Origin of the sequence: Bacillus sp. DWP3-1 (genome assembly GCF_049896565.1) — a bacterium.
Taxonomy (GTDB): Bacteria; Bacillota; Bacilli; order Bacillales; family Bacillaceae; genus Bacillus.
Genome location: NZ_JAFCUN010000010.1, coordinates 1 through 55,446, shown reverse-complemented (window position 1 = coordinate 55,446; position 55,446 = coordinate 1). Strand labels below are relative to the sequence as shown.

Sequence of the window (55,446 nt, the reverse complement as noted above, 5' to 3'; positions counted from 1 at the left end):
TCCGGGAGCAAGCTCCCTTCTGTCCGCTCGACTTGCATGTATTAGGCACGCCGCCAGCGTTCGTCCTGAGCCAGGATCAAACTCTCCGAAAAAGTACAAAACCGAAGTTTTGTTTTTCGTCAGCGTTTGACTGACTACCTATGATGTTTCATAGGATTTTTTTATAAAAACTCGAATTAACAGGTACGTTTTGTCTTGTTTAGTTTTCAAAGATCATTTTCATTATCGCTCGTAAGCGACTTTAATATCTTAACATTTCGTATCGGTTAAAGTCAAGAATTTTTTCAATTTCTTTTTTAACCTCGTTGCTGTTTTGCGGCAACGAATAATAATATACCATGTTGATTCTTTCCTTGCAATAGTTTTTTTAAAAAAAGTTTCATTTTATGAAAAATAAAAAGCGCCATAGTTAAAATGGCGCTTTGATTGATGTATTAACGGTTTCTCATTTGTGGGAAAAGCAGTACATCTCTGATTGATGGAGAATTTGTTAATAGCATGATTAACCGGTCGATACCGATTCCTAGTCCGCCTGTTGGAGGCATACCATATTCTAATGCTTCAACAAAATCGTCATCCATTAGATGCGCTTCGTCATTCCCTTCTTCACGTTCTTTTAATTGAGCTTCGAATCGTTCTCTTTGATCGATTGGATCGTTTAGCTCTGTGAATGCATTAGCATGCTCGCGGCGTACGATAAATAGTTCAAAGCGATCAGTAAAGCGAGGGTCTTCAGGATTTTTCTTAGCTAATGGAGAAATCTCCACTGGGTGTCCGTAAATAAATGTAGGCTGAACCAATGTTTCTTCAACTTTTTGCTCGAAGAACTCATTGATGATATGACCTACTGTCATGTTTTTCGTGATTTCAATTCCGTGATCAGCGGCATGCTGCTTCGCTTCTTCTACAGACATCTCCTGCCAAAAGTCCACACCAGTTGCTTCTTTGACCGCTTCAACCATATGGAGTCTCTTCCATTCAGGCTTGAGATCAATTTCATCTTCTCCATATTGAATAGTGGTTGTTCCTAGTACCTCTTCGGCAATATGAGCAATCAGGTTTTCAGTTAGGTTCATGATGTCTTTGTAATCTGCGTAAGCTTCGTACAGCTCGATCATAGTGAATTCTGGGTTATGACGAGTTGATACACCTTCGTTACGGAATACACGGCCAATCTCGTATACTTTCTCTAGGCCACCGACAATCAAGCGTTTTAAGTGCAGTTCAATCGCAATACGCATATAAAGCGGCATATCCAGTGCATTGTGATGAGTAATGAAAGGACGTGCTGATGCACCACCAGGGATGCTGTGCATTGTTGGTGTTTCAACTTCTAGGTACCCTTTAGAATCTAAGTATCTTCTCATGGATTGAATAATCTTGCTTCGCATGATGAACGTCTGCTTACTTTCTGGATTTACAATCAGGTCAAGGTAGCGCTGACGATAACGTTGTTCAACATCTTTGAGTCCATGATATTTATCAGGAAGCGGGCGAAGTGCTTTTGTGAGAACCTCAAAGCTAGTCGCTTTAATTGAAAGTTCTCCAACGTTCGTTTTAAATACCATTCCTGTTACACCGATGATATCGCCTAGGTCTGAGCTTTTGAATAACTCGTAAGCTTCTTCTCCTACACTATCTTTACGAACGTATATTTGAATTTGTCCTTCTAAGTCTTGTATATGCGCAAAGCCAGCTTTCCCTTTTCCTCGCTTTGTCATCATACGTCCAGCGATTGTCACTTGGGCAGACTTTTCTTCTAAGTCTTCTTTAGAAAACTCATCATATTCAGCGATAATTTGTGCGGATTGATGAGAACGGTCATATCGTTCGCCGAATGGATCGATACCCTCTTCTCTCATTTTATTCATTTTGTCACGTCTGACCTGGAATTGGTCATTTAATTCTTCGTTATTAAGCCCTTCATTACTCATTTATATCACTCCAATAATGTATTTTGCAGAGAAAAGCAGAAAAACTGCCAGTACATGCACTAGCAGTGAGCTACAAAAAGAAAGATAGTCTTATCCTACTTTTATACTTTGAAGCTCTTTTGCCTCGGCTTCGATCGTAAAGTCATCAAGAACTTGTACTAGCTCCGCTCTCGTTTCACTTTGATTGATTTGATTTCTTACGTCCGCATTGCCTCGGACACCTTTTAAGTACCATGCTGCGTGCTTTCTCATTTCTCTGACAGCCACGTGTTCGCCTTTTAGGTCAATGAGTCTGTCTAAGTGAAGTTTGCACACTGACATCTTCTCACGTACATTTGGCTCTTCTTTTAGTTCACCCGTTTCTAAATAATGAACCGTTCGATAGATCATCCACGGGTTTCCTAGTGCGGCTCTTCCGATCATGACAGCATCTACACCTGTTTCATCAAGCATACGTTTTGCATCTTGAGGGGTTTTGACATCTCCATTGCCGATGACAGGGATGGAAACAGATTGTTTGACCTCTTTTATAATATCCCAATTCGCTGTTCCTTCGTACATCTGCACACGTGTCCGTCCGTGAAGCGCAACCGCTTGTCCACCTGCTCGTTCAACAGCACGGGCATTGTCGATAGCGAAGATATGATCTTCGTCCCAGCCCATTCTCATTTTCACCGTAACAGGTTTATCTACAGCATCTACAACAGCAGAGACCATTTCATAAATCTTGTTTGGATCAAGCAGCCATTTCGCTCCTGCATCACATTTCGTAATCTTCGGTACAGGACAGCCCATGTTAATATCAATAATGTCCGCTGTTGTGTTCTGGTCTACAAACTTTGCTGCTTCAACGAGTGTGTCTTTTTCACCTCCAAATATCTGAAGGCTCAAAGGTTTTTCACGTTCATCAATGTATAGCATACCCATTGTTCTTGCATTGTTGATCAGGATCGCTTTGTCACTGACCATTTCAGCGCAGACTAAACCCGCTCCAAACTCTTTAACTGTCAGTCTGAAGGCAGAGTTACACACACCAGCCATAGGCGCGAGCACCACTTTGTTATTAATGTCGATATCTCCGATTTTAAACATCATTTCCCCTCCTTCCTTCTTCAAGAATTGGCGAAAGTTCTTCCACCGTTATATTTAAAGCATCTGCTATTTGACCAACCAATTGGTTTGTTGGTAATCGATTGCCTCGCTCAATTTCTCCTAAGACAGAGACAGAGATGCCTAGTCTTTTCGCGAACCCTTCCTGAGTATACCCTTTTAGCTTTCGGTATGCACGAATTCTTCTACCCCACATGTCTTTTTCCATATGCTTACACCTTCTTGGTCTGTTACGGCATTTATTTGTACTTCGCCGATTTCTGGGCAAATCTCACTCATCGGAACAAGAACGAATAAACGTTCGTACATTCTAGGATGTGGTACTACAAGCTGTTCTGTTTCAATATTTTCACGATTATAAAGTAAAATGTCAAGGTCAGCCGTTCGCGGTCCCCATCTCACTTCTCTTGTTCTGCCTAACTCTTGCTCGATTTTCTGAGTAAGTACCAGTAGTTCATTTGGACGAAGCGAAGTGGAAATTTTCACAGCCATATTTAAAAAGTCATCTTGGTTTTCGTAACCTACAGGTGTTGTTTCATATATAGAGGAGATCAATTCTACTTGAACCTCTGGATGTTCGTGCAGTTTTTTGACAGCTTCTTTTAAATAGGTTTCCTTTTTACCTATGTTCGAACCTAAAGCGATGTATGCGGTATTGTTCATGTGCGTGATCTCGTCATTTCAATTGCAACGGACTGATAGTGTCCTGGAATTGGCGGATCTGGTTTGATCACCTTCACTGTACATTCCTGAACTGTCGGAAAGTCCTTTAACACTTGGTTCGCAATTCTTTCTGTCAGTGTTTCAACAAGGTTGACCGATTCACCTTCTACAATGCTTTTGCAGATTTGGTAGAGCTCTGCATAATTAATGGTCTCATTGAGGTCATCAGTTTGTCCGGCTTTACTTAAATCAAGTGAAGCTGTTAAATCCACACGGAATCGCTGTCCTAATTTATTTTCTTCTGCAAATACGCCATGATAGCCGTAAAATTCCATTCCATTTACATATACTTTATCGATGATAAGCGCCTCCCTTATTCAACATGGCATCCATCATTTTTGCCATTCTTGCGATTTCTTTTACATCATGTACACGAACCATCGCACTGCCTTTTTGAATCCCAAGGCAGACCGTGGCTCCCGTTCCTTCAGTACGTTCTTCCGGCGGCAGGTCTAAGACAGCTCCGATGAATCGCTTTCGAGATGTAGCTAAGAGCAGTGGATACCCAAGGTGACAAAAATGTTCGAGCTCATTCATGACCATGAGATTGTCCTCTTTATTTTTCGCAAATCCTACACCTGGGTCTAATATGATCATGTCATCACGGACACCCGCTTGTTTTGCAATTTGAACACTTTCTTTCAAATCTGCGATCATATCTGAAATCAGATGTGTGTAGTTTCGCTCTGGCCGATTGTGCATTAAAATAATCGGCACATTGTGCTTCGCTGCCACATGCGCCATTTGAGGATCTGCCTTCGCTCCCCATACATCATTAATGATGGAAGCTCCAGCTTTCACCGCTTCATCTGCAACATGGGCTTTATACGTATCAATGGAAATCGGTACATCCAATTGTTTTGTGATCTTTTCAATGACGGGAATGACTCTTGAAAGCTCCTCTTGTTCTGAGACAAATGCCGCTCCTGGGCGAGTCGATTCTCCGCCTATATCAATGATATGTGCCCCGTCCTCTATCAGCTGGGCTGCATGAGCCAGCGCTTTATCCACTTGATTAAACTTTCCTCCATCTGAAAAAGAGTCAGGTGTGACATTTAAAATGCCCATGACCAATGTCTTTTCTTCATAACTAAGGGTGTGGTGCTTGGCTTGTATGATTTTAGGCTGTTTTATCACTTGTTGTGTCATTGTGTCCACCTACTCTTTATAATCTAGACGTTCTTTTGTATATTGTGTTCTCAATTTTGTTGAGAAGATCCGGCTGTTTTGAGGAAAGGAGATTTCCCCTATACTTCTGAAAGGCACAATCCCTTGAACAGAATTGGTCATCCATGCCTCATCAGCTGATAGCAAATGGGAGACTGTATATCGCCCTACTTTTAGTGAAGCCTCCATCGCTTGGAGTGTTTCGATACAATATCGACGAGTGACTCCATTTAAAATGCCTGTATCAAGTGACGGTGTATAAATCACATCGCCTTTTCGCCAAAATACATTGGAAGTAATTCCTTCTGCCACATCATTTTCTTTTGTTAAAAAGATACCTTCTAATTTCGGATCATTTCCCACTTCTCTTTTAGCCAGCAGGTTGTTCATATAATGGTGAGACTTAAGGCGCCTCGGACCTTCCGGGGTATTTCTCCTCGTTTGAAGAATGACTCCCTGTTTCTCATCTAAAACAGATTCGGGCCGGAATGGAGAGATCATGACAAACACGACAGGCTCTTCATAAGGATCTGCAGAAAATCCATTGCCCCTGCCCGCAGAAACATTGAAGCGAATTCTCGCGTGTCCACCGGCTATTTCGTTTTTATTTAGTAAGGTATGAATAATGTCGAGTACAAATGGTTTCTCTATTGTGGATTCGATGCAAAGGTCACGCAATGATTGATTGAGCCTTTCAAGGTGCCAATCTAACAGAAAGACTTGTCCTGCCAGGCTGGTAAATGTTTCGAATACACCGATGCCATATAGAAAACCATGATCAAAAGGAGAAAGAGTCGCGTCTTTCTCCTCTATATACTGACCGTTCAGATAAATGATCATGCGTTTACTTCATGCCCCTTTTTACGATAGGTTTCAATGAAATTTTTAAGCATTTCTTTTCCGAACGACGTCATAATCGATTCAGGATGAAACTGTACACTTTCAATCGGCAGCTCTTTATGGCGAATGGCCATGAGCTCACCTTCCTTTGTGCTGGCTGTTGCGTCAAAACACTCCGGCAGCGTCTCGTTTTTGACAATTAATGAATGATATCTCGTTGCGACAAGCGGATTTTGGAGTCCAGTGAAGACACCTTTTCCGTCATGAGCAATCTCTGACGTTTTACCATGCATTAAGCGTTCTGCACGAATGACATCCCCGCCAAAAACTTGCGCGATGGATTGATGACCTAGACACACACCGAAGATCGGAATACTTCCCGCAAAGTGCTTGATCGCCTCCATACTAATTCCCGCTTCATCTGGACTGCATGGCCCCGGGGAAATCATGAGAAAATCCGGCTTGAGTTCTTCGATTTCTTGAATGGTTACTTGATCATTCCGTTTCACGATCAATTCTTCTCCAAGCTCACCTAAATACTGGACCAAGTTGTACGTAAATGAATCATAATTATCAATCATTAATATCATGCTCTGCTCACCTCTAACTCAAAATAGTCTCTTCTTTGCTCAACTGTAATGCTTTTTTCACTGCATAGGCTTTTTTAATCGATTCTTTGTATTCGTGCTTTGGTACAGAATCGATGACGATCCCAGCACCCGACTGCATAAAGGCTTTGCCTTCAGTACAGTACGCCGTACGAATGACGATGTTAAAGTGCATATCTTGATTGAATCCAAACCAGCCTATAGATCCAGTATAAAGCCCACGCCTTGTCGGCTCAAGCTCTTCTATGATTTCCATTGTTCTCACCTTTGGAGCACCTGTAATGGTTCCGCCTGGGAATACAGCTCTCATGACATCTACTGCATCACAATCATCACGCAGTTCCCCTTGTACGTTGGATACAATGTGCATCACGTGTGAATATTTCTCAATCGCCATAAATTCGTTCACTTTTACTGAGCCATAAGTAGACACGCGTCCAAGGTCATTCCGCTCAAGATCCACGAGCATCACATGCTCTGCGCGTTCTTTTTCATTTTCAATGAGCTCTTTTGCCAGCGCTTGATCCTCAGCGTCGTCTTTGCCTCTTGATCTTGTACCCGCAATCGGTCTTGTTTCTAATTGATTCCCCTTTTTCTTAATAAGCAGCTCTGGAGATCCACAAACAATCTGGAAATCAGGCGTGTGCAGATAAGACATATACGGAGATGGATTGACTTGACGTAACGTTTTGTATAAATCATACGGATGTGTGTGGAGCTGTTCATCTTGTCTGATGGATAAATTCACTTGGAACACATCACCGCTTGCGATATATTGCTTAATTTTCTCTACTGCTTCTCCAAAGGTTTCTTCGGTAAACGGTGCTGCTGGTACAAATTCTGCAGAAGATTCATGAACAAGAGATTGCGCTGATTCTTCTGAAGAGCTTGTCCACTTTCGCTTCAAATCTTCGAGTCTTTGATGAGTGTCACTCACAGGTTCCGTTCCTTCTGTGTGAGTGATCAGCCACAGCACGTTTTCTTCATGATCAAAGACCGCAACATCATTAAATACGAGAAAATAAAGATCAGGTGTTTTCAGGTCATCAATGGACAGCATTTTAAAATGCTCGATATATCTAGCATAATCATAGCTTAAAAATCCAATCGCCCCGCCTTGAAAATCAGGATATTCCTCATTCATTTCGGTTTGAAGGGTTTGGAACCAATCCGTAAACGCTCTGAATGGATCGCCTTCTTTGAACAGCACCTCATCTTGATAATGGATGGTTGTCATCCCGTCTTTCCCCTTCGCTTTAGCAACCGGGTCAATGCCAGCAATGCTGTATGAACCGCCGCGAGCACTTTCAAGAAGAACATGGTGTGTTTCGCCAGCAGTTAATTGTTCGTATCTTTTCAGGAAAGCATCTTTCGTAAAAGGAATTTTGATGCCCATCGGCCTGCGTTGTGTCATGTTATCATCCTTTTTCATTTTCATTAATCTTATTGTAATGCAATCCAATTTATTTAGAAAATAGTATTTGCTTTCCATCTACAGATTTCATAAAAAAACCCCAGCAAATGCTGGGGTAATTGGTTTAATCGAATTGATAAAGAGGTGTACTGAGATAACGCTCCCCATTACTTGGGATGATTGCCAGAACCTTTTTCCCTTTACCAAGCTTCTTCGCTGTTTGAAGTGCTGCGTAAATAGCTGCTCCTGAAGAAATACCGCCAAGGATCCCTTCCTCTTTCGCTGCTTTTCTTGCAAGCTCAAATGCATCTTCGTTTTTCACTTGGATAATACCGTCATATACTTCCGTGTTCAAGATTGAAGGGATAAAACCTGCTCCTATCCCTTGGATTTTATGCGGGCCTGGCTTTCCGCCTGATAATACAGGAGAATCTGTCGGCTCTACCGCATAAAGCTGAATCGATGGGATGGCTTCTTTTAGGACTTCACCAGCACCCGTAATCGTGCCGCCCGTACCAACACCTGCAATAAATGCATCAAGCTCGCCGTCAAACTGTTCAAGAATTTCTTTTCCTGTAGTACGACGGTGAATCTCCGCATTGGCTTCGTTGCTAAATTGTTGAGGCATGAAGTAACCATGCTCTTCTGCCAATTCTTCTGCCTTTTTAATGGCACCTTTCATTCCTTCTGCACCTGGTGTTAAGACAAGCTCTGCACCATAAGCGCGTAAAAGGTTGCGGCGCTCCTGACTCATTGTGTCTGGCATCACTAGAATTGCGTTAATTCCTTTAGCTGCCGCTACCATCGCAAGACCGATCCCTGTGTTTCCGCTTGTTGGTTCAATGAGCGTGTCGCCGGCTTTTAAAGTACCTTTCGCTTCAGCATCTTCGATCATCGCTAACGCAATACGATCTTTTACACTGCTGCCCGGGTTCATATATTCAAGTTTCAAGTAGACATCCGCACTGTCTTCATCTACTAAACGGTTTAATTTAACGACTGGTGTATTTCCTATTAGTTCAAAAACTGAATTTGCAATACGAGCCATCACTAACACCTCTATCTCCGAGTAATTTTATTGTATTAATATTAAATTATCAATTTCAAAAAATTTTGTCAATGCTTTTAGTCCTGGTCGCCATCGTAAAACCATGTGACTTTTGCTTCTTTCCACAGGGTTTTGACATTCGCCTTTTCACCTAGGTCTTCCATGGCAATCTGCCTTTTGATCTGATCTTTGACTTCTTCATAAGAGAAGGAGCGGCCATCTAATTTTTCTTTTAGTTGAATAATGGCATACCCGTTTTTGGTCTCGATCGGTTCTTTTGTCCATTCGTCTGGCTGAAGCTTTTGAGCTTCCTGTATGTATAGGGCTGGTATACTTTCTTGTTCTTCTGTCACAAACCCAAGATCTCCGCCATATGGAGAGGTGTAGCGGTCAATGGAGCGTTCAGCTGCCACCGCTTCGAAGCTAGATCCGCCTTTCAGATCCTTCAATACATTTTCAGCTTCGCCTTTTGTCTTCACGACGATATGACGAATACGGTATGAATCATCATATTGATATAAGTCCTTGTTTTTTTCATAAAAGGATTTCGCTTCTTTTTCAGAAACGACAGCATCTCTCGTTAAAAGCTGCTCTAATAAAATTTGATAACGAATCTGTTCTTTCCATTCCTTTTCACTCGTATGTCCATCTTCGTAGAAGTTATTAGATACCGCTTTAAGCATGAGCAATTCACGATTGATCTCTTTTGAAGACACCTCAAGCTTGTTTTCTTTCGCAAGCTGATTGACCACCTTCTGATTAATCATTTGCTCAAGTGTTGCCTTGCCATAGCGGTCTTCCATCTTCTTTAACCATTCTTGACGCGTCACCTTCTCTTTTCCAATCGACGCAATTTCTTCACCGCTCTTCCCATTTGAAGAAGCCTGTGACATTTGCGACTTTGTTAATACATATGCAATGACAACGGCATTGATCATAAGCAACACGAGGATAAATGTCCATACCACTCTTGCTTTTAGTCTCATTTTTCGTCTCCTTTCCATTCTAAAAAGAAAACCCGCTGCTTAGAGCTTAGCGGGTTATTTCTTCACGTAGCTCTTCTAGCTCTTCTTTTGTAAATACATACGTTTCGTTACAAAAATGGCATTGAGCTTCTGCTTGTCCGTCTTGTTCAATCATGTCGTCAATTTCGGCTTTCCCTAGGCTGATAATGCCATTAGCAAAACGTTCTTTTGAGCAGTTACAAGAGAATTCGACAGGTACGGTTTCTAAAATTTGAGGTTTTTCTCCGAGTACTTCTTCTAAAATTTCTTCTGGTGTCATCCCTTTTTCAATGAGTTTAGAAATGGGTTCAATGGTTGAGAGCTGCTTTTCTAGTCTTTCGATGACAGCATCTTCTGTTCCAGGCAGCAATTGAATGATGAAACCGCCTGCTGCAAGGATCGAGTTATCTGGATTGACCAGAACCCCTACGCCTACAGAGGAAGGCACTTGCTCAGAAGAGACAAGATAATAAGTGAAGTCATCTCCAATTTCACCTGAGACGATCTCCGTTTGTCCTGTAAAGTGATCTTTCAGTCCGATATCTTTGACAACACTCAACGTTCCAGATGTCCCGACTGCACGTCTGACATCCAGCTTGCCATGTTCATTTAAGTCAAAGTGGACTTGTGGGTTTGAGACATATCCGCGCACCTGACCTTTTGCGTTTCCATCAGCAATGATGGCACCGATTGGTCCACCGCCTTCAATTTTGACCGTTAGCTTATTTTCGCCTTTCAGCATAGCACCCATCATGACTGTAGCTGTCATTGTTCTGCCAATCGCTGCTGATGCTGTTGGCCATGTATGGTGTCTTCTTTGTGCTTCATTGATTGTATCTGTTGTGTTTGCAGCATATGCTCGGACTTTTCCGTCATATGCTAACGCTTTAACTAAGTAATCCATTCGATTTTAAACCTCCTATAGTACACCGACACGATTACGCTCATAAATGAGTTGAAGTCCTTTTAATGTTAAGAACGGATCGACAATATCAATGCAGTCTGATTCATTTCCAATCAATGTCGACAAACCGCCTGTTGCAATGACTTTCGGTGTTTGTTTCGCTTGCTGCTTCATCCGTTTCACTATTCCCTCGACTTGCCCAACATATCCATAAAGGATGCCGGATTGCATCGCACTAATGGTGTTTTTTCCAACAATGTGATCTGGACGGACAATTTCAATTCTCGGCAGCTTCGCCGCTCTTGTATATAAAGCCTCTGTTGAGATGGTAATACCAGGTGCAATTGCCCCACCCATGTATTGTTTTTGTTCATTGATATAGCAGTAGGTTGTCGCTGTGCCAAAGTCTACCACAATGAGAGGTGCCCCATATAGGTGAATCGCCGCTACTGCATTCACAATTCGATCAGCCCCGACTTCCTTTGGATTGTCACACATAATGTTTAATCCAGTCTTCATTCCAGGCCCTACAATTTGGGGTGTTAAGTGAAAGTACTTCTCGCACATTCTTTCTAGTGCAAACATCATCGGCGGGACAACAGACGAGATGATAATTCCTTCTATTTGATCAAACATCAGCCCCACATAATCAAATAAAGACCTGATGGCCATACCAAATTCGTCTTCTGTTTTATGACGGCTTGTTTCAATTCGCCAATGGTAGTTTAGATCGCCATTATGATAAACACCTAAAACGGTATTTGTGTTTCCTACATCTATCACGAGTAACAACTTCATCACCACTTTGAATAGTTTCTCAAAAAGAGCATTTTTCGACTTTCTATCATACCATACACGAATTGAGTTCCATTTGTAAACAATTCGAAACCGATCCATTTAGGAATCGAAATAAAAAAAGCTGCCGGTGATCCCGGCAGCTTTCACAGAAGGAGATTAGATCTCCTCATCTTCTTTTTTCTTGATGTTCACTTTCACATCATCGTTTTTCTCTTCGTCATCTGCGTATACACGCTCTGGAAGCTTTCCAGTTTCGTAAAGAGATTTAATTTGCTCAGCATCTAATGTTTCAACTTCTAAAAGGGCCTGTGCGATGATTTCTAGCTTATCTTTGTTCTCAGTGAGAATTTGTTTCGCACGTTCGTAGCTGTCCTTGATGAAACGCTGAATTTCTTGGTCAATCTCGTAAGCAATGGCTTCACTATAATTCGGCTCGTTGTTAAAATCACGGCCTAGGAACACTTGACCACCTTGTGCTTGACCGAACTGAAGTGGACCAAGCTTATCAGACATACCGAACTCAGTAACCATTTTTCTTGCAATGCCTGTTGCACGCTGGAAGTCGTTGTGAGCGCCTGTGCTTACTTCACCAAACGTAATTTCCTCTGCAACACGACCGCCGAGCAAGCCGACAATTTTATCAAGAAGCTCTGGCTTCGTTTGGAAATAACGGTCTTCTCTTGGAAGCATGACCGCATATCCGCCTGCCTGACCACGAGGAACGATCGTTACTTTATGCACCATGTCCGCTTCGTCTAGGATAAGTCCAATCACAGTATGACCTGCTTCATGGTAAGCCACGATATTACGTTCTTTCTTCGAAATGACGCGGCTTTTCTTCGCCGGTCCAGCGATGACACGGTCAGTCGCTTCGTCGATATCACGCATATCGATTTTCTTTTTGTTATGACGGGCAGCAACAAGTGCTGCTTCGTTTAGTAAGTTCTCAAGATCTGCTCCAGAGAACCCAGGTGTTCTGCTTGCAATGGCTTTCAAGTTCACTGTATCATCAAGCGGTTTGTTTTTCGCATGAACCTTCAGTACTTCTTCACGGCCAATGACATCTGGTCGGTCAACCGTAATTTGACGGTCAAAACGTCCCGGACGCAGCAATGCAGGATCTAGGATATCTGCACGGTTCGTCGCAGCAATGATAATAATACCTTCGTTCGCACTAAAACCATCCATTTCAACAAGAAGCTGGTTAAGCGTTTGTTCACGCTCGTCATGACCACCGCCAAGACCGGCTCCACGCTGACGACCCACTGCATCAATCTCATCAATAAAGATTAAGCAAGGTGCATTCTTTTTCGCATTTTCGAATAAATCACGTACACGTGATGCACCGACACCGACGAACATCTCGACGAAGTCAGAACCACTGATGCTGAAGAAAGGAACGCCTGCTTCTCCTGCAGATGCTCTCGCAAGCAATGTTTTACCTGTACCTGGAGGTCCTACTAGTAAAACCCCTTTAGGTATTCTTGCGCCAAGCTCCGCAAATTTACGTGGGTCCTTTAGGAATTCAACCACTTCTACAAGCTCTTGCTTTTCTTCATCTGCACCGGCAACATCTTTAAATTTCACACGTTTCTTCTCTTCTGTGTAAAGCTTCGCCTTACTCTTACCAAAGTTCATAACACGGCTTCCACCGCCCTGAGCTTGGTTCAATAAGAAGAAGAACAGGATAAAGATGATGATAAACGGAATGATGGTGGTCAGAACTTGCAGCCATCCATTTGTTTCAGGTGCTGGTTCTACTTTTACATCTGTATTCTTCAGTGCACTGTAAATCTGGTCAACACCTTGACCATCTGGAACATGGGTAATGAAGTATTGATCTTTCTTCGCGCCATCTAATTGACCACGAATTTCATAAACCCCTCTTACAGGCTGAATGGAGATACTCTCCACTTTTCCCGCACTTAGATTTTGCGAAAATTTGCTGTAAGACATGTTCTCAGGCTTTTGATTAGGGGATCCTAACCAACTGACTACCCCTATCACAAGTAATAAAATAAGTATATAAAAAATCGTATTACGAAAAACCCGATTCATTCCTTACCTCCTCCCACAGTAAGCACAACTATGTTCAATAGTATCATAGAAAATCATTCCAATACAACCAATAACCTCATGTATACGTATGCTGATTAGCCTTCGTAAACAGATGGTTTTAACACTCCAATATACGGGAGGTTTCGGTAACGTTCAGCGAAATCCAATCCATAGCCGACAACAAATGCATCTGGCACTTCAAATCCAACATAATCTGCTTTGATGTCTGCTTTACGACCGCTTGGTTTATCAAGCAATGTCACAATTTTTATGGAATTTGCTTTACGGTATCGGAAAAGCTCTACCAGATAGCTCAAAGTTAACCCACTGTCGATGATATCTTCCATAATTAAAATATCTCTTCCTTCAACAGAAGTATCAAGATCCTTAATGATCTTTACTTCTCCTGAAGATACGGTAGATTTTCCGTAGCTAGATACATCCATAAAATCAAGTTCTAAATATGTATCAATGTGTTTGATCAGGTCTGCCATGAATGGAAGAGCCCCTTTCAAAACACCAATAGCCAGGGGAAATTTACCATCATAATCGCTGGTTAATGTTGCACCCAGTTCCTTCACTTTTTGCTGGATCTCTTCTTCTGAGATCAAAACCTTTTCAATATCTTGTTTCATGCTTTTGCTTGCCCCCTACAAATTTTCATGCTGTCTATATTGTAATACAATGAGATCGCTGTTTGTCATATCAATTTCTTCAAAAACGGATTTTTTCAGACCTGGGATCCAGATGATTTGATGATCCGAGTCAGTGACGATCGGCCAGCTGTCTCTTTCTGCAAGAGGCACTTTTTTATCAATAAATATATCCTTCACCTTTTTTGATCCATTCATCCCTTTAAGTTTGATTCGATCACCATTTTTTCGTGAGCGAATGATCAAAGGGAGACGAACATGATCTTTTTGAAGCAAGAAAAAATGGTTTCCGTTCCGTGCATCCTTCGGAACATGATTTGATACCACGATAGACTGCCCATTCGGAAGGAAAAGCTCCTCTCCAAGCTCACCCTTTAAGTGAAGAGCATAAGACTGGTCTAGTACAAGCGATCGTTCAAAGGTAAACATACAGTAATCATAAGACTTGACAGCTTGTAAACCTTTTGGCAAATCTAATGATCCAGACGGTTGTTCGGTATGAGATAACCAGTCCAAAGTCCCTAGAATATGCTGGTTTGAAAACGCTGATTGAGTGTTTTCATAAAGATAGTTTAATATTAGTTGAATGCCTCTTCTTTGTAAAGGCAAAGGCAGGTCAAGCAAAGGCTTCGTTTTGATCTTAATTTGCTTAGGCGATTGATTCGTTATCACTTGGTTCATTTGTTCCTTTGTTAATGCCTGCAAGTATTGCTCATCCTCAGTCAGCATGTCACTTACAAACTGAAAGCTTTCATGTACATGAGGTGCCTCTTCTTTTAACACGGGAAGAATGTGTCTTCTTATCCGGTTTCTCAAGTAGTCATCAGTGTGATTGCTTTGATCAATGACATAGGGAATATGTTCTTTTTCACAAGCGGTCAGCACGTCGTCCTTGGAATATCCAATGAGCGGCCGAATCAGCCATCCATCTTGAAAAGGACGTTTTGCTTGGATACCGGCGAGTCCTATTCCAACAGTCCCTCTCGCAAGCCTCATCATCATTGTTTCTACTTGGTCGTCTCCATGATGTGCAAGCGCTATAAATTGAGCGTTGTATTGCTCCATCAATTGACGAAAGAAAGCATATCTGCACTCCCTTGCAGCTGCCTGTTTGTTTAAGTGGTTTTCTTTTGCATATTGGGTGACCTGTATGCGGGCCGATTCAAAAGGAATCTCTTGCTCCTTGCAGTAAGCCTCAACAAATGCCAAATCAGCAAAGGATTCTTCTCCTCTGAACATGTGATCTACATGGGCTGCAATCAGCTGATAGGAACCTTTTCGACGTTTGTTTAGTTCGTGCAGTAAAAGCATGGAATCTGGTCCGCCAGAAACCCCGACAATGACTGTCGTATTTTCAAGGTAAACATCATGTTTTTTCAAAAATGATTCAATTCTATTCACAACTTCCTCCTCACAAAGAGCAGGTAATTTAAAGATATACATATCCTATCACTTTCAGTAGCTCCAAGCAAAGATGAAGCCTGCTTTTTTACAGGTCTATAGCAGGAACAAAACTACATATGCACAGTAAAGAGCAAGTACACTGCACACGATCAGAATAGTTTCAAAAAGCCCGCCTGATTTTTTACGTACTGGTGTTCTTTTTGCTGCTGCAACTCTCGATCGTGAAGTCACCTGTTGATTTTGTTGAACAGCGGGCTTTTGCCCGTTTTTTTGCTGCTGCTTCTTTTGACTCGCTTTTCTTGAAGCGATCAGCTGTCCTTCTTTCAGCATCGCACTCTTCATAGCCGCCGCTGATTGATATTTACCTTGTAGAGCAGCCTTTAACACCCTTTCATAACGCTTTAATAAAGGATGTCCTTCAATCGCTCTGTAAAGCTGCTTTTCCGGTTCTGCTCCTTTTTTGAATTCTTTCTTATACGCACAATTCACCATCACCATACTTAAGGCAAACAGATCATAGGATGGCTCTGCCTTTCTTGTGCCGAATCCCCAATAGCCTCGATCAAAAAACTCTGTATACTCCTTGATTGCCCTGCCTGCTTTTGTCGTTCCCCCTACATCAATGCACCGGATCGCGGCTGGGGGACCTGAAACGATGAGATTATCTGGCTTCAAGTCACCAAAAATCCAGCCTTCCTGATGTAAATGAGCTAGGTTAGATAAAAGCTGAACCATTAAAACGACGATCCACTCATCACCTTTTTGTTTTACAAATTCAAGCAGTAACGGGCCTCTGACATACTCCATCACATAAAAGGAACGCTTTTGAAGCATACCGGGATAAATCGCATCATCCATATCATAAAAAGAAGGCCCCATGGTTTTCACAGGAGCCTTAGAAAAGGATTTTAATACATTGACTTCAGATGCAATGAGCATACTGTCATCACTCACTTTAAGGGCTACTTGACCATTTGGCGATTCGGCTAGATAGACAATACCGTTCGCCCCTTTTCCCAGCTCTTTTACAATGCGGTAATGATGGTGATGCCATTTCCCTTGAATCACCGTGCCTAACGGAATGTTAGAAGCCGAATTCATTATCATGCTCTTCCTTTGCTTCAAGCAGCCCTTTACGCGAACGAACTGATTTGAAATGCTGGAGTGCTTCTCGAAGCGCTGGTCCAGTTGGAGTAATTCCTCCCGTGGTCAGTTTCGGGAAAATAGATGATAACGAATCGAATCGAGGCGTCCAATTCAACACAATTTCAGCATCTGAGTTTTTCCCGGGAAATATACACATCCCAAACTGATTTTCACCAATCCTTGAATTTAAACTAATAGAGAGATCGATGAGTGCTTCTTTAACGGTCGGCAGCTTCGGTTTCATACTTGCACTTGTATCAACAAGCACAAGTACTTGAAGATGAACCGTCTCTCCTAACTCATCGACTATTTCCATCACTTCCCCACGCTTATCAGGCGGAAGCTCTTCAATTTCAGTGTCTTTGCCAAGTATTTGCTGCAATTCTTTATTCACAACACCTTGTAAGGTTTGTGTCATCGCTTTTTTTGTGACCATTTGTACCGTTTGAGATAACTGCTGGACGTAGACAACCTGATGAATGCCTCCGCCTGCGAGGGCAATCCCCTCGACTTCTTTCATCGCTTCATGATCGTGTCTGTTTTCCTCCATAATGCCAATGACATTGACTGTAATCCCTTGTTCCTTTGCCAATGAGGCAATCGCAAGTGGATCTTCCCCGTGATTTGAGCAGCCATCTGTAATCAATAAGATTTGGTTTACGTGACCTTTTCGCATCTTCATTCCTCCTGGGATCGTAACTGAATGCTTTATATCCCCATCATCGCCAGAAGAAATTCATATTATACGATATTTTAAGAAATCTCTTGTTTCTCAAGATAGAATGTACCAGTCGGAATGGATGCCCATTTTGGTGTGTTGTGATCAAGCCTGATGACAACAACCGTCATATCGTCGTCAATTTGACCCGCTCTTGTTCGAATGACCTCTTCCATTAATAAATCAGCAATCTCTTGCGGATCTTCTGTTTTAAAGCTTTTCATTTTGCGCTTCACCCACAGATCATGATTTTCAATATGCTTTGGTCCTTCGAAAATGCCATCACTCATCATAATCAGCAGATCTCCTGCCTTCATCTGTTCACTCACTACCTCCACTTCAAATTCATCAATAATCCCAATCGGTAAGTTGCTCGCTTGTACCTTCATCACCTGATCACCCCGTTTAATAAAGCTGGGTGTTGAACCAATCTTGAGGAACTTACAGCTCGCATCCTGTAAATCAATAATTGATAAATCTAATGTAGAATAGATTTCATCCGTCGTTCGTAAAGATAAAATACTATTAATGGTTTTGATTGCCACTTTTTCATTGATACCTGACGCCAATATTTTTTCTAACAGCTTAATCGTTTCATTGCTTTCAAAATGAGCCCTTGCTCCATTGCCCATTCCATCACTAATAGCTGCGGCATATTTGCCCGCACCCAGCTCCATCATGCTGTAGCTATCCCCAGACACTAACCCTCCGCCTTTCGCTGCATGCGCTACGCCTGTAGCCACTCGATATGATTTTGCAGAGCCAAATACAACGTGGCAATAGCCTGTTGGGTGCTCTGCACACTGCTCTGCTTTGACTAAAATCTGTTCTTCTAAAATATCTGAGAGCATGGGAGCGATGATTTTTTCACATTCACCATGTCCTTGGCAATATGGGATTCTCATTTCAATATCGACATTCCCCTGCTCCAAGCTATAAATTTCTACTTGCTGAATTTCAATCCCAAAGTGCTGAAGTGCTTCTATCATCTGCTCTTCTTGAATAAAATGCTGTTCTCTTTCTCGTTTTATTTCCCGGGAAAAATCCTCCATCACTTGTGAGACCCCCATCAGCTGTTCGGCTACAAGTCGTCTGCTGTCTTGGACCTTTTTCTTCAGAGTCTGGTTGGCTTTATAGTAAGCGATCTCCTCTTCAATCAATTCCTCGACATGTTTTGATTTTGAGCAGTGCTGGCTAAATTTCTTCTTCAATTTCCGGTTATGCTCGTAGGTTTTTTCATCAGATTCATGCATAACTTGTTTCATCAGTTCATAGGTTGTATCAAAGTTCTGCACCCAGCATTTATTTTTCTTATAGCACGTTTGACAGGATCGTTCTGTGATCGTACTTAAAAAAAGATCTACATCCTCTTCCTGCTTCTTTTCTTCAGGAATGGATTCGTAAAATGTCGCAAAACTCTCAGACAGCGCATGAAATACATTAGAAAATTGGTCTACCTTTTTTGCTGTCACATCCCGTACTTTCCGGGCGTATTGCTGCTGTTCTTGTACATGCTCTACCGTACCAGGAATATATTTCGCTACCTTAGAGGTCACTGATTGTGGCGTGAGTAAGAAGAGCGCAACTGCAATAAGTGATTCATACAGCGTGGTCACGAGACCTGCTGATCCTTCTCCGTATAGGGAAATAAGTAAGGAACCCACAATTAAGCCAATGGCTGCGCCTGCTTTCTTCCCCTCTTTCAGCAATCCCCCTAATAAGCCTGAAAAGGCAAGAAGACTCATCTGATAAAGGTTTCCGATGTTAGCGAGACCGAGAATTAATCCTGTCACGACACCCACCGTACAACCAATACTGGCTCCTCCAATAAAGGCAAAGCTCAGCACTACATAACGTGACAAAATATGCTCTGCCTGCATCCCTTGAAATGTGATACCAGCCAGACCTGTTAAAACTGAGGCAATTAAAATCATAAAGCAAATAATTTCTTCAACCTTTAAGGAGTGTTTGATTTTCCTGACTGTAAAAATCGGCAGGCTTTGAAGGAAAATCAGTGTCAAAATGAAGGCAAGTCCTGCTTCAACACCCGCCATGACGTAATCGTAGCTTTGCATAGCACCTTGCTCTAGGTAAACAAATGCTCCTCGGGTGATCAGCATTGACAGCACAATGACAACCGGCAATGTTTTCACTGGGTCTTTGATGATGAAAGAAACCACCTTGGACATAAGGAGAAACACGATCAACGACGCAAACACAAACAATGCGTTTTGAGGTGATATCGTCATGGCTCCAGCGAGTAAAGCGAGACAAGCAAGCATGGCCTTATCTCTTTTGATAAGCAGCATGGAGCCGAAGAAAGGCAGAGCAAACGGCATAATTTCAGATAAAATAAAGGCTCGTCCTAATAAAAAACCAAGTACAACATAAATAAACCCTTTATAGAAAAAAAGAGAATGCGTGTGATGAAGAAACAGGTTTTTCATCTTTTTTAACCCTGCACTGATTCTTTCAAACCCCGCTCCTGTTAAATCAGTTCTTCTTTCTAGTTTTTCCATCTTTTCATCCCCCACCTGATATTCGTTGCTTGTCATTATAGCGAAGGTGAAAAAGAAATTTTGTCAAAAGAAGTTGTCGTTTCCATAAAACGTTCGACGCTTTATTCGTCAAAGAGGCATACTTTCATGAAAGTCGATGTCTTTCATCAGAATTTTACGAAGACACAAAAAAAACAGCCTTCCTAAAGAAAGCTGTTTTGAAGATGACCCGTACGGGATTCGAACCCGTGTTACCGCCGTGAAAGGGCGGTGTCTTAACCGCTTGACCAACGGGCCTTGCTTTTATGTTCTACTAAAAAGGATAGCGGCGGAGGGGATCGAACCCCCGACCTCACGGGTATGAACCGTACGCTCTAGCCAGCTGAGCTACACCGCCATAATAAAAATGCGCTAAGAAGCACAAGATCTATAATACAAAGGAATCGCTTGTCCGTCAATAGGAAGTTCTAAATTAAATGAAGAAATCTCAAAAAATGTCGTATGGATCAAGAAAAAAAGCACCTGCGGACAGCAGGTGCTTTGTTGTGAAAGATATATAGAAAGCAGCAACAAGTTAACCTCTTCTTGCTCCGCGTCCCCCACGTTTTGATTCCGTGTTACGTTTTAAAGATGTTAAGCGGTCTTCACTATCTTTTAAGAATTTGTTCATTTTTTGCTCAAACGATTCCTTCGGACGGAAATCATTTCTGCTCGGTCTTGATTGTTGTTGTTGAGGACGATCTTTTGCTTTTTTAATGGACAAGCCGATTTTACCGTCTTTTTCAACGTTAATCACTTTCACTTCAACTTGTTCACCGACTTTTAAATGCTCATTAATATCTTTTACATAGTTATCGGCTACCTCACTGATATGAACGAGACCAGTTGAACCGCCTGGCAACTCCACAAAAGCTCCAAAATTTGTAATGCCCGTAACTTTCCCTTGTAACTTGCTGCCAACTTCAATCGACATAAAAAAAGTGCTCCTCCTTAGACTTATAAAAAAATCTCATTTGTTCAATTATACATAAACTGAATTTTAAGTGTCAACAAGGCTAATCGCTCTTATTGCCCACATCAAAGATTTTTTCGCCTTTTTTGGACATATAATAGTCTCGTCGTGCCAGTTCGAGTACGTATTCTTTGCTTTTCAGCTTTTTAATTTCATCAGAAATATCTTCCTGCTTTGTTTGTAATTGCTTCAATTCTTTTTCAAGCGCAACCTTCTTCTCTTCTTTTTCCTTTAATGAGGACGATTGCGACCAGAGGGCACTTGTCACCAAGACAGCAAACATGAGCACAATCACACCAAACACGGTAAGCCTTCTAAGGAGTCCACGGCGTTTGCGTTTTATGCGCTGTGCTTGCTGTTCCATTTGTTTTTGGTAATCATTTTGAATTTGTGCGATATTTCTTTTTCTCTTGTTCAAGGTTGAAGGCCTCCTCTCTTACTTTGTCCAGAATTGTTTCCATTTCGTTTTGATGGTACCAGATAATTTCTTGGTCCCTTGTAAAATTCCTGCTCCTTTAGAGAAAAACAATCTCATTGATGTTCGCCATTTTTCGGGAATCCGATGAATAATGGTCACATTAAGTAACCAGATGAGCGGATAACAAACAATGGACAGCACCTTCCACACGAGCCGAAACGTAAAATGAACAAGACGTAAGAGCAAGTGGAGCAAGAACATAATAGCACTTATGATTAAGGTCAGCAGCCAGCGGATTGGCTGGAAGACGATGGACATGACCAGCCGTTTAAGGACGAGAGCGGTCTGATACACACACATCATCATAAACTTGAGAATGTTCATATACAGCTGTTTCATCAATGCCTGATACATCGAAAAACCTAGTGCAACGGCTAGAAAGATATAAAGCCTGAATTCTCCTTCATTTGTCAGCAGCAGGACATAAAAGAATAAGAGGCCCTGTACCAGCCAAAAAAGGAGATCGTGTATAACCAAAAGCCATTTTGCTGTCTTTTCCCGATTCACAAACAGCTTGTACGTATCAAGCGATGCGCCCAGCCAGATGCCCATCGCTACCATCGAAAGCATCGTATAAAACTGGACTGTCAGCGTCATTTAAACAGCTTGCTAAAAAATCCTTTAGCTTTCTCCCCGTGCTGCTCATCTACATAAATTAAGTCAAAGACACGCCCTTTGATCGATACAACGCCTTTTTCGACGTCTAGGTTTTTCATTTGCAGATTTTCTCCACGGATAGCGAGAATCCCCATGACCGTCTCAAGCAGAAATTCTTCATTATCAAAGCTTTCCACCTGTTTGACACCGGTAATATCTAAATGCTTTCTGTTTCGCATTGTGACATTGTGCTCCGCTTCTGATGACAGCTTCGTGCCTTGAGGTTGATTATAATATTGATTCATTTATACATCCCCCATATCTCATACTTGCATTGTTACTGCATTGTATGTGACAGGAGGATCATTTAGAACAAGCCCTATTCTGCTGTTTTTTCTTCTTTTAGCACAGTATACATGCCAGCGGCTTCTTCTTTTTTCGTCGTGTCCTTTAACTCGTTGACTTGAACCGTCACAAGTTTTTGACCAAAACGGATTTGAAGCTCGTCTCCTTCTTTCACGTCAGAGCTGGCTTTCGCCTGTGTGCCGTTAATAGAAATTCTGCCTTGATCAGCTACTTCTTTTGCCAATGTTCTTCTTTTAATTAAACGGGACACTTTTAAAAATTTATCTAGTCTCATGTATGCTCACCTCTTTCTATACGTTTGGCATCGTTCCATAGATCGTCCATTTCCTCTAGCGTTAAGTCATCTAATGAACGTCCCATGTCCTTTGCTTTTTGTTCGATATGCTGAAAGCGACGCATGAATTTTGTGTTGGCGGAAGCGAGTGCCGTTTCAGGCTCTAGCTGATAGAACCTTCCAATGTTGACGAGAACAAACAAAAGATCTCCAAATTCATCTTTCATCTGCTTCGTTGCACTTTCGTCCGGCTTCTCTGCCACTTCAACGAGAAATTCCTGCTTCTCTTCTTCGTATTTGTTCCAAATATCTTTCACATCTGTCCAATCAAAGCCTACTTTGGCGGCTTTCTTTTGGAGCTTATATGCCTTTGTTAGTGCTGGAAGCGTCGCCGGGATGGATTGCAAAATGGAGGCTGCCCGCTCCGGCTTCTCCTGCTGCTTGATTTTTTCCCAGTTGGCGACCACATCTGCTGCTTCAGAAACATTTGTGTCACCAAACACATGGGGATGTCTACGAATCATTTTTTCTGTGACATGCTGGATGACGTCATCAATTGAGAAAAAGCCGTCATCTTCACCAATTTGGGCGTGAAGTAACACCTGCAGCAGCACATCTCCGAGCTCTTCCACCATATGGTCTGGATCATCTTCATCGATCGCTTCAAGCAGTTCATAGCATTCTTCAATTAAATATGGTTTAAGTGACTCATTGGTTTGTTTTTGATCCCATGGACAGCCGCCCGGACCTCTTAATGTACGTATGACGTCACGGAAAGTGTCAAATTGTTGAAAAAGCAGCTTTTCATCTTGAATCGGAGGTACATAAACACTCGTTAAGTTATTTATCGACACATCTCGATCAAGTTCAAATAAAGGAACGGCAGTAATCTCTTCCTGACTGCTTCCAGCCGCAGTCACAATATAGACTTCATAATCGTCAGGAAGCTTTTCCATCAGCGTGAGTTTCACATTCGAAGCGGTCAGCTGATCATATACCTGACAAATGAGGACATGCTGGGTCAATTTCAGATCGTCCGCTCTCATATCTCCTGCATCAACGAATTGTAATCCCTCGATTGGGTCAATCTGCAAGGAGTTAAACGTCGCATCCAAAAAGCTTTGTCCACCAGCAACAGACACCTCAATCCCGCGCTCTTGCTGCTGAGAAACTAATAGCTGGACGGTCTTTTCTGCGACAAATGGGTGTCCTGGTACTGCGTACACAATATCCTTTTCCGCAGCCTCTGTAAATAAAATTTCAGTGATTTCCTGATAGACCGAATCAAACTGATCGTGTTTTTCATAAATTTCATCAAAAAAGGTCAGCGATGAGACCTCCTGCATCAACTCTGCGGTAAGCGGATGATCCTGCGTTCTCATAAATACTTCTTTCGCCTGCTTCAGCTGCTTGTATACACCGAGCGTCAGCTGATCCATGTCGCCTGCCCCGAGACCGACGACGGTAATCTTACCTGCCATTTCGATTCCCTCTCATCTGTTTAAAATATAAAATCTTTTCTCCTAATGGAATGAGTCTCCATTCCTCGTCCGTAAATACTTCTAGCTTAAGAATACTATATAAAAAGGCGAAACCACCAATAAAAACTGACGTCAGGCTCTCTAAAACGAAAAAAGGACGTTTTTCAAAGGGAATGACCCAAGAAAACAGTGCCTGATACCCTATTAAGACAATGGCCATGAAAGCAGCCGATAAAAGAATTTTCACTGGGAACAGCTCTCTCAACGAAATCCATCCTTTATGCCTCAAATAAACGGCATTGAGCAGAGCCGCAGCGAGAAAACCACATACGGTTGACCATGCGGCACCGTAGATGCCAAATAGCGGGACAAGTGCAAGCGTTAGTATCCATTTCACCAGCACACTGAGAATCACCACAACAGCCGGATACACAGTATGCCCGAGCCCTTGAAGTAAAGCTGCTTGCGTAATCGCAATCGATGTAAATGCGATGGAAATACAGAATATTTGCAGCGCATCGGTGCCTAAGTCATTACGAAAAAGCATGGTATTGACTGACGCTAGAATACAAATCAGCCCAACTGCTGAACCAATCCCTAAAACCGACGTGGTCTTAAACGATGTACGCACTTTTTGCCTTATCGCTTCATGCTCTCCATTCCTCATGGCCGCCGATAAAAATGGCACAAGAGAGGTTCCTATGCTAATGGCAAACACCGTCCCTAGCTGTAAGAACGGCTGTCCTCGGTCATACACACCTTTTGCCGCTTTTGCCGCGGCTTCACTCAGACCCTCACTGCGCAGCAACGCATACAGATGAAAGGCATCAACCATTTGCATCCATAAAATGAGCAATCCGCTGACACAAATCGTGAATGTATACAGCACCAAACTCTTCAAAACATCCTTTTTCCGAAGTGTCGCCTGTTTGCTTGTCATACTTGCAGCAGGCTGTTTCCGGTATGTCAGCCAAAGAAAAAGAAGCAGTATAAGCGAGGCCGCACTCCCCGCTATGGAGGAGAAGACCGCACCCGCCCCTGTTTCATAAAGCGAATAGCCGCGCCTCACGAAATAGAAGGATAAAACAAGCAGGACGCCTACCCTGATGAGTTGCTCCACCAATTGAGAAATAGCCGTTGGAAGCATCATACCGTCACTCTGAAAAACTCCCCTCAGCATCACGGTAAGCGGAAGAAATAAAAACACGAAAGCACTCATTTGGATGAGCAGGATTAATTGACTGTCCGCCATAAGGCTCGCAATTCTGCCTGCTCCTATGTAAAGACAAAGAAATAAGACCAAGCTCAGTAAAGTGATATAGACCAAGGATACCCTTGTAATGATCCTTCGATTCTCTTCCCCATGCTCACTCAGAAGCTTGGACACCATGACAGGAAACCCTGTGGTGCCGAGCATGATGGCAATGCCAAGGAAGGGATACACTTGCTGATAAATATAAAACCCTGTGTCTCCTACGATGTTCTGGAACGGAACACGATAAACGGCACTTAGTACCTTTGATAACAAGCCTGCGATGGTCAAAATCACCGCACCCTGGAAAAGCCAATGCGGCTGATTCACAGCATTTTTCATGGATGACTCCTTTAAAAATAGATCTACAGTTAAACGCACTCATTATATCATACGTGAATGAAAAGCCGTTTCTTTCTAAGGAGTAGACGGCACATTCCTCGTTTTGTTTCATCCCATATAAAAAACGCCGACAAAATCAAATGATTTCATCGGCATTCTTTCATTTTATCTATATGATATAGAATTATTAGACCTAATGTTCCATTTGACGGGCTAAGAAGCCAGCTGCCGTTTCTGCCGCTTTATGCTCCACTTCTCCCATTGAACGCTCTTTAGAAAATAAGACGACGGCGCCAATCGGATCTCCGTTTGCAACAATAGGTGCAATGGTATAAGCAGATACGTCATCATCAATACCATCGACAAGTTGAATTTCTTTTTTGCTTTCTTCTAATACAGAATTACGCTGGTCCATTGTTCGTTCAAGTAAATCACTGATGGATTTGTTTAAGTACTCTTTTTTCGAACTGCCGGATACAGCAATATACGTATCTCGATCACAGATCAGTATGGAATGACCCAAACTGTCGAATAATGCATCAGCATATTCCTTCGCAAAGTCTCCTAGCTCACTAATCGGCGAATATTTCTTCAAAATCACTTCTCCATCGCGGTCGACGAAAATCTCAAGCGGATCTCCTTCCCGGATGCGCAATGTTCTGCGAATCTCCTTCGGAATAACCACTCTACCTAGATCATCGATGCGGCGTACAATTCCAGTTGCTTTCATTCACTGCTGCCTCTCTTTCGTTTGATGATGTGTTGGGTGAATGGAACAAAAGCGTCCACTTTATGCAACATTCACCACTTGACCCTGAGTTTAGTATCCGTCACATCAAACGTAATATACACGAGAGACAAACAAAATTTTATGAAGATGGAATGGTTTCTTTTTTCACTTCTTGAAGGCCTCGAAGCATATTCAGAACGATCTCAAGCCATTCCTCAGTCTTCTTGCCTTTCGTTTGAACAGAAATAATCAGCTTGCTGCCTTCCATTCCCAAGCCTATATCACGACCATATTTACTGCTGAGCGCAAATAATTTTTGACCGTCGATTTCACTGCTTGCTTGCTCTTCAAGAGTAAGCCTGACAATGCCTTTCTCCATCTTGATCAGTTCGACACGTTCCTGCACTGCGTATACTTTCATCGTCGCAATCGTGAACAAGTCCGCCACTTCTTGCGGATATTCACCAAATCGGTCGATCATTTCATCTTGAAGCTCTTTTCGCTCTTCGATTGATCCAATCGCTCTGAACTGTTTATACATCTCGATCTTTTGCTTCCCATCCGAAATGTAAGTGTCCGGGATGTAGGCATCGATTTGCAGATCGATTTCCGGTTCGAATTTATCTTGAGCCGTTGTATCGCCTCTTCTTTCCTCAATGGCTTCTTTCAGCATTTGAGAATAGAGGTCGAATCCAACAGAATCAATGAATCCATGCTGCTGTGCACCAAGTAAATTTCCTGCTCCTCGAATCGTTAAATCACGCATCGCAATTTTAAATCCTGATCCGAGCTCTGTGAATTCTTTAATAGCTTGAAGTCTCTTCTCTGCTACTTCAGACAGAACTTTATCTTTTCGATACGTGAAATAAGCATATGCGACACGATTCGAGCGTCCTACTCGTCCTCTTAGCTGGTACAGCTGAGAAAGCCCCATTTTATCCGCATCGTGGACGATGAGCGTGTTCACATTTGGAATGTCGACTCCCGTTTCAATGATGGTGGTACTGACCAATACATCTGATTCACCTTCAAGGAAATTGATCATCACTGATTCCAGCTCGTTCTCACTCATTTTCCCATGTGCATAGCTGACTTTCGCGTCTGGGACTAGCATAGAGATTTCATCTGCTTTGCGTTCAATATCTTCAACACGGTTGTAAAGAAAGTACACTTGACCGCCGCGTGCTAGTTCTCGCTCAATCGCTTCTCTGACTAAAGCGCCATTGTACTCGACCACATAGGTTTGAACAGGGAAACGGTTTTCAGGCGGTGTCTCAATAACCGATAAATCCCGTACGCCAAGCATAGACATATGCAGCGTACGCGGAATTGGCGTAGCCGTTAATGTCAGTACATCGATATTGGCTTTCATCTGTTTAATTTTCTCTTTATGCGTCACACCAAAACGCTGCTCTTCGTCAATGATCAACAAACCTAAGTCTTTATAGACAATATCTTTAGAAAGCAAACGGTGTGTGCCGATGACCATATCAATCGTTCCGTTTTTCAGCCCTTTTAACGTTTCGGTTGTTTCTTTTCTTGTACGGAAACGACTCAGCTGAGCGATTTTGACAGGGTAGTCTTGGAATCGGTCCATAATCGTGTCAAAATGCTGCTGCGCTAAGATGGTTGTCGGTACAAGCAGAGCAACCTGTTTTCCGTCAGCAATGGCTTTGAAGGCCGCTCGAATCGCCACTTCTGTTTTTCCATATCCCACATCTCCACAAAGTAGGCGGTCCATTGGACGCTCCCGCTCCATGTCTTGTTTGATTTCGTGAATCGAACGGATTTGATCATCTGTTTCCTGGTAAGGGAACGCTGATTCAAACTGGCGCTGCATCTCATGATCAGGCGAGAAGGCATACCCTTTGCTTGCCTCACGTTCCGCATACAGCTTAATGAGATCATCTGCGATGTCCTGTACAGATGTTTCCACTTTTTTCTTCACACGTTTCCAATCGCTGCCGCCTAGTTTGTACAGCTTTGGTTCTTTACCTTCTGATCCGACATACTTCTGCACCTGATCAATTTGTTCAACCGGTACATAAAGCTTGTCGCTTCCTTGATAATGAATATTTAAATAATCTTTATGAATGCCGCCGATTTCAAGCGTTTCAATTCCTAAATACTTACCGATTCCGTGGTTAATGTGCACCACATAATCGCCGACTTGAAGCTCTGAATAGCTCTTAATTCGCTCTGCATTGGTCAGCTTTTGCTTACGTGCCTGCTTCTTCACACGTTTCTTGAAGAGCTCGCCTTCTGTGATCACGGCAATTTTCGATAACGGCAGTTCAAAGCCTGTTTGCAGCTCACCTTGTAAAATATACACCTGTCCGCTTACAAGCTCGGCGTCCGGCTTGGCAAGAGCGGCTTCAATGTCATAATCATGTAAGACAGAAGATAGTTTATCTGTCCGCTCTTCATCCGCACCTAAGAAGACAACTGTGTATTGTTGTTTTTTGTAGCGTTCAATTTCACTCGCAAGCACATTCATCTGCCCGTGGAAATTCTGCATTTGCTTACTAGATACATTGACGATATTTTGCGGATTTGTCTGCTGGACATGTCTCAGAAACAAGGAGTAGTACAGAATAGACCGCGATTGCTGATTGATCAGTTGTTGGAACGGGAAAGAAAGGGATAAATCATGAAGGATATTACCTTCTTCAAGCAGGCTAATTGTCCAATCAGCTTCTTCCTGTTCAAGCTGTTCTTCCATCTCCTGAATTCTGCTAATTTCATCTAAAATAATAATCGTATCCTGTGATGTGTAATCTAGCAAACTAGCAGGCTTTTCATAGAAATAGGACAGGTACTTCGTCATTTCCTGTGTCACGATACCTTCTAGCAGCTTCTCTCGATCAGCAGAAATATGTTGATGAAGCAGTTCTTTTTGCTGGTCTGAGTTAAATTTCTTTAAGCTCTTCGCAAGTCCTTGATCAAGCTGTTCAATGGCTCTCACTCGTTCAGAACCTCTCACAATCAGCTCTTTTGCGGGACCGATTTTAATCTCTTGAAGTGTTTCTAATGAACGCTGTGTATCTGAGTGGAACGTTCGAATCGAGTCTACTTCTGTATCAAACAGCTCAATACGGATCGGATGATCTTCCGTTAACGAATAAATATCAATGATTCCACCGCGCACACTAAAATCTCCGGGCGCAGCAACCATCGACGTCCGGTCATAACCGATTTGTACAAGTTGTTTTGAAAACGCCTCCAAATCAATTTCTTCACCGAGCTTTAAATGGATCTGACTCTCCTTCCAGAGCTCAACTGGCGGAAGCATTCTGTGCACCGCTGCAGCCGGTGTGACGATAATGGGGTTTTCTCCATTCGCCAGCCGGTTCAGAACATCTAGACGCTGTGCTCTGAGCTCAGGGCTGGCAACGGCAATTTCTGAAGCAATGAGTTCATTAACAGGATAAAGAAGGACCGAGCGATCTGAAATTACACTGGCAAGATCATCTGTTACCTTCTGCGCTTGATACAAATTGTGAGTCACAATAAACATCGGCCGCTTAAGTTCGTCTGATATAGCGGCTGTAAATAAAGATCTGACGGAGCCTGATAGTCCGGCGAGCAGCTGTTCTTTTAACCCTTCCTTTAGCCCATTAAAAATGGACTGAAAATCATCACTTTGTTTGATAAATGATTGTATATTTTTCATTTGGCTCCTCCTCCCTGCTTGTTTAAAACAGAAAAACGCTTTGGTCTATTATCTACACCAAAGCTTTTTATTGAATAAAGGTATGATACTGATGGTAATCAGGATTTCTTTCGAGCGCCTCTTGGCAATCCTCACAAATGGTTTGTACATGTAAATCACCATTTTCCCTATAAGAAATCATATCGTTTCTTTCCTCATTTGTTAAGTGATGAAATCCAAGTGCTTCACTTTGAACAGCGGATTCATCTAGACTGCCAACCTTTACACCACAGTGCCGGCAGTAATAATGCAAAGCCATACGTGATCCTCCCATGCTGAGATTTTATAATCAGTATGTGCTTTGCTTATCATTCTTATACCTTCTTGTTAAAATCATTCATCACTTCTAAAAATGGCTTTGTTAAAGCCGCCTCGCAAGCTTCGACAGACGCCTGAATGGCTGATGCAATGTCAGGCTGCTCCTCTTCAGAAAAGCGTCCTAGCACGTAATCGACGACCTTCATGCCATTTTGAGGACGTCCAATGCCGATACGGAATCGGTCAAACTCAGGTGACCCTAAATGCTGAATCAACGATTTGATTCCATTATGCCCGCCTGCACTTCCTTTTGTACGCAAACGAATCCGCCCAGTTGGCAAATCAAGATCATCATAGATGACTTTCAAATGTTCAAGTGGAATATCATAGTAATCCATTAGCGGACGCACGCATTCTCCTGATAAGTTCATATATGTAAGCGGCTTTACAAGTAGAACCTTTTGCCCTGAAACAAACCCTGTTCCAAATTGTCCATGGAATTTTGATTGATTTAAGGGGATGTCCCATTTTTTCGATAATTCATCTATTGTCATAAACCCGACATTATGTCTTGTTTTTTCATATTCTTTTCCTGGATTACCTAATCCAACGAATGCAATCATGAAACCAATAACCTCCTTTGTCACAAAGCACACGCCTAAAAAATGAGCCAATAGGATTGCCCCATGTAAAAACGTATGAATTCTTTTCATTCTAGCACAAAAGACGCAACCGCGGGAGGGTTACGTCTCTAAATGACCAGTTATTCTCCATCGTTATCCTTTTCTTTAATGGCCTCAGGTTCTTTTGGTTCCTCTTCGCTATCTGGCTCAGGAACCTCTGATTGCTGAGGCGGCAAAATGGATGCAACGACTTCTTCTGGATCGTTATTCACTTGATATGATGACTGAACAGACAAATCAGCGACTGTTAGGACATCATTTACTTCTAAGTTTGTAATATCTGCTTCAATATGCTGCGGGATATCTTTTGGTTTCGCTGTAATGGATAGTTCAAATAGTGGCTGCTGAAGCACACCGCCATCTTTTACCCCTTTAGATTCGCCAATCAGCTGGACAGGTACATCTGCTTCAATTTCACGCTGTAAGTCGACCACTTGGAAATCTGCATGGACAAGCTCATTTTTCAGCGGATCTGTTTGTAATTCTGTGACCATCACGGATTTTGTTTCACCGTTCACGTCTAATGTGATGATTGTATTCTTTCCTTCATCACGTAAGGTCTTTAATAAATCGATGCTGTCTAGTGAAACAGCCAGGTTGTCTGTATTTTTTCCGTATATGACACCAGGAACGTGTCCTGAATGACGGATTTTTTGCAGTGTGGAACGTTTGAAATCAGTTCTTTTATTTGCTTTTAAAGTTGCCATATTCAGCACCATCCTATTTCATTTTTGTCACTACTCTCATAATTACCCATAAGCGAATCATTTTAAACCTATTTGCTCTGAATGATGACAGCAAAAAGACCCCAAGCTGATGCCTAGGGCCTTTTTTAATCAGAAAATTAGCTAAAAAGGTAGCTCACAGATTCTTCTTCATGTACACGGATGATGGCTTCTGCAAGCAAAGGCCCAACTGAAAGCGGAATGAATTTTTCAACTTTCTTGTCATCTGTTAAATGAATACTGTTTGTCACAACCAATTCTTTTATTTTAGAATTTGTGATACGTTCTACTGCTGGTCCAGACAATACTGGGTGAGTACAGCAAGCATATACTTCAGCCGCTCCATTTTCCACAAGTGCATTTGCAGCAAGTGTAATGGTACCAGCCGTATCAATGATATCATCGATGAGAATCGCCGTTTTGCCTTCAATGTTACCAATGATGTTCATCACTTCAGCAACATTTGGCTTCGGACGACGTTTGTCGATAATAGCGATTGGCGCTTTCAGGCGGTCTGCCATTTTACGCGCACGTGTCACACCACCGTGGTCTGGAGACACAACGACGATATCCTTCAAGTTTTTCTGTTCGAAATAGTTAGTTAAGATTGGCACAGCCATTAAGTTATCGATTGGAATATCAAAGAAACCTTGGATCTGCGGCGCATGAAGATCAAGTGCAATGACACGAGTAGCACCTGCTGTCTCAAGTAAGTTCGCAAAAAGCTTCGCAGTGATTGGCTCACGAGGTTTTGCCTTACGATCTTGACGTGCATATCCGTAATAAGGGATCACGATATTGACCGTTTTCGCAGAAGCGCGTTTTAGTGCATCCACCATAATGAGCAGTTCCATAATGTGCTCATTGACTGGCGCACTCGTTGATTGAATGACATAACAATCACAGCCGCGAATACTTTCTTCAATATTGATTTGGACTTCACCGTCACTAAAGCGTTTAACAGAGCTCTTTCCTACATCAACTCCGATACGATCAGCAATTTCTTTAGCAAGTTCAGGGTTTGAATTCAAAGAGAATATCTTTAAATTCGCATCAGCATAACGATTAGACATGGTAAACCTCCGGGTATTTGGATTATTTTTTATGAATATTTTTCACATAATCTTCTTTATTGACTTGTCTTGCTCTAGCAATAGACAATGCATCCTGCGGTACATCTTCTGTAACCGTTGAACCAGCTGCAACATATGCCCCTTTTCCGACAGTGACTGGTGCTACGAGATTTGAATTACAGCCAATAAAAGCGCCATCTTCAATCTTCGTTAAGAATTTGTTCTTCCCATCATAGTTGACTGTAATAGATCCACAGCCAAGGTTTACATCAGTTCCGACCTCTGCATCTCCAATATAGCTTAGATGAGATGCTTTGCTGCGGTCACCGAAAACCGTTTTCTTGATTTCGACAAAATTCCCGATCTTCACTTCATCGCCAATTTTCGACAACGGGCGAATATGAGCAAACGGCCCAATTGTCACATCGACTCCAACCTCACTATCGCAGACGACAGATTGCTTAATCACTGTGCGATCTCCGACGATGCTGTCAACAATTTCAGTGTTTGGCCCAATAGTAGCGTCTGCACCGATTTTTACATTCCCTTTGATGACCGTCCCAGGATAAATGATTGTATCTTCACCGATGACAGCATCTGGTGAAATATACGTGTTCTCAGGATCAATCAAGGTCACACCATTCTTCATATGCTGATGATTAATACGTCGCTTCATGAATTGCTCTGCTTGTGATAGAGCGATACGATCATTGACTCCAAGTGTTTCTTCAAAATGCGGTGTTTGATATGCTGCAACCGTTTGCCCTTCATTCTTTAAAATTTCAATGACGTCTGGCAAATAGTATTCACCCTGTGCATTTTCATTCGATACTTGCTCAATCACACGGAAGAGATCTTCATTTGAAAAACAATAGGTCCCTGTATTAATTTCATTCACTTGACGTTCCGCATCATTCGCATCTTTATGCTCCACAATTTTCACGACAGCACCGGTTTCGTCACGAATAATACGACCATAACCTGTCGGGTCATCCGCATGTGCAGTTAAAATAGTGACTTTCGCTTGATGTTTTTGATGCTCGCTCAACATAGCTTCCATTGTTTCCGCTGTCAATAATGGCGTATCACCACAAATGACAATGGTTGTTCCCTTTTCCTGCGCAAGGAACGACTTTGCTTGTTTGACGGCATGTGCTGTTCCCAGCTGTTCTTCTTGAAGTGCATACTCACTTCTGTCTCCAAGCTGCTCTTTGACGTTCTCTGCTCCATGACCGACGATCGTCACTAGCTTGGCTAAAGAAAGCTTTAACGCTTCATCTGCCACATGCTCGACCATTGGCTTTCCGCAAACCGGATGAAGTACTTTGTATAGCTTTGACTTCATTCTCGTTCCTTTTCCCGCTGCTAAAATCACTGCGAACCGCTTATCCATTGATTGGCCTCCAATATCCCTATTATCCATAGAAAAATATATCCTAAATAAGGACTGATTTCAAGGATACAAGAGGAAGTGCAATAATTTTCTAATGGATGAAAGACATAAGAAACAAGAGAAAAAACGCAAAAAAGACAGCATTTAAAAGAAAACATTCCATTTTCTCTTAAAGCTGTCTTTTTGGATTCACATATGATTAAGAAGCTCCAGCTTCTTCATATTCAATTGTTTCTTCCTCTTCGCCTAAGCGATGATATTCATTTAATACAGCATCTTGGATTTTACCCCGAGTACCTGAATTAATTGGGTGTGCAATATCGCGAAACTCTCCATCAGGCGTGCGTTTGCTAGGCATTGCCACAAACAACCCATTGTTTCCATCAATCACACGAATATCATGAACAACAAATTCGTGGTCCAGCGTGATGGATGCAATCGCCCTCATGCGACCATCGGTATTCACGCGGCGTAATCTTACGTCAGTAACTTCCACAGTAGTTCACCACCTTTTCCCAATATAAAAGCATTACTTAGGTATTCAACGATTGTGGTGATTCTCCTGCTCTTTTTTTAAACTTTTTTTGAAATATCGGGATATTTATACATTATTTGTCATTTTGGTGACGACGCTTACATTCTCTGCGTGAAAAAAAGACATCATGATGATGTCTTTTCCTGCATATGATGAAACCAAACGGCTTTCGTTGAGACTGCCTGTTTACTTTACTAATGCAATTATTTCAATTTCTACGAGTGCATCCTTAGGAAGTCTTGCTACTTCCACACATGAACGAGCTGGCTTATGTGTATGGAAATACTCACCGTACACTTCATTTACTTCTGCGAATTGTTCCATATCTTTGATAAAAACTGTTGCTTTCACGACTGTCTCAAAGGAAGCACCTGCTGCTTCAAGTACGGCCTTAAGATTACGGAACACTTGATGTGTTTGTTCTTTAATATCTCCATTTACAAAGTCTCCAGCTGGCGTTAATGGAATCTGCCCTGAGCTGTAAAACATGTTATTGACAATAATCCCTTGAGAGTAAGGTCCAATGGCTGCTGGTGCATGTTTGGTTTGAACAACTTTTGTCATATCAATCTCTCCCATTCAACTACATGTTTGATCAAAGCTTAAGCTTTCGAATGAAAAAACTCGTGGAAATTGCCTTCATTGATCTCAATGATCTTCTGCTTCATATCAATGGTTGAAAGCTTTAAAAGCGATACATATTCATCAACGAGACGTTCATTTACGCCTTCATCTTCTAAAAGAACACCGATCCCTGCAACATTTGCATTAAATTCCTCAAGCAAATTCATCATGCCGTTAATGGTTCCGCCCGCTTTCATAAAGTCATCAATGATTAGGACATTGGATCCTTTATCTAAACTCCGCTTTGCAAGTGACATGGTTTGAATTCGGTTAGACGAACCTGACGCGTAGTTAATACTTACAGTTGATCCTTCGGTTACCTTATTATCTTTTCTAACGATCACAACAGGCACATTTAAATAACCCGCAACAGAATAGGCAATTGGAATACCCTTTGTCGCAACGGTCATGACGACATCAATCGCACGGTCTGCAAAGATGGTCGCAAACAGCTTACCGATTTTCGCAAGAATTGATGGATTACCTAAAACATCGGTTAAATATAAATAACCGCCAGGAAGTACACGTTCAGGAGTCGATAGAGCCTCTCCGATATCGTTTACTACGTCGTCTGCTTCTTTTAGGTGAATCTTTGGAATATATTTCACTCCGCCAGCAGCACCAGGTACAGTAAGCAATGTGCCTATTCCCTGCTGTTCGAAGGTCTGTTTGATAATCGTTAAGTCTTCACTAATAGAGGACTTCGCAGATTGATATCTTTCTGCAAAAAAAGTTAACGGTACTAGTACGTGCGGGTGGGCTAACAAATAATTTGTTAAGTCCACCAATCTGCCGCTTCGACGAAACTTCATGAACTTACCCCCAGAACCCGAATAATTTATGATAAATATAACTTAATATACGGATTTAATCAAGGGCATTTTGTTCGCCGATCATGCGGACAGCGTATACTTGATCACAAAATCCTCTCAGTCCGTTATATATTCTTTGTACCTTCGATTCATATTGAATCAAGCCAAATACTGTAGGGCCGCTTCCACTCATTAAAACAGCGTCAGCACCGAAACGCTTCATCTGTCTTTTGATCATATCTACTTCTGGGTACATCTTTAATGTCACAGACTCTAGAACGTTGCCGAGTGAGCCGCACATCTCTTTATAATCTTTCGCTTCAATCGCTTCAATCATACGCTTTACATTCGGGTGTTCTACTTTGCTTGCGTCATATTGTCTATAGACTTCAGCTGTAGATACCCCAATCACCGGCTTCGCTAAAATCACCCAGCAATGCGGCGGTGTCGCAATATGCTTCAGCTTTTCTCCACGTCCTGTCGCTAGTGCTGTGCCTCCGTGTACACAAAAGGACACATCTGAGCCGATCTCCGCTCCAAGCTCAGCTAGTTCATCTAACGTGAGGTTCAACTTCCACAAACGATTTAAGCCGCGAAGAGCTGCTGCCGCATCACTGCTGCCTCCAGCTAAACCTGCTGCGACTGGAATTGTTTTCGTGATGACAATGGATACACCTTTTTGAATACCGAACCTTGTTTTGAGCAATTTAGCCGCCTGATAAGCCAAATTACGCTGATCATCTGGCACGAATCGATTATGAGATGATACACGGATTTCATCCTTGTCCAGCTCCGTCAGCTCTAGTCGATCTGCAAGGTCTATTGTTGTCATCACCATCTCCACTTCGTGATATCCATCCGGTCTTTTTCCATGAACATCAAGTGAGAGATTAATTTTTGCCGGTGCTTTTTCTAAAATACGCAAACATTTCACCTACTTCTCCATCTAAACATAAGTATCAATATTGTATCACATTTGATGGATCTGATGAATATAGGCTTTTACGCCGAGCACACTGACTTTTCATCAAAAAAAGCCAGAGACACCCGAGGTATCCCTGACCGTTTTTCTATCGTTGATTCTCATCCTGAGCCATGTGCTGTTGAGCTAATTCAATGGCACGTTTGACCATATTACCTGCGTCACGCGCACGAATCTCTCCCCAGCCTCCATTTTTGACGGTATCATAAAATCCAAGATCCTTCGCCAGCTCGTATTTGAACTCATCTGACATAATACCTCGGCGTCTACCCAAACGAAACAGCCCCTTTAGTCGAGAATTCGAATCAGTGCCACTGCTTGTGTGGCTTTCTTATTTTGTATCGAATCCTTTCTTTTACCCCTTTCAAAAAATGGACAGACTCCCATTCAGAAAAAAAGGCAAAACAAAAAGCAGTAAACAAGAAGTTCACTGCCCATTAATAGGCGACTGAGCTAGCGGTATCATCGAACGTTAATTCGACCGTCTCAGTCAGTATATCTGCATAACTATAAGAAACTCTTTCAAACGAATTCTCATCTTGATCTAATTGAATCACAAATACAGAAGGGTACGTTTCAGCTAAAATGCCCGAACGCTCAATTGTTTTACGGCGGCCCCCGTTAGCCTTTAACGTCAAACGTTTACCTAAGTTACCATCAAGCGATCTTTTGATGTCGGACAAAGTCTTCGCCATTGCATCCACCTCACTGAGATAATTATACAACAACGGCTCGTTTTTGTCAAATAAAAATTAAATTATATCAACGAACACGAGCCATTGTCAACAAAATAATTTTGACAAACTTCTACCTTTTCTTCTCCCTATTTTTCTCAAATTCCGGTGAATTATGTATCCTTTTGCAATTTCTTTTTGAACATAAAAAAAACCAGACTGAAATCAGTCGGGTTATGTCGATTCATGGTCTCTTTTATATGGCATACCTACCCTTAGAACGCCCTTCGTCTCGATGCCTCCGAGGCCTTTTTCTCTTGTTAATGTATTTCGGAGCACATCCCACACGTTGATTCGATCTACAAATGGAGTGAAGCTGATCTTCGCAACGATATAGACGGGGTCGAGCGCATGGATATTCACACGGGAAGGCGAGCTCGCAAAATTGGCACCTGCTTGGATCAATGATTCGAAATGAGATTGACAGGCACCTGCAAAGATCACAAGCTGATCTAAATGAGGAATTTTCCGTCTTGCTTTTTGAACCGTTTCAACGAAATGACGAGAATGGCGATAGGCACCGATATCATGTACGCCGCCCTTTTGCTTGGAATACGCATCATGTCCTGTGATGACCAAAATATCAGGTCGATATTGATCAATTAACGAGTCAATCATGCTTGGCATTTTCTTCTCATGGCAATGTACACCATACACAGGTACACCAATTCGTTCATATACATCTAAGCATTTCTTTAAGTATGAAGCATCTCCATCTAAATGAAGGACCTTTCCAGGCATGTGAAAATACTGCTCTTGATGCTGATATTGTCCTGACGTATGATACTCTTGTTTTTCCCGCAGCAGCTGATAATCCTGTCTTAGTAAGTCGAGCGATTCATTGATTTTTCGTTCGTCATTTTTCTCTCTAGTCAGCTGTTCCTCTTTTTGAACCTTGACGAGATCTGACAACTTGGCATCAGCAATCAACCTCACTTCATTCCCATGCAATATGGCGGTGGCTTCGTGCTGATCGGTCTCATCAATTCGAATGATTCGAAACAAAATATCCATTTGATAGGATGCCCTTGTCACCATATCTCCTATTTGAAATTGCATGCTTTTCACTCCACAATCAGGCTCATATCCTGTTGGTATCGTCTTGCACTAAATATGTTCGTCTTTCATATGTGCTGTTCTTTCTAGCCTATGCCCGAACAAGCGAAGTGGTGAAAAACAAAAAAAGCCCTTAAAACAGGGCTTTTTGTAAAACATTCGACAAACGGGCAAATTCCTCAATGGATAATGACTCGCCGCGGCGCTTTCCATCAATGTCTGCTGTTTGAAGTGCTTCTTCAATGATCTCTTTATGTTGCTTTCCATCAGGTAAGTTGTTCATGAGGTTATTCATCAATGTTTTCCGGCGCTGACCAAAGCTCGCACGAATCAATTGAAAGAAAAATTCATCATTTTCTACTGAAACAGCAGGCGTTTCACGAACGGTCAACTTGATCACAGCCGAATCGACATTTGGCTGTGGAACGAAAACCGTTTTAGGCACAACCATCACTGTTTTCGCTTCTGTATAGTATTGAACTGCGATAGAAAGCGAATTGTATTCCTTTGATGAAGGAATAGCGGCCATACGATCTGCTACTTCTTTTTGCAGCATGACCACAATCCCTTTCAATGGAAGGTTTTCTTCAAGCAGCTTCATAATAATCGGTGTCGTCACGTAATATGGAAGGTTGGCGACCACCATCAATTCTTTACAATCAGCAAAATTTTCCTCGATGACTTTTCCCACATCTGCCTTTAATATATCTTGATGAATGATCGTGACATTATCATATGGAGAAAGCGTATCGTTTAAAATAGGCAATAAACGCTGATCGATTTCAAAAGCGGTGACCTTCTTTGCACGCTTAGCGAGCTGCTCGGTCAATGCACCGATACCAGGCCCAATCTCAATCACGCCAGTCTCATCTGTCACCTCTGCGTGATCGACAATGCGATCGAGTATATTTGTATCAATTAAAAAGTTCTGCCCCAAGCTCTTTTTAAAAGAGAAACCGTATTTCTTCAGTATTTCCTTCGTTCTGATGGGTGTCGCTATATCTTTATTCATCGGCTTCCTCCTGCATGACGGCCTTTAAGGCCGCAATAAAATCATGTTTGGTTATTTGGAACATGTGAAGGCGCTTATGCAGCTGCTTCGCATTGGTATATCCTATATTTAAAAGCACACCTAGTCTTTCGCGGCGACGTTTCGATGATTCGCCTCCGATAAGGCCTGCGTCAAATAAGTCATCTAATGTAATATCACTTTCCGTTACTTCCATTTCCTCATGGACATGGGCAAGGCATTCCCGAATACTGTCCAAAGAAGCATGCTCGACACCAATTCCTTTGTCTCGCTTCGCCTTCGCAAGATGTTTTGGCAAAAATGCGTGCTTACAGCCAGGAACCGCTTCTGCGATGGTTTTCCGGATCTTCTCCCCAGGGAAATCAGGATCAGTTAAAATAATGACCCCTCTCGTCTCCTGAGCAAGACGCACTTGTTGAATAACTGTATCGCCAATGGCTGATCCGTTTGTTTCGATCGTATCTGCATCAACTGCCATCTTCACTCTCGCAGTGTCGTCACGACCTTCCACCACAATGATTTCTTTGATTTTCATGTATTCCTCCGCTTGCAAAAACAATAAACAATTTTTGGTTAAAAAACGAAACCTTTTATGCTGTTTTTGCGTCTAATTAATTAGAAAACAGTGCTTCTATTATAACCAAAAAAACAGAGGGTGCGCAAAGCCCTCTGTTCATATAAATGATTTGATGTGTTTATTTGAGTACTCTAATTTTCACTCGTTTATTTCCCCATTGATAAGCTGCCGACTTATTTGGGACGAACACATCGATTTTATTCCCTTTTATAGCAGATCCAGTGTCTGATGCAACGGCATATCCATAGCCTTCCACATACACTTTAGAGCCAAGCGGAATGACACTCGGATCTACTGCTATAACCTTTGCACCCGGATTTGCTTTTAAATCAAAGCCTGTTGACGTTCTGCCCGTACATCCAGCACAGCTCGCTGTATAGGCTGTCGACGCCACATAAAATTCTTTTCCAGACGATTCATTGCTTCTTGAAACGGCAGGTGTCGCTTTAGGCTCTTTATTGGACACTTGTGTACCAATAGCCACTAAACGATCCTTGCTATCTTTTTCAGTCACTTCTTTAATCAATTCTTTAGACACCACTTTGCCGTTTTCTTTCACAATGGCATAGTGCTTCTTCAATTTACCTTCTTCACCTTTTTTAAGCACCTTCTCTTTTCCTTTTTCAAGAGAACGATCCTTTTTATGTTTGGTATCAAAAGCAATTTTCTCTTCCACTACATCGGTGACTTTTTCCACCCGAGTGATCTTTATATCTGCGCTCTTTTTAGAAAGGTTACTATGTAACGCAGGCTTGATCTTATCGTGCTTCTTGAGCCTCAGCTCTTGTTGCTTTAAAAAGTCAGCGACCGTAGTCGAAGTGGTCCACACCTTTTTATCTTTTCCTCCATCATTTACGCTGACCTGGAAGGCCTGCTGAACCACAAGATTCATATCCTTTTTAATCTTGTCATTCTTTCCTGGAGTTACTTGATCGTGCTTCCCAATATCTATCTTCTCATTCTTCAATAATGCTCCAACCGTCTGATCTGTTGTCCATATCGTTTTCTCTTTCCCATCTAGGGTCAGATGAACCGGTATAGCCGCATCATACACAATGTTCATGTTGTCTTCAATTTTTGTATTTAGACTTGGAGAGATATGATCCTCCGCCCTGGTCTTTATTCCAAGGTCTGAAAGCAGCTGTGCTACTGTCTCTTCATGTGTACGAATTGTCTTCTCTTTACCATTGATTGAAATGGTAATAGACTGCTTAGTGAGCTCATGCGCACCGTAAGCCGTCCCAGTTCCAGCTAAAAGCAAGCAAACAACTAGTAATAAAACCTTGCCTTTTCCTAGCTTAACAGAAAACAGATTTTTCATTTTTTGTACGATGAAAAACGCCTCCTTCTCCTCGGAGAGATTATATAGAGTATCTCAAAACCTGTCAACCCTTCCTCCCACTGTACAAAAATGCTCGATTGTAACCCTATTATGGGAGATTGATGGAAGGAAGGGAAGAAAGACTTATCGACAACTTATCCTATGAGGAGGCGCAAACGTGTAGAACATTTTCGTTATGTTTCACAATTGGACAAGCTTAAACAAGGATTGACATCATATACTGTCAGTTTATACCGAAAACTTTTTTCGCATTTTTTGTGGTCAATTCAGCAAGCTCTTCAAAGCTTGTTTCTCGTAACTCCGCGATCTGTTCTGCGATATATTTCACATAACTTGGCTCGTTACGTTTCCCTCTAAATGGCGCTGGCGTTAAGTAAGGGCAGTCTGTTTCAATTAAAAGCCGGTCACTTGGTATGTCCTTGACAACTTCCTTCGGTTTTTTGGCATTTTTAAATGTCACGGGTCCACCGAATGAAATATAAAAGTTCATATCCATACACGCTTTTGCGATTTCTAGGCTGCCAGTAAAGCAATGCATAATCCCTCCAACATCAGCCGCTCCCTCTTCCTTTAAGATCGTCACGACATCTTCCGTTGCGTCACGATTATGAATAATGATTGGAAGATTCACTTCCTTCGCAAGAGCAATTTGACGTCTAAAGACTTCCTTTTGTACATCTTTTGGCGACTTGTCCCAATAGTAATCCAGACCCATTTCTCCAATCGCAACGACTTTTTCATGTTGAGATAATTCTTTGATCCACAGCAAATCCTCATCTGTCATATCAATGGCATCGACTGGATGCCAGCCAATGGCTGCATAGATGAAATCATACTCTTCAATTAATTCCATTGCTCTCGTAATTGTCGGGCGGTCAAACCCTACCACCACGATTTTTTCGACTTTTTCACTTTTCGCTCTTTCGATCACCTGCTCTAAGTCTTCATTATATTGTTCAGCATTTAAATGGGCATGTGTATCAAATAACATCGTTGATTGCTCCTTTCGACAATTCTTCTAAAAAACAAAAGGTGTTCGACGAAATGTTACACGTGGAACACCTTTTGTTGATTTATAAAATTTTTGTTCCATTTGCTAGAGATCGGTCTACTTCAAGAACCTGCAATTTCCCATCAGTTTCTCCAGTTAAAATCATTCCCTGGGAAATTTCCCCTCTGAGTTTGACTGGTGTGAGATTCGCTACGCAAACGAGCTTTTTCCCCACTAATTCCTCAGGTTGATAATGCTTGGCAATCCCTGAAACAATTTGTCTTTTTTCAAATCCAAAATCAAGCTGAAGCTTTAAGAGACGATCCGCTTTTTTCACTGGGGCTGCTTCCAGTACCTGTGCTACTCGAAGATCAACTTTTGAGAAATCATCGAATGCAATTTCTGCTCCAAGCTCAGGTAATTCCGTTTCTTCTATTTCTACTTTCTCTTCTTCCTTTGGTGCACTTCCCTGCATTTTCTCTTTAATATACGCTACTTCTTCTTCAACCTCTAAACGAGGGAACAAAGGCTCTCCTTTTTGTACCGTCGCTTGTTGAATGGCACCAAAAGATAGAATGCTATCCCAGCTTTTAAGCTTCTCTTCTTCAATGCCAAGCTGGAAGAAGATTTTCTCAGGTGTTTTCGTTAGGAATGGCGTTAAGAGCACCGCTGTGATGCGCAGTGATTCTGCTAAATGATACATGACAGAATGCAGCTCTTTTCGTTTTGTTTCATCCTTTGCCAACACCCATGGAGCTGTCTGGTCAATATATTTATTGGTTCTGCTGATTAATGTCCAAACATTTGAAAGAGCCACCGAGAATTCAAGGTTTTCCATCGCTTCTTCATAGGCTTTGACTGTTTGCTCAGCTACCGCTTTAAGTTCCTCATCAAACTCATTAACTGGACCCTTATAGCTGCTTAATGTCCCGTCAAAATATTTTTGTACCATCGCAACTGTACGGTTAAGCAAGTTACCTAAATCATTGGCAAGGTCATAGTTTACACGTTCCACGAATCCTTCTGGTGTAAACACACCATCCGCACCAAATGGTACTTCACGAAGGAGGTAATAACGAAGGGCATCAAGGCCATAACGATCAATTAATGTGACGGGATCTACTACGTTCCCTTTTGATTTAGACATCTTCCCATCTTTCATCAGCAGCCAGCCGTGTGCGAAAATTTGTTTCGGTAGCGGCAGATCTAGTGCCATCAGCATAATTGGCCAATAAATCGTATGGAAGCGTACAATTTCTTTCCCTACGAGATGCACGTTAGCAGGCCAATATTTTTTATATTTTTCATCCTGATCAGTTCCGTAGCCAATCGCAGTTAAATAGTTGAATAACGCATCAATCCATACATAGATGACGTGTTTTGGATTGTTAGGAACTTTAATTCCCCAATCAAAGGTTGTTCTTGATACAGCCAAATCCTCTAAACCTGGTTTAATGAAGTTATTGATCATTTCATTTTTTCTTGATTCAGGCTGAATGAACGTTGGATTCTTCTCATAATAGTCTAGTAAACGATCCGCGTACTTACTCATACGGAAGAAATATGATTCCTCTTTTATTAATTCGACAGGATGTCCGCTGTCAGGGCTTTTCCCGCCAATGACTTCTCCTTTTTCATTCCGCTCAACATCCACAAGCTGTGTTTCCGTATAGAAAGTCTCATCAGGAATACTGTACCAGCCTTCATATTGATCTAAATAAATATCACCTTGATCAAGCAGCTTTTGAAACACTTGCTCAATGATTTTCGTATGTCTTTTTTCTGTTGTACGGATGAAATCATCATTCGAAATGTCGAGTTTCTTCCATAATGATTGAATGTCTGCTACGACCGGATCTAAATACTCGATCGGTGTAATATTTTGTTCTTCAGCTTTTTGCTGAATTTTTTGTCCGTGCTCATCTGTACCCGTTAAATACATCACATCATAGCCTTGAAGACGTTTATAACGAGCCATAGCATCCCCTGCTACTGTCGTATAAGCATGTCCAATATGTAATTTTCCGCTCGGATAGTAAATAGGTGTTGTCAGATAAAACGTTTTTTTCTTTTCCGGCATGTCGGAACCTCCTGCGTGTGTGTAAATGTCAAAAACTCCCGCCCAATGGACGAGAGCGGTTATCATCATTACATGAAAATGTGTTAGATCAATTCATTAAATTTTGCACTTGTGCTTTCTCTATGATACCATCTTAGCCTTTAAGATCAAGCATATATACATAGAACAAGATGAAATGATCGAAAAAGATGAGTTTTTCGAAAAAAACGACAAACCTGTCGACATTTTGTCGAATATTGTCGTATGAAATCTATTTCCAGATTTACAATTGTCTAATTTAGGGCAAAAGTCTTGTTAATCTGAACTCGTCATTTCTCATATTTTCATAGAAAAAACCCGAGAAATCCTTATAAATCAATAGTTTCAAGGTCTTTTGACTTTAAGAGTCATATTTTACAAACAATAGTAAACAAAATGATTGACGATTTATGGAAACCTTGTTATGCTATGAATGTAAGGAATTTGTCGAATAATGACGAAGATAATATTATATTAAGAATAAGAACTCTTTGGGAGGAGAATGAAGATGAAATCTACAGGTATTGTACGTAAAGTTGACGAATTAGGACGCGTGGTGATTCCAATCGAACTTCGCCGTACTCTAGGAATCGCTGAAAAAGACGCTTTGGAAATTTATGTTGATGATGAAAAAATTATCCTAAAAAAATATAAACCAAACATGACTTGCCAAGTTACAGGTGAAGTATCAGACGATAACCTTAAACTTGCTAATGGTAAATTAGTTCTTAGCCGTGAAGGTGCAGAGCAAATTATTAACGAAATCCAAAACCAACTTCAATCACAAAAATAAGTTTGATATAAAAAAGGTTCTTGCACCGTTTGCAAGAACCTTTCTTTATTGTTCAATATGATAGGCATCGTATATCATGCGCTTTGGTACACCACGTTCGACGGCTGTAAGTTTAATGGCTTCCTTCGACGTTAATCCTTCTTCTATGTAATGGATCACGTGTTCCTTTTCAGATAAGGACTTCCACCAGACATCTTCATTTAGCTCTTCTTCATCTTGATCATTACCTTGTACGACAAGACAGAATTCACCCCGGATTTGATGCTCTGCGGACCATGTCAGCACAGACTCTAAATCTCCACGAATAAACTCTTCAAATTTTTTCGTTAGTTCTCTCGTAATGGCGATATTCCGGTTGCCCCACACTTCCTTCATCAAAGTCAGCGTTTCTTTTAATCGATGGGGCGCTTCATAGAAAATGATTGTTTCTTGACGCTTCTTCAAAGCTTCGAGCTGTTTTTTCTTTTCCTTTTTTTGTCGGTCAAGAAAACCATAAAAGAAAAATGGCTGAGGTGTAATCCCTGATGCAATGAGTGCTGTAAGTGCAGCATTTGCTCCAGGTAACGGAACGACATAGCCGCCGATATTAGTAAAGTCTCGAACCACTTCAGCACCTGGATCTGAGATCGTCGGTAAACCAGCATCGCTCACGAGAGCGATGTTTTTTCCTTCTTTTAACCATTCGATTAACTTGTGGCCGCTGCTGTCTTTGTTATGCTCATGATAACTCGTTAATGGCGTATCAATTTCATAGACATGACAAAGTTTTTTCGTTTGTCTTGTATCTTCTGCGGCAATATAGTCTACATCTTTTAATGTTTGTATGGCTCGAAACGTCATATCTTCTAAATTGCCAATTGGGGTTGGGACGAGATATAGAATGCCCATATCTGATTGACCATCAAAGCTTTTCTGTGTTTTCATGTGCCGCCTCCTTTTCTATTCGCTTTTCTTCTATATAAAGGTCTTTCTTTTTCCGCGTCCACGTTTTAAAACGATATTCTTGCTGCATGGCTTCTCTTTTGGTTGCAAAACATTCATGATAATACAGCTCAACCGGCCGTCTTGCTCTTGTATACTTTGCTCCCTTTCCACTATTGTGGGTCGTCAGTCTTTTTTGCAAATCATTTGTATAACCTGCATATAGGCTGCCGTCTGCACATTTCAATACATAGAAGTAATGATTATGCTTCTCCATACAGTATCGTCCTGATTTCTTCTGTATACTCTTGATCATCTCCATAAACAAAAAGAGGCGGGAGGATTTTCAGATCTGGTTTTCCATCTTTTATACCTTCTACTAAGATGGTATTGGCTTCTTTCCCCTGTTTGGGATAAACAAATTGAATTCGTTTTGGCTCAATTCGGTATTTCTTCATCAATTCCACAATCTCAAGCAGCCGTCCCGGTCGATGAACCATCGCCAGTTTACCTCCTTGCTTCAGCAGCGTGGAAGAAACACGAATGACATCTTCTAATGTACAATGGATTTCATGCCGGGCAATTGCCAAGTATTCATTTTCATTGATTTCTTCCTTAGAAGGTGTCTTAAAATATGGCGGATTACATGTGATGACATCTACTTTGTGGTTGCCGTAGCGTGCTGGCATATCATTCAAATCACCATGAATCAATTCAATCTGCTTTTCAAGTTGATTATACGCCACGCTTCTTTTTGCCATATCAAACAGCCGTTCTTGAATTTCGACCCCAGTAATGGAGGCCTTAGATCGAGTCGAAAGCAGCAATGGCACAATGCCATTTCCCGTACAAAGATCAATGATCTCTCCTTTTTGGATTGGCACATACGCAAATTTCGCTAATAATACTGCGTCCAATGAAAAGGCGAAAACCGTTTTACTTTGAATAATCTTCATATCTTCGGCGAGCAAGTAATCTAATCGTTCATCTTCTCTTAACGAAACCATGATGTATCCTTTCTTTTCCTGTGAAAAAGGCTTCCGATTCAGCGGAAGCCTTTTCTCATTTTTTATTTAAAAATGACAGACAGAACAAACAGTCTCCCTCTTTACGAATGCTCCCATAATGTACATTACAAATATGGAAGCCCTCCTGATATAACCGAGCCAGGTTATCATGACCTTCTCCTATATCAGAATGACCTGGCTTCTGAGCAGAATCATTCTCTGTCTCAGACGATTTGTCCCGATCAGACTGATCCAGACGTTCACGCAAGTGCTGATTCTCCATCTGCAGCTGATGATTTTCTTCAATCACTTCACCGATATGATTTTTCAAATCACCTAACTGGCGATAAAGAGAACCGATTTGTTCTTCTAAATTGATCACCGTATCAAATAGTTCCTTTTTATCCAAGGTGGCACACCTCGTTACTCAGTTGTTTGTGCAGATACAACGCCTTCTTGTAATAATTCTTCCCACGTATATTCTATCACTTTTTCTTGCCCGGTTAATTCAACTTGCAAAATTCGTTCTAAAATGTTGAGCCCTACTACCTTTGCAGAGCCACTAGATGTCTGAATCGTTTCACCGATATCGGGCAATTGTTCTTTCGCTGTTTCATACTCATCATTCTCATATTTCAAGCAGCACATCAAACGGCCGCAAAGCCCTGAAATTTTTGTAGGATTTAGCGACAGGTTTTGGTCTTTTGCCATCTTAATGGATACTGGTTCAAAGTCTCCTAAGAATGTCGAACAGCAAAGCATTCGCCCGCAAGGACCTATGCCGCCCAGCATTTTTGCCTCGTCTCTTACACCAATCTGGCGAAGTTCAATTCTCGTCTTGAAAATTGAAGCAAGATCTTTCACTAGCTCGCGGAAATCTACTCTGCCATCCGCTGTGAAGTAGAAGATGACCTTGTTTCGGTCAAATGTAAATTCAACATCGACCAGCTTCATTTCTAGCCCGTGTTCACTTACCTTCTGAAGACATGTATCAAAGGCTGTCATCGCTGCTTCTTTGTTTTCCTCAACGATGAGCCGGTCTCGTTCGTCTGCTACACGAATCACCTTACGCAGAGGAAGAACGACATCGTGTTCATCTACTTTTTTATTAGCGATGACCACTTGTCCGTACTCAACTCCTCTGACCGTCTCTACAATGACACAACTATCATTTTCTATATGAAATCCATTAGGATCGAAATAATAGATTTTGCCCGCTTTTTTAAAACGAACACCAATTACGTTGTACAAACTTATCCCTCCTGCAACATCAACACCAATTGCTCCATCAGCCCTTGGGCATTCACGTTGGATTGAAGTCTCTTTTTCGCTTCTAATACAGCAAGGATCTGGTTCGTCACCATCTGCTGTGTGGAATGCAGCGCGTGCTGCTTCATTGTCTGGAATAAGTCTTGATAAATGACTTTATCTTCATTTCCTATTTGAATCGACAATACATCACGATATATAAATAAAAGCATATCCAGACCTGTTTCTTGAAGGTCTTTCTCTTTGAAAAAAGGCATCCATTGATCTTGTATATAAAAAAATGCATGTTCTTTTCGCTGGTGTAAGACTTCATACAATTTTATCACTTTCGCTCTAGACTCTGCAAACTGATCATTTCGACTTAATTCGAGTGCTTCTGCTAAATTATTGGTTAAATTCGACAAAAGCCTTGCAAGATGCTGAGATACGCCTTCTTGTAATAGCTGCTGCTCCAAGGATTGCGGCTGCAGCGGCTGAAAGCTAAGCATCTGACATCTTGAAATAATCGTATCCAGCATTTTATGCGATTGCTCAGTGATTAAAATTGCCATCGTTTCCCGGTTAGGCTCCTCTAGGAACTTCAATAAACTGTTCGCGGCATTGACCGTCATTTTGTCCGCATGAAGAATGATATACATTTTTCGGTGAGATTCCACACCTGCTTTTGTAAATTCCTCTTGCAATGCCTGCACTTGCGCTTTCTTAATCGATTGACCATCAGGCTGCACGAGATGTAAATCGGGATGGTTTCCTGACTCAATCCTTTTGCAGTTTTGGCAGGATTCACATGGTTTCACTCCTGCTTTCAAGCAAAAAAAGCTCTTAGCCAAAAGCATCGCAGCATCCAGCTTTCCCGTCCCTTTTTTTCCTTCAAATAAGTAGGCATGCGCAAGTCGGTCTTTATCAATACTATTAAAAATCAGCCGCATGACGCGCGGCTGCAAATCATTCATGTCATCCCAGCTAATTGCCATGTTATCACTCTCTATGTGTAAAGGTTAATCAATAAACCTTTTATTTCTCCAATACGTTCAAGCAAATCAATAGAAGGTTTCTCTTGGTCCATCATATCCTCTGTTAATTCAATCAGCTTTTCATCTAATGCTTTGACTAAAGCGAGTGTACGCGTGTTGCCATAAATGTCAAAGCTCCTTGATGTTTCTATATTGAATCCATTATCGACTGTCTCTTTTACAAAGCGCTTCACAAGCCCTTTAAACCTAGCCAAGTCCTTTAGGTTTCGTGACTTTGTCAGCTTTTTACCGAACACTTCGATATCACTCAGCATGACCGTCAGCTGCTCTAAGCGCATTTTGCCGCTTTGCGTCTCCATCGATGCTTTAAAGGAGGCAGATGTTTGGCTTCCTTTAATGCCTTGGAGTTCACGCTTTTCTAAAAGCAGCCGCATATCTTGATTAATTTTCACAGCAACCCATCCTTAGAATTGATGAAATTGTTCAACTGGCAGAATAAAGACAGTAGCTCCACCAACTTCAACCTCAACAGGGTATGGTACATATGAATCTGCGTTACCACCCATTGGAGATACAGGTGCAATCATTTGATCACGTTTGCGGCAATTTTCTTTTATAAGCTGTAATGCTTTATCCACTCGGACATCATCACAACCAATAATAAAAGTCGTATTCCCAGACTTTAAAAACCCACCAGTTGAAGCTAATTTTGTCACGCCGAAATGATGTTCAGTCAATATTTTCAACAACTTGCTGCTATCTTGGTCCTGTACAACGGCAACAATTAATTTCATTTGATTGGCCTCCTTTGTTTTAGGCACAGGTGACATGCCGATGTCTTCCTCTATATTATAACAACGATTGGGAATGAGGTCATATTTGATTTTTCTTTAATGTGTCCTGAATCACCCGAAGTACTTCTTCATAGACATCCTGTATCGGCTGAGACGCATCTACTACACGGAATCGTTCTGGCGATTGCGCAATAAGCAGTTCATAGCCTTCTCTGACCAACTGGTGGAAATTCAGCGTCTCCATGTCTAATCTGTTTTTTTCTCTTCCTTGATTGGCGTGAATTCGTTTTAACCCTTCTTCAGGTGTAATGGAAAAATAAATGGTCATTTGCGGCATCGTACCATCAATAGCAAAGTCGTTAATTGATCTGACTTGGTCAATTCCAAGCCCTCTCGCATAGCCTTGATAAGCGAGAGAGCTATCAACAAAACGATCACATAAGACTGTGTCTCCGCGCTGCAATGCCGGTTCTACCTTTTCAGCCAAATGCTGCCTTCTCGCTGCTGCATACAGCAATGCCTCTGTTTTCGCATCCATTTTCGTGTTTTTTTCATTTAAAATGACTTCACGAATCTGCTCAGCAATCTCAATGCCTCCCGGCTCACGTGTCGCCATGACTGCATATCCTTGACGTTCCATTTCTTCGTACACTTTTCGAATCACTGTCGTTTTTCCGGCGCCCTCTGGCCCTTCAAACGTAATAAACATACCGCTCATAGTGTCTCCTCTTCTATATAAACATATAATTTTCTCTGATGAATGACCTGACTTGCTTGAACATGAACCTGATGTCCAAGCAAACGGCTTAACGCCTCAATTTGATCTATCTCAATACGCTCTCCCTTAATCATCAAAGGAATACCAGGCGGATAGGGAATAATTGATTCTGCACTCATCCGGCCTGCTGCATGTTCAAATGGGACAGCCTCTATGTCTTGATTTTGCTCATCAGTCTCAATAGATAACGTCTCATTTTGGATATGTTTTTTTCCTTTGATCAATGAATCACTTTGCTTAAGAGCCTGCTCGATCCGCTTGAAAGGAACGTCCTTCCTCTGTTCTAAGCTAAGAATAAGTAAAACCTGATGTTCGTCCGCAAGCTCTGGATGAACATCCTCTGATTCAAGCACCCGTTTTAGTTCGTAACCAGTCAGTCCTTTTGTTGATCGAATGACGCATTTTAATGGATCGGAAAGCAGCGAGTCAGGCTCAACCACTTCAAGATGAGTCAGACGGTTGAACTGATCTTTCAGCTCTGTCAGTTCTTTCATGATTACATCCAATGTCCCTTTTCCTTTGATCTCCTCGACATAAGCCCTCGCCACATCTAATGAGGCCATAATTGGATAAGACGGCGAACTGCTTTGAAGCATCGTGAGCAATGTTTTCAATCGCTTCGCATCGATTCGGTCCCCTTGAAGATGAAGATAGGAACCCATCGTCATTGCCGGAAGGGTTTTATGTGCTGATTGTACCACCACGTCCGCTCCATAGGAAAGAGCAGATGGAGGAAATGCGCCGCCTAATACAAAATGCGCGCCATGAGCCTCATCAACCAAAACAACCACACCTGCTTCATGACACATGTGAATCAGCTTTGATAAATCAGCTGCATGTCCATAGTAGTTCGGATAAGTCAAAACGATTGCTCGGCAATTAGGATGTCTTGCTATGGCTTTTCTGACTGTATCATCCGTCACATGTGTTGGAACATGCAAGTGTGGGTCTATCTCAGCGTCTACCAGAATAGACGTTGCCCCTGCAAGCTCGATCGCATGGAAGACAGACTTATGGCAATTACGCTGGACAAAAATCTCGTCTCCCGTGCGGCATGCCGCCATCACCATCGCCAAATTTCCGACTGTTGTGCCATTTACAAGGAAAAAGCTTTGATCTGAACCATATAGCTTAGTCAATAAATTTTCTGCCTCTTGAATCACACCAGTCGGGTGATGGAGGTCATCTAGACCTTCAAGCTCCGTCACATCCAGCTGAAGGATTGAAGCATAGTGGGACCGTGCCTCATCAAAAAAGACATCTCCATTGTGATGTCCTGGAACGTGAAAAGAATAAGGCTTCTTTTCCGCATGCTGTGCTAATGTTGTATATAAAGGTGTTCTCAAACAAATCGACCCTTTTCACTTTAACGATATCTTAAGTCTATTATAACGTTCAAACAAGTGAACCGAAAGATGGTTTCTCATTCCTTTATTGGATTCGCCAGCTGCTGCTCTGCCTCATACATACTGCTTTTCAATTGAGCCCGCTCTTGGCTTCCATGCTCTTTCACCTGTAACGTTTCCTGTAATGTTTCAGCTAATTGACGTTGGACCTTTTTCAACGTATCTATAGGAGCAAAAGATGCCTCTTCAAGAAGCTGTCCCTGCTGCTTTGATACATTTTCATATGTTTTTTGGATTCGGTTCTCAAGAGCTGAATTGGCCCGCTGCTGAATATGCGTTAACGCAATCGACATTTGGTTGATCCATAGTGGAATAGACGCAGAAACAGTTGATTGAATATGATTGGCCAAAGTATGATTCGTATGCTGGATCATCCGAATTTGAGCATTACATTGCAATGCAATTTGCCGGCTTAACAGCAAATCATACTTTCGTTCCTTTAGTCTCTCCACATACTCTTCTTCATTGACTTCTTGACTCATCAATTGCTCCTCTATTGTCCGGTCAACAGAAAGTTGCGTTTCTGAAATAGGCCGCTGCTCTAACGTTGTCATTTTCGCTTCAACTGCTGCGACCTGCAGCGTCATCTCTTGAAAATAAGTTTGATTTTCTTCAAATAAACGCTCTAATAACATATGGTCCGAGATTAATACGCCTCTTGCATAACGAAGTCTTGCTGACAATCTCTCGATCTGTGATTTTGCATGTTGAAAACGCGATATGATCTCCTGAGTAGATCGTTTATCCCGTTGAAACCATTTTAAAAAAATGCCCTGTTTCTTTGGCAGTAAATCCTCAGGCTCCACTACATGCAGCTGCTGCAAAAAGGTCTCAAGCACGTCTCCTATTTGATCAATATCTTTTTTCTCAACATATTTCATCATCTGTTGTGATTGTTCCAATAGTCGTTCCTGCACACGTGTACCATAGAAAAGCAGTTTTTGCGGATTGTCAGGGATCTGCTTAGCACGCTGCACGGCTTCTTTTTTCTCCTCATCAGATAAGGTATCAAACACCCGAAACTGAAGATCTGTAGTGGAGGCAGGTGATGGTGTGGCGTGATCTTCCGGTTTCATCGAGTTTGGCTCCTTTCATCTATTTCTTCATCATTTTATCTGCTACTTCAAGCTCAATATGAAGAGCTTCTATGTCTCTTCCTAAAACTTGCTGCAAATCATTGGTCAATTGCTTTTGCAGCTCTGTCAATGTCACTCGGGTTTGGCTCAATGTCATTTCCAGCTCATGACTACGATTAGGCTGATTATACAATAGTGCATATTTCTCAGTTAGTTCAACGACAGAATCCAAGCTTTCGAAATAAAAGCGCTGTGCATCATAAAATCGATTTGGCTCTTTTTTTGTTATTGTATAGATTCGTCGTGCAAGCCGAAGAACTTCATAATTATGTTTGATCGTTTGTACGTTTTTCACAGCAAATAAAGCTTTTTTTAAACGCACGAGCTTTTGCCCTGCTTCTTTTAAATGCTGTTTGATATATACATAATCACTACGAGACAGTCCGTGTTTCTTTAAAAACAATTGGAAAGCAGCCCATCTGCCCCCTGCAAACATCACACCCCACCCAATCATCGCATACAGTATCGATAATCCAGCATGATGATGGAAAACCCCTATACTGACGGTTAAAATCACAACCGAAAAAAAAGTAGAGAGGATGGCCCATATAAATGTATAAAAAATTGATTTCATGTTCATCGACTCCTATGAATAATCAGGCTCTCTGTTTATCTTATTATGAATTACGGATGATGTCCAAACTAAGTTCCAAAAAACAAGACCAATCCTTTATAGCTCATAAAAAAAGACCATCTAGTGGTCTATGAATACAAAGGCGGCGTATGAAGATTTTTAAGCTTTCTCACATAATCGGAATAGCTAGGATCCGAGGTCGATGTAGAAATTAACTTTCGCTCACAGTCTCGGCACAAAAACTGATGATATAAATAAATTCCCTTTGTCTTTTTCTCTTCACAAATCAAACAAATCGCTTCTCGCTCTTTTTTGCTCATTGTGACACCTCCACTTATAGCTTCAGTATGCCCTAGCGCTTTCAATTGTATACAAAATTAAGAATGTTTTAGATGGTAGTTTAGTATATGTATCCATGTCAGATCGGGTGTTTGTTCCTTTTCTTAAAAAACAAAAAAGACCAGTTCCGTATGGAACTGATCCTTAGAAAGGCTTGGCGGCGTCCTACTCTCACAGGGGGAAACCCCCAACTACCATCGGCGCTGAAGAGCTTAACTTCCGTGTTCGGTATGGGAACGGGTGTGACCTCTTCGCTATCGCCACCAAACCT

Annotated in this window: 58 protein-coding genes, 2 tRNA genes, 2 rRNA genes and 1 pseudogene; 1 reads left to right on the top strand and 62 read right to left on the bottom strand. The window is 41.8% G+C overall.

Going from position 1 to position 55,446, the window contains the following annotated elements:
• The 48 genes and pseudogenes from ACP7A0_RS18265 to metG all read right to left on the bottom strand — a co-directional run.
• Positions 1–92: ribosomal RNA gene (locus tag ACP7A0_RS18265) — 16S ribosomal RNA — on the bottom strand; the annotation flags it as partial.
• Positions 93–434: 342 nt separating this feature from the next.
• Positions 435–1,934: a lysine--tRNA ligase gene (lysS, locus tag ACP7A0_RS18260; RefSeq protein ID WP_060595373.1), complete on the bottom strand. Its 1,500-nt coding sequence runs from the start codon at positions 1,932–1,934 to the stop codon at positions 435–437.
• A 90-nt stretch (positions 1,935–2,024) separates the two neighbouring features.
• A complete protein-coding gene (dusB, locus tag ACP7A0_RS18255; RefSeq protein ID WP_066031443.1) occupies positions 2,025–3,026 on the bottom strand; it encodes a tRNA dihydrouridine synthase DusB in 1,002 nt (333 codons plus the stop codon).
• A complete protein-coding gene (locus ACP7A0_RS18250; RefSeq protein WP_034665770.1) occupies positions 3,019–3,252 on the bottom strand; it encodes a helix-turn-helix domain-containing protein in 234 nt (77 codons plus the stop codon). The genes dusB and ACP7A0_RS18250 overlap by 8 nt, the downstream gene beginning before the upstream one ends.
• A complete protein-coding gene (folK, locus tag ACP7A0_RS18245; RefSeq protein ID WP_060595371.1) occupies positions 3,204–3,707 on the bottom strand; it encodes a 2-amino-4-hydroxy-6-hydroxymethyldihydropteridine diphosphokinase in 504 nt (167 codons plus the stop codon). The genes ACP7A0_RS18250 and folK overlap by 49 nt, the downstream gene beginning before the upstream one ends.
• Positions 3,704–4,066, bottom strand: coding sequence for a dihydroneopterin aldolase (folB, locus tag ACP7A0_RS18240; protein ID WP_034665765.1), 363 nt, complete (start codon positions 4,064–4,066; stop codon positions 3,704–3,706). The genes folK and folB overlap by 4 nt, the downstream gene beginning before the upstream one ends.
• Positions 4,059–4,916 carry a dihydropteroate synthase gene (gene folP / locus ACP7A0_RS18235; protein WP_060595370.1) on the bottom strand — a complete coding sequence of 286 codons (858 nt, stop codon included), beginning with the start codon at positions 4,914–4,916 and terminating at the stop codon, positions 4,059–4,061. Before folP ends, folB begins: the two co-directional genes overlap by 8 nt.
• 9 nt (positions 4,917–4,925) lie before the next feature.
• Positions 4,926–5,774, bottom strand: a complete 849-nt coding sequence (pabC, locus tag ACP7A0_RS18230) for an aminodeoxychorismate lyase (protein WP_066031445.1) — start codon at positions 5,772–5,774, stop codon at positions 4,926–4,928.
• Entirely contained in the window at positions 5,771–6,364 is a 594-nt protein-coding gene (pabA, locus tag ACP7A0_RS18225; protein WP_060595368.1) for an aminodeoxychorismate/anthranilate synthase component II, read from the bottom strand. Before pabA ends, pabC begins: the two co-directional genes overlap by 4 nt.
• A 13-nt stretch (positions 6,365–6,377) precedes the next feature.
• Complete coding sequence (gene pabB, locus ACP7A0_RS18220) at positions 6,378–7,796, bottom strand: aminodeoxychorismate synthase, component I (protein WP_426005955.1); 1,419 nt, start codon at positions 7,794–7,796, stop codon at positions 6,378–6,380.
• Positions 7,797–7,920: 124 nt separating this feature from the next.
• Positions 7,921–8,844, bottom strand: coding sequence for a cysteine synthase A (gene cysK, locus ACP7A0_RS18215; protein ID WP_012008673.1), 924 nt, complete (start codon positions 8,842–8,844; stop codon positions 7,921–7,923).
• Positions 8,845–8,921: 77 nt separating this feature from the next.
• Positions 8,922–9,830: a peptidyl-prolyl cis-trans isomerase gene (locus ACP7A0_RS18210; protein WP_426005953.1), complete on the bottom strand. Its 909-nt coding sequence runs from the start codon at positions 9,828–9,830 to the stop codon at positions 8,922–8,924.
• 46 nt (positions 9,831–9,876) lie between these two features.
• Positions 9,877–10,752: an Hsp33 family molecular chaperone HslO gene (gene hslO / locus ACP7A0_RS18205; RefSeq protein WP_106039742.1), complete on the bottom strand. Its 876-nt coding sequence runs from the start codon at positions 10,750–10,752 to the stop codon at positions 9,877–9,879.
• A 15-nt stretch (positions 10,753–10,767) separates the two neighbouring features.
• Entirely contained in the window at positions 10,768–11,544 is a 777-nt protein-coding gene (locus tag ACP7A0_RS18200) for a type III pantothenate kinase (RefSeq protein WP_060595364.1), read from the bottom strand.
• 162 nt (positions 11,545–11,706) lie between these two features.
• Positions 11,707–13,608 (bottom strand): ATP-dependent zinc metalloprotease FtsH, encoded by a 1,902-nt coding sequence (gene ftsH, locus ACP7A0_RS18195; RefSeq protein ID WP_060595363.1) that lies wholly within the window; start codon positions 13,606–13,608, stop codon positions 11,707–11,709.
• 95 nt (positions 13,609–13,703) lie between these two features.
• On the bottom strand, positions 13,704–14,243 hold the full coding sequence (gene hpt / locus ACP7A0_RS18190) for a hypoxanthine phosphoribosyltransferase (RefSeq protein ID WP_003217950.1): 540 nt from the start codon (positions 14,241–14,243) through the stop codon (positions 13,704–13,706).
• Positions 14,240–15,662, bottom strand: a pseudogene (tilS, locus tag ACP7A0_RS18185) (tRNA lysidine(34) synthetase TilS). Before tilS ends, hpt begins: the two are co-directional and overlap by 4 nt.
• Positions 15,663–15,758: 96 nt before the next feature.
• The gene (locus ACP7A0_RS18180; RefSeq protein WP_106031945.1) at positions 15,759–16,766 is read right to left on the bottom strand and encodes a protein kinase domain-containing protein; all 1,008 of its coding nucleotides are present in this window, start codon (positions 16,764–16,766) and stop codon (positions 15,759–15,761) included.
• The gene (locus tag ACP7A0_RS18175) at positions 16,750–17,487 is read right to left on the bottom strand and encodes a VWA domain-containing protein (protein WP_426005949.1); all 738 of its coding nucleotides are present in this window, start codon (positions 17,485–17,487) and stop codon (positions 16,750–16,752) included. The genes ACP7A0_RS18180 and ACP7A0_RS18175 overlap by 17 nt, the downstream gene beginning before the upstream one ends.
• Before the next feature lie 77 nt (positions 17,488–17,564).
• Positions 17,565–20,048, bottom strand: a complete 2,484-nt coding sequence (gene spoIIE, locus ACP7A0_RS18170) for a stage II sporulation protein E (RefSeq protein WP_066031449.1) — start codon at positions 20,046–20,048, stop codon at positions 17,565–17,567.
• 204 nt (positions 20,049–20,252) lie between these two features.
• Positions 20,253–20,324 (bottom strand) — tRNA-Glu (locus ACP7A0_RS18165).
• Positions 20,325–20,350: 26 nt separating this feature from the next.
• Positions 20,351–20,424: transfer RNA gene (locus ACP7A0_RS18160), tRNA-Met, on the bottom strand.
• 177 nt (positions 20,425–20,601) lie between these two features.
• Positions 20,602–21,000, bottom strand: a complete 399-nt coding sequence (locus tag ACP7A0_RS18155) for a S1 domain-containing RNA-binding protein (protein WP_003217901.1) — start codon at positions 20,998–21,000, stop codon at positions 20,602–20,604.
• Between the two features lie 82 nt (positions 21,001–21,082).
• Positions 21,083–21,457: an FtsB family cell division protein gene (locus tag ACP7A0_RS18150; RefSeq protein WP_106072612.1), complete on the bottom strand. Its 375-nt coding sequence runs from the start codon at positions 21,455–21,457 to the stop codon at positions 21,083–21,085.
• 18 nt (positions 21,458–21,475) lie between these two features.
• Positions 21,476–22,114 carry a spore cortex biosynthesis protein YabQ gene (gene yabQ / locus ACP7A0_RS18145; RefSeq protein WP_060595359.1) on the bottom strand — a complete coding sequence of 213 codons (639 nt, stop codon included), beginning with the start codon at positions 22,112–22,114 and terminating at the stop codon, positions 21,476–21,478.
• Complete coding sequence (gene yabP, locus ACP7A0_RS18140; RefSeq protein WP_034665732.1) at positions 22,111–22,419, bottom strand: sporulation protein YabP; 309 nt, start codon at positions 22,417–22,419, stop codon at positions 22,111–22,113. Before yabP ends, yabQ begins: the two co-directional genes overlap by 4 nt.
• 74 nt (positions 22,420–22,493) lie before the next feature.
• Positions 22,494–22,754 (bottom strand): RNA-binding S4 domain-containing protein, encoded by a 261-nt coding sequence (locus ACP7A0_RS18135; RefSeq protein ID WP_008341839.1) that lies wholly within the window; start codon positions 22,752–22,754, stop codon positions 22,494–22,496.
• Positions 22,751–24,235 carry a nucleoside triphosphate pyrophosphohydrolase gene (gene mazG / locus ACP7A0_RS18130; protein ID WP_106031944.1) on the bottom strand — a complete coding sequence of 495 codons (1,485 nt, stop codon included), beginning with the start codon at positions 24,233–24,235 and terminating at the stop codon, positions 22,751–22,753. Before mazG ends, ACP7A0_RS18135 begins: the two co-directional genes overlap by 4 nt.
• On the bottom strand, positions 24,225–25,829 hold the full coding sequence (locus ACP7A0_RS18125) for a putative polysaccharide biosynthesis protein (RefSeq protein ID WP_066031451.1): 1,605 nt from the start codon (positions 25,827–25,829) through the stop codon (positions 24,225–24,227). Before ACP7A0_RS18125 ends, mazG begins: the two co-directional genes overlap by 11 nt.
• Before the next feature lie 193 nt (positions 25,830–26,022).
• Complete coding sequence (gene spoVT, locus ACP7A0_RS18120) at positions 26,023–26,559, bottom strand: stage V sporulation protein T (RefSeq protein WP_003217990.1); 537 nt, start codon at positions 26,557–26,559, stop codon at positions 26,023–26,025.
• A 139-nt stretch (positions 26,560–26,698) separates the two neighbouring features.
• Positions 26,699–30,232: a transcription-repair coupling factor gene (gene mfd, locus ACP7A0_RS18115; protein ID WP_426005943.1), complete on the bottom strand. Its 3,534-nt coding sequence runs from the start codon at positions 30,230–30,232 to the stop codon at positions 26,699–26,701.
• Between the two features lie 67 nt (positions 30,233–30,299).
• Positions 30,300–30,530 (bottom strand): anti-sigma-F factor Fin family protein, encoded by a 231-nt coding sequence (locus ACP7A0_RS18110; protein ID WP_003217967.1) that lies wholly within the window; start codon positions 30,528–30,530, stop codon positions 30,300–30,302.
• 55 nt (positions 30,531–30,585) lie between these two features.
• Positions 30,586–31,152 (bottom strand): aminoacyl-tRNA hydrolase, encoded by a 567-nt coding sequence (gene pth, locus ACP7A0_RS18105; protein ID WP_012008658.1) that lies wholly within the window; start codon positions 31,150–31,152, stop codon positions 30,586–30,588.
• Between the two features lie 140 nt (positions 31,153–31,292).
• Positions 31,293–31,919: a 50S ribosomal protein L25/general stress protein Ctc gene (locus tag ACP7A0_RS18100; RefSeq protein ID WP_060595355.1), complete on the bottom strand. Its 627-nt coding sequence runs from the start codon at positions 31,917–31,919 to the stop codon at positions 31,293–31,295.
• A 137-nt stretch (positions 31,920–32,056) separates the two neighbouring features.
• Entirely contained in the window at positions 32,057–33,010 is a 954-nt protein-coding gene (locus ACP7A0_RS18095) for a ribose-phosphate diphosphokinase (protein ID WP_060595354.1), read from the bottom strand.
• A gap of 22 nt (positions 33,011–33,032) precedes the next feature.
• Positions 33,033–34,403 (bottom strand): bifunctional UDP-N-acetylglucosamine diphosphorylase/glucosamine-1-phosphate N-acetyltransferase GlmU, encoded by a 1,371-nt coding sequence (gene glmU / locus ACP7A0_RS18090; RefSeq protein WP_034665711.1) that lies wholly within the window; start codon positions 34,401–34,403, stop codon positions 33,033–33,035.
• Between the two features lie 199 nt (positions 34,404–34,602).
• On the bottom strand, positions 34,603–34,899 hold the full coding sequence (gene spoVG, locus ACP7A0_RS18085) for a septation regulator SpoVG (protein ID WP_034324487.1): 297 nt from the start codon (positions 34,897–34,899) through the stop codon (positions 34,603–34,605).
• Between the two features lie 225 nt (positions 34,900–35,124).
• Positions 35,125–35,502, bottom strand: coding sequence for a 2-iminobutanoate/2-iminopropanoate deaminase (ridA, locus tag ACP7A0_RS18080; protein ID WP_426005939.1), 378 nt, complete (start codon positions 35,500–35,502; stop codon positions 35,125–35,127).
• Between the two features lie 38 nt (positions 35,503–35,540).
• The gene (purR, locus tag ACP7A0_RS18075; RefSeq protein ID WP_034665706.1) at positions 35,541–36,374 is read right to left on the bottom strand and encodes a pur operon repressor; all 834 of its coding nucleotides are present in this window, start codon (positions 36,372–36,374) and stop codon (positions 35,541–35,543) included.
• Between the two features lie 55 nt (positions 36,375–36,429).
• Positions 36,430–37,299: a 4-(cytidine 5'-diphospho)-2-C-methyl-D-erythritol kinase gene (gene ispE, locus ACP7A0_RS18070; RefSeq protein WP_060595352.1), complete on the bottom strand. Its 870-nt coding sequence runs from the start codon at positions 37,297–37,299 to the stop codon at positions 36,430–36,432.
• A gap of 145 nt (positions 37,300–37,444) precedes the next feature.
• A complete protein-coding gene (locus tag ACP7A0_RS18065; RefSeq protein ID WP_012008653.1) occupies positions 37,445–37,630 on the bottom strand; it encodes a small, acid-soluble spore protein, alpha/beta type in 186 nt (61 codons plus the stop codon).
• Between the two features lie 163 nt (positions 37,631–37,793).
• Complete coding sequence (veg, locus tag ACP7A0_RS18060) at positions 37,794–38,051, bottom strand: biofilm formation stimulator Veg (protein ID WP_003217979.1); 258 nt, start codon at positions 38,049–38,051, stop codon at positions 37,794–37,796.
• 213 nt (positions 38,052–38,264) lie between these two features.
• Positions 38,265–39,149 (bottom strand): sporulation peptidase YabG, encoded by an 885-nt coding sequence (yabG, locus tag ACP7A0_RS18055; RefSeq protein WP_034665700.1) that lies wholly within the window; start codon positions 39,147–39,149, stop codon positions 38,265–38,267.
• A gap of 130 nt (positions 39,150–39,279) precedes the next feature.
• A complete protein-coding gene (rsmA, locus tag ACP7A0_RS18050; protein WP_426005935.1) occupies positions 39,280–40,158 on the bottom strand; it encodes a 16S rRNA (adenine(1518)-N(6)/adenine(1519)-N(6))-dimethyltransferase RsmA in 879 nt (292 codons plus the stop codon).
• Positions 40,151–40,711, bottom strand: coding sequence for a ribonuclease M5 (gene rnmV, locus ACP7A0_RS18045; protein ID WP_375566734.1), 561 nt, complete (start codon positions 40,709–40,711; stop codon positions 40,151–40,153). The genes rsmA and rnmV overlap by 8 nt, the downstream gene beginning before the upstream one ends.
• A 160-nt stretch (positions 40,712–40,871) precedes the next feature.
• Positions 40,872–42,074 carry a G5 and 3D domain-containing protein gene (locus tag ACP7A0_RS18040; protein WP_034665691.1) on the bottom strand — a complete coding sequence of 401 codons (1,203 nt, stop codon included), beginning with the start codon at positions 42,072–42,074 and terminating at the stop codon, positions 40,872–40,874.
• A 244-nt stretch (positions 42,075–42,318) separates the two neighbouring features.
• The gene (locus ACP7A0_RS18035; protein WP_034665688.1) at positions 42,319–43,086 is read right to left on the bottom strand and encodes a TatD family hydrolase; all 768 of its coding nucleotides are present in this window, start codon (positions 43,084–43,086) and stop codon (positions 42,319–42,321) included.
• A gap of 82 nt (positions 43,087–43,168) precedes the next feature.
• On the bottom strand, positions 43,169–45,166 hold the full coding sequence (gene metG, locus ACP7A0_RS18030; protein ID WP_034665685.1) for a methionine--tRNA ligase: 1,998 nt from the start codon (positions 45,164–45,166) through the stop codon (positions 43,169–43,171).
• A gap of 520 nt (positions 45,167–45,686) precedes the next feature.
• Between metG and ACP7A0_RS18025 the strand changes: the two genes are divergently transcribed.
• Complete coding sequence (locus tag ACP7A0_RS18025) at positions 45,687–45,977, top strand: AbrB/MazE/SpoVT family DNA-binding domain-containing protein (RefSeq protein WP_087975202.1); 291 nt, start codon at positions 45,687–45,689, stop codon at positions 45,975–45,977.
• A gap of 45 nt (positions 45,978–46,022) precedes the next feature.
• On the opposite strand, the gene rsmI is transcribed toward ACP7A0_RS18025, so the two are convergent.
• The 14 genes from rsmI to rrf all read right to left on the bottom strand — a co-directional run bounded on the left by rsmI (position 46,023) and on the right by rrf (position 55,443).
• Positions 46,023–46,901 (bottom strand): 16S rRNA (cytidine(1402)-2'-O)-methyltransferase, encoded by an 879-nt coding sequence (gene rsmI / locus ACP7A0_RS18020; protein WP_426005931.1) that lies wholly within the window; start codon positions 46,899–46,901, stop codon positions 46,023–46,025.
• Positions 46,879–47,175, bottom strand: coding sequence for a GIY-YIG nuclease family protein (locus ACP7A0_RS18015; protein ID WP_106031938.1), 297 nt, complete (start codon positions 47,173–47,175; stop codon positions 46,879–46,881). The genes rsmI and ACP7A0_RS18015 overlap by 23 nt, the downstream gene beginning before the upstream one ends.
• The gene (locus ACP7A0_RS18010) at positions 47,162–47,905 is read right to left on the bottom strand and encodes a tRNA1(Val) (adenine(37)-N6)-methyltransferase (RefSeq protein WP_044140390.1); all 744 of its coding nucleotides are present in this window, start codon (positions 47,903–47,905) and stop codon (positions 47,162–47,164) included. The genes ACP7A0_RS18015 and ACP7A0_RS18010 overlap by 14 nt, the downstream gene beginning before the upstream one ends.
• A 55-nt stretch (positions 47,906–47,960) precedes the next feature.
• Positions 47,961–48,314 (bottom strand): DNA replication initiation control protein YabA, encoded by a 354-nt coding sequence (gene yabA / locus ACP7A0_RS18005; protein ID WP_003217957.1) that lies wholly within the window; start codon positions 48,312–48,314, stop codon positions 47,961–47,963.
• Positions 48,315–48,328: 14 nt separating this feature from the next.
• A complete protein-coding gene (locus tag ACP7A0_RS18000) occupies positions 48,329–49,156 on the bottom strand; it encodes a PSP1 domain-containing protein (protein ID WP_012008643.1) in 828 nt (275 codons plus the stop codon).
• Positions 49,157–49,158: 2 nt separating this feature from the next.
• The gene (gene holB, locus ACP7A0_RS17995; RefSeq protein ID WP_106037503.1) at positions 49,159–50,148 is read right to left on the bottom strand and encodes a DNA polymerase III subunit delta'; all 990 of its coding nucleotides are present in this window, start codon (positions 50,146–50,148) and stop codon (positions 49,159–49,161) included.
• Between the two features lie 11 nt (positions 50,149–50,159).
• Entirely contained in the window at positions 50,160–50,600 is a 441-nt protein-coding gene (locus ACP7A0_RS17990) for a YaaR family protein (protein WP_034665673.1), read from the bottom strand.
• 12 nt (positions 50,601–50,612) lie between these two features.
• Positions 50,613–50,942, bottom strand: coding sequence for a cyclic-di-AMP receptor (locus tag ACP7A0_RS17985; RefSeq protein WP_024425625.1), 330 nt, complete (start codon positions 50,940–50,942; stop codon positions 50,613–50,615).
• A 79-nt stretch (positions 50,943–51,021) separates the two neighbouring features.
• Complete coding sequence (gene tmk / locus ACP7A0_RS17980; protein WP_034665671.1) at positions 51,022–51,660, bottom strand: dTMP kinase; 639 nt, start codon at positions 51,658–51,660, stop codon at positions 51,022–51,024.
• Positions 51,657–53,066 (bottom strand): aminotransferase class I/II-fold pyridoxal phosphate-dependent enzyme, encoded by a 1,410-nt coding sequence (locus ACP7A0_RS17975; RefSeq protein ID WP_426005927.1) that lies wholly within the window; start codon positions 53,064–53,066, stop codon positions 51,657–51,659. Before ACP7A0_RS17975 ends, tmk begins: the two co-directional genes overlap by 4 nt.
• Before the next feature lie 77 nt (positions 53,067–53,143).
• The gene (locus tag ACP7A0_RS17970; protein ID WP_106061955.1) at positions 53,144–54,202 is read right to left on the bottom strand and encodes a toxic anion resistance protein; all 1,059 of its coding nucleotides are present in this window, start codon (positions 54,200–54,202) and stop codon (positions 53,144–53,146) included.
• Positions 54,203–54,221: 19 nt separating this feature from the next.
• Positions 54,222–54,836, bottom strand: a complete 615-nt coding sequence (locus ACP7A0_RS17965) for a 5-bromo-4-chloroindolyl phosphate hydrolysis family protein (protein ID WP_095286193.1) — start codon at positions 54,834–54,836, stop codon at positions 54,222–54,224.
• A 128-nt stretch (positions 54,837–54,964) separates the two neighbouring features.
• Complete coding sequence (locus tag ACP7A0_RS17960; protein WP_003217973.1) at positions 54,965–55,156, bottom strand: sigma factor G inhibitor Gin; 192 nt, start codon at positions 55,154–55,156, stop codon at positions 54,965–54,967.
• A 171-nt stretch (positions 55,157–55,327) separates the two neighbouring features.
• Positions 55,328–55,443 (bottom strand): 5S ribosomal RNA (gene rrf, locus ACP7A0_RS17955).
• Positions 55,444–55,446 lie beyond the last annotated feature (3 nt).

Bases quoted from the DNA above. Each gene is read 5' to 3' on its own strand.
- folP (WP_060595370.1), bottom strand. From the start codon at position 4,916: ATGACACAACAAGTGATAAAACAGCCTAAAATCATACAAGCCAAGCAC.
- spoVT (WP_003217990.1), bottom strand. From the start codon at position 26,559: ATGAAAGCAACTGGAATTGTACGCCGCATCGATGATCTAGGTAGAGTG.
- pabB (WP_426005955.1), bottom strand. From the start codon at position 7,796: ATGACACAACGCAGGCCGATGGGCATCAAAATTCCTTTTACGAAAGAT.
- cysK (WP_012008673.1), bottom strand. From the start codon at position 8,844: ATGGCTCGTATTGCAAATTCAGTTTTTGAACTAATAGGAAATACACCA.
- pabA (WP_060595368.1), bottom strand. From the start codon at position 6,364: ATGATATTAATGATTGATAATTATGATTCATTTACGTACAACTTGGTC.
- ACP7A0_RS17960 (WP_003217973.1), bottom strand. From the start codon at position 55,156: ATGAGCAAAAAAGAGCGAGAAGCGATTTGTTTGATTTGTGAAGAGAAA.
- ACP7A0_RS17965 (WP_095286193.1), bottom strand. From the start codon at position 54,836: ATGAAATCAATTTTTTATACATTTATATGGGCCATCCTCTCTACTTTT.
- rsmI (WP_426005931.1), bottom strand. From the start codon at position 46,901: ATGAAAACACAGAAAAGCTTTGATGGTCAATCAGATATGGGCATTCTA.
- glmU (WP_034665711.1), bottom strand. From the start codon at position 34,403: ATGGATAAGCGGTTCGCAGTGATTTTAGCAGCGGGAAAAGGAACGAGA.
- spoIIE (WP_066031449.1), bottom strand. From the start codon at position 20,048: ATGGAAAAACTAGAAAGAAGAACTGATTTAACAGGAGCGGGGTTTGAA.
- folK (WP_060595371.1), bottom strand. From the start codon at position 3,707: ATGAACAATACCGCATACATCGCTTTAGGTTCGAACATAGGTAAAAAG.
- holB (WP_106037503.1), bottom strand. From the start codon at position 50,148: ATGGCAATTAGCTGGGATGACATGAATGATTTGCAGCCGCGCGTCATG.
- ACP7A0_RS18155 (WP_003217901.1), bottom strand. From the start codon at position 21,000: ATGTCGATTGAAGTTGGCAGCAAGTTACAAGGGAAAGTTACGGGCATT.
- tmk (WP_034665671.1), bottom strand. From the start codon at position 51,660: ATGAGCGGTATGTTTATTACGTTTGAAGGGCCAGAGGGCGCCGGAAAA.
- mazG (WP_106031944.1), bottom strand. From the start codon at position 24,235: ATGGCAGGTAAGATTACCGTCGTCGGTCTCGGGGCAGGCGACATGGAT.
- ACP7A0_RS17970 (WP_106061955.1), bottom strand. From the start codon at position 54,202: ATGAAACCGGAAGATCACGCCACACCATCACCTGCCTCCACTACAGAT.
- ACP7A0_RS18095 (WP_060595354.1), bottom strand. From the start codon at position 33,010: ATGTCTAATCGTTATGCTGATGCGAATTTAAAGATATTCTCTTTGAAT.
- yabQ (WP_060595359.1), bottom strand. From the start codon at position 22,114: ATGACGCTGACAGTCCAGTTTTATACGATGCTTTCGATGGTAGCGATG.
- ACP7A0_RS18025 (WP_087975202.1), top strand. From the start codon at position 45,687: ATGAAGATGAAATCTACAGGTATTGTACGTAAAGTTGACGAATTAGGA.
- hslO (WP_106039742.1), bottom strand. From the start codon at position 10,752: ATGGATTACTTAGTTAAAGCGTTAGCATATGACGGAAAAGTCCGAGCA.
- ACP7A0_RS18040 (WP_034665691.1), bottom strand. From the start codon at position 42,074: ATGAAAAATCTGTTTTCTGTTAAGCTAGGAAAAGGCAAGGTTTTATTA.
- yabP (WP_034665732.1), bottom strand. From the start codon at position 22,419: ATGAATCAATATTATAATCAACCTCAAGGCACGAAGCTGTCATCAGAA.
- metG (WP_034665685.1), bottom strand. From the start codon at position 45,166: ATGCCGGAAAAGAAAAAAACGTTTTATCTGACAACACCTATTTACTAT.
- ACP7A0_RS18035 (WP_034665688.1), bottom strand. From the start codon at position 43,086: ATGTTATTTGATACACATGCCCATTTAAATGCTGAACAATATAATGAA.
- ACP7A0_RS18100 (WP_060595355.1), bottom strand. From the start codon at position 31,919: ATGGCAACTTTAAAAGCAAATAAAAGAACTGATTTCAAACGTTCCACA.
- hpt (WP_003217950.1), bottom strand. From the start codon at position 14,243: ATGAAACAAGATATTGAAAAGGTTTTGATCTCAGAAGAAGAGATCCAG.
- ACP7A0_RS18015 (WP_106031938.1), bottom strand. From the start codon at position 47,175: ATGGAGAAGCATAATCATTACTTCTATGTATTGAAATGTGCAGACGGC.
- veg (WP_003217979.1), bottom strand. From the start codon at position 38,051: ATGGCGAAGACTTTGTCCGACATCAAAAGATCGCTTGATGGTAACTTA.
- ACP7A0_RS18125 (WP_066031451.1), bottom strand. From the start codon at position 25,829: ATGAAAAATGCTGTGAATCAGCCGCATTGGCTTTTCCAGGGTGCGGTG.
- pabC (WP_066031445.1), bottom strand. From the start codon at position 5,774: ATGATCATTTATCTGAACGGTCAGTATATAGAGGAGAAAGACGCGACT.
- ftsH (WP_060595363.1), bottom strand. From the start codon at position 13,608: ATGAATCGGGTTTTTCGTAATACGATTTTTTATATACTTATTTTATTA.
- ACP7A0_RS18210 (WP_426005953.1), bottom strand. From the start codon at position 9,830: ATGAGACTAAAAGCAAGAGTGGTATGGACATTTATCCTCGTGTTGCTT.
- yabG (WP_034665700.1), bottom strand. From the start codon at position 39,149: ATGCAATTTCAAATAGGAGATATGGTGACAAGGGCATCCTATCAAATG.
- pth (WP_012008658.1), bottom strand. From the start codon at position 31,152: ATGATTGCATTCGTTGGATTAGGTAATCCAGGAAAAGAATATGAAAAA.
- rsmA (WP_426005935.1), bottom strand. From the start codon at position 40,158: ATGAATAAAGATATAGCGACACCCATCAGAACGAAGGAAATACTGAAG.
- ACP7A0_RS18135 (WP_008341839.1), bottom strand. From the start codon at position 22,754: ATGAGACTAGATAAATTTTTAAAAGTGTCCCGTTTAATTAAAAGAAGA.
- purR (WP_034665706.1), bottom strand. From the start codon at position 36,374: ATGAAGTTTCGTCGAAGCGGCAGATTGGTGGACTTAACAAATTATTTG.
- ACP7A0_RS18180 (WP_106031945.1), bottom strand. From the start codon at position 16,766: ATGAATTCGGCTTCTAACATTCCGTTAGGCACGGTGATTCAAGGGAAA.
- dusB (WP_066031443.1), bottom strand. From the start codon at position 3,026: ATGTTTAAAATCGGAGATATCGACATTAATAACAAAGTGGTGCTCGCG.
- ridA (WP_426005939.1), bottom strand. From the start codon at position 35,502: ATGACAAAAGTTGTTCAAACCAAACATGCACCAGCAGCCATTGGACCT.
- lysS (WP_060595373.1), bottom strand. From the start codon at position 1,934: ATGAGTAATGAAGGGCTTAATAACGAAGAATTAAATGACCAATTCCAG.
- ACP7A0_RS17985 (WP_024425625.1), bottom strand. From the start codon at position 50,942: ATGAAATTAATTGTTGCCGTTGTACAGGACCAAGATAGCAGCAAGTTG.
- mfd (WP_426005943.1), bottom strand. From the start codon at position 30,232: ATGAAAAATATACAATCATTTATCAAACAAAGTGATGATTTTCAGTCC.
- rnmV (WP_375566734.1), bottom strand. From the start codon at position 40,711: ATGAAAATCAAAGAAATCATTGTGGTGGAAGGTCGTGACGACACTGCG.
- ACP7A0_RS18110 (WP_003217967.1), bottom strand. From the start codon at position 30,530: ATGGCTTTGCATTATTACTGCCGGCACTGTGGTGTAAAGGTTGGCAGT.
- ACP7A0_RS18175 (WP_426005949.1), bottom strand. From the start codon at position 17,487: ATGCGAAAAGGTCACGTAAACCAAATCTTATTGATTACAGATGGCTGC.
- ACP7A0_RS18250 (WP_034665770.1), bottom strand. From the start codon at position 3,252: ATGGAAAAAGACATGTGGGGTAGAAGAATTCGTGCATACCGAAAGCTA.
- ACP7A0_RS18010 (WP_044140390.1), bottom strand. From the start codon at position 47,905: ATGGTTTCGTTAAGAGAAGATGAACGATTAGATTACTTGCTCGCCGAA.